The organism is Marinomonas sp. 63XJN7_9_ISO-PGPR-S23-217, from assembly GCF_056173515.1.
Genome location: NZ_CM149678.1, coordinates 2,293,744 through 2,351,414, shown reverse-complemented (window position 1 = coordinate 2,351,414; position 57,671 = coordinate 2,293,744). Strand labels below are relative to the sequence as shown.

The following is a 57,671-nucleotide window of genomic DNA, read 5'->3' as shown; positions in this document are numbered from 1 at the left end:
GCTAAGGCTTGCTCTAAAGCTTGCTCTAGACGCAAACGAATCACCCCCGGTGTGGCAGAAAAATCATGGATATCCATGCGCATCGCAGGTAATGGATGTGCCACTTCAAGACGCTCAATGATGCTTAACCAACGTTGCTCTCCCTGCTCAGCGGATGAATGAATGTAAATGTCTGCTTGGGGCTGATCGCTATTGTCGATCATGACTTCTAGATCTCCTGATCCCACATAGCCAACTAGGGCTCGATCAATTGGCACGTTACGGGCCGGACGAGTAAAATGAAAAGTATTCATAGAAGCTCCTAAATTAGCGGTTCGCTTGATGTTTGAGCAGGCTGTCGATCAAACAGACCATCGATAAAAAGTGTGGCAGCCAGTAAATCGGCGGCACCACCAGGCGAGGCATTAAATGACAAGAGTGTGTGCTCTAATTCGCTTAGTAACTGACGACCCAACGAGGTGCCTACGCCGCCTGCATTCAGCACGGCTCTGGCGCCTTGCTGCATCGCCTCTAATCCTTCCAGCCCTGAACGAGATGCCACACAGGTGTCTGACAGTCGCGTCATAATGGCTAATAGCCCATTGAGTTGTGCATGGGATTCGCTATCGCCTCGGGCTCGACTCTGTAACAACATGGGTAAACCAAGTTCTTTCACATGGGGAAACCCTAATTGGGCCTCTTCTTTGGCGCCGGATACACCATATTGGTGACGTACCTGTAAACCATTACTTAAATAGACTGTATTAAGGCCTGAGTCTGGTAGCATCGCTAAGTGCGCGGCATGATCAAACAGCTCATCAAGGGTGTTGGCTTGCGTTGCCGCTGAGACCAATAACCCCAGCGCCCAAATAGCGCCTTTATGGGTATTAACGCCGTTTGTTTCTTGCAACATGGCCTTTTCAGCATCCCGCCCAATGGCACCAATATGCTGACGCAATTCAGGATCTATGGGGTATGCGAGCGCCTTATCCGCCATCTCACAAAAGTAAGGTTGAAGACAACGGGCCGATGTTAATAACAGGGCCATGTCCATATCCAAATGAGCACCAGAACCGCGACGATCCACCAACGCAGGTTTAGGCGTTAGCGTGGCTTCTTGCACTAATGCGTTGTAAGCAAGGTGAGCAAGATTCGCCGCATCAAGACGCCTTAACGAGATCCCAGTTACGGCGTCAATGCCTTGCTGTGTGTCTTTTTTTAAATAGCTTCCCATTACCAGCTCCGGAATTTTGCAGGTGGCTTATAAAGCCCGTTTGACCAAGTTTCCAAATCCGCGATACTGGAAGCCGCCAGTAAATCTCGACTGGCATCACTGCGCCTGATCCCTAAATCTTGCGGGTAAGCAACCAAACCATCGCGACGTAATTGCGCGGTTACTTCCGGGTCTTGGCTGAGTCCAAGTGGTGTTACCCCCGCCACAGCGGCAATCATGGCTCTTCGTTGTTCCAAGGATTGGGCTTTGTATACATAAGCAATCCCTTCCTCGGTCAGTACATGGGTCACATCACTGGCATAGATCATCACCGGCGCCAAGGGCATGCGGTAATCTCGGGCCATTGCCAAAGCATCCAGTTCTTCAACAAAAGTCGATTTACTACTGTCTTGGTAAGTTTCCACCATCTGCACCACCAGCTTGCGGCCTTTTGTTAGCAAGGAGTCGTCTGCTTTCATATCCAGCCATGCGGGGGAGGAATGACGACGACCGCCAGGGTCATGGCCCATATTCGGTGCCCCACCAAAGCCAGCTAAACGCCCGCGCGTTACGGTAGACGAATTGCCATCCCCATCGATTTGCAAGGTGGATCCTATAAACATATCCACCGCGTACTGCCCTGCTAGCTGACAAAAAGCGCGGTTGGAGCGCATAGAACCGTCTTTTCCGGTAAAGAAAATATCTGGCCGCTGGGCAATGTAATCTTCCATGCCAAGTTCCGTACCAAAGCAATGCACACTCTCGACCCAGCCAGTTTCAATGGCGGGTATCAAAGTCGGATGAGGGTTCAACGTCCAGTGGCGACAGATTTTGCCTTTTAGCCCTAAAGACTCGCCATAGGTTGGCAGTAACAATTCAATTGCCGCAGTATTAAAACCAATGCCATGATTAAGGGATTGCACTTGATGTTTTTCGTAAATGCCACGGATCGCCATCATGCCCATCAACACTTGCAATGGCGTAATTAAGCGTGGATCCCGTGTAAAAAGAGGTTCAATAAAGAAAGGTTGATCGGCCTGTACAATGTAGTCTACCCAAGAGGCCGGAATGTCCACTCGGGGTAAATCAGAGGCATCGTCAACGATCTCGTTGACTTGAAAAATCACGATACCATCACGAAAGGCCGTTGCTTCCACCAAGGCGGGCGTATCTTCTGTACTGGCCCCTGTGTAGATATTACCTAGTTTGTCCGCCTTAAAACCCGCCAACAGCGCCACATTGGGATTCAGGTCAACGTACAAACGCGCATACAGCTCAATATAGGTGTGTATTGCTCCCACCTCTAAAAGGTCATCTTCCATCAATTGACCGATGCGTAGGCTTTGTGGGCCAGAAAAAGAAAAGTCTAATTTACGCGCGATACCCGCCTCAAAAAGGTCCAAATGTTCGGGACGGCTGACGCTGGGCATAATCATATGCAGATTATGGATTTTTTCGGGAGAGACGCTCGCTAAAGAGCGAGAAAGAAAATCGGCCTGTTTTTGGTTATTCCCCTCCAGCACCACCTTATCGCTCGGTTTTATCAGTCGTTCCATGGCGGCGACTATGTTTGATGTAGGAATGATAGAACCGTCGACTAGACCACTCAGCTCTAACATACGACTTTCTTTGTTCTGACGGCGACTGAACCAATTGCGTTCAGAATCAGTGTTCATTTGCATCGCATTTCATCCTGTTTTTTCTTTTACAGTATGAAGGAAACACGATGCCATCAATCAAGTTGCTTGAAGCTTCATTACTCTCATGCTAATAATCGTTTAAAAAGCCCACTTAGAGCCGACTCTCCCCCCTAGGACACTCTTTACCGGATTTAGGATGCCTTATGTTTGATGAAATGATCACATTGAAAAAGCTGGAAATTTTTCTCACTTTTATGAAAGTAGGCACCTTGTCTGAGGCCGCCAACCAATTGCAGCTGAGTTCTGTCAGTGTACACAGAGCCATTCACTCCTTAGAAGAAGGCTTAAAATGCCCTTTGTTTCGCCAAGAAGGACGCCTGCTCACGCCGCTGCCCAGCGCTAGAGTGCTGGAAGAGAGAGTCACTCAAGTGCTCAATGATTTACAAGATGGCATTACCAGCACCCGGGAAGTAGCGGGCATCTATTCCAATCAATTTAAGTTAGGTGCCTTATACTCGCTGGCCATTAATACCTTGCCGCAACTGATTGCAGGGCTAAAACGACGCAAAAGTGATTTAAATATAGAACTATCACTCGGCTCAAATTCCTCTTTGATAAGTAAACTGAGGAGCTTCGAGCTCGATGTCATCATTATATCGTCGGAAAAAACACTGGAGGATGACGAATTTACCTCTCTGCCCTTGTTTGAAGATGAGCTGATGCTGGCGGTCAGTCGCGATTCGTCTCTTGCCAAGCAGCATAGCATCAAGTTAGAAACGTTTCAGAACGAAAATTTTGTCACCCTTTCAAGTGGCTTTGCTACGGCAGAGGACACCAAAAAAGTGTTCCAGCGTGCCAGTATACAACCCAATGTCGTGATGGAAGTAGGCGATATATTCTCGCTAATGAGCATGGTCAGTGGCAACGTTGGTTACGCCATTTTACCGCGCCGCGTAGAACATGTTTTTGATAATAAAATCAAACTTTTGTCGATAGAAAATATGCCAGACATGAAGCAACACGTGGTCATGGTGTGCCTTGCCAGTCGAGAACGAGATCCACGTATTCTCAATTGCATCGTCGAATGTCGTCATTATGCGAGAAACCATAAACGTTAAGACACACAAAGTCAGGAGGCAAGCAACGCCCCTCGCCAACGTACTGGCTTCCACTTGGCTTATAAGAGGAATGACCACGTTGAATAAAGCCGTCTGTTTTTGCCACGTCTTAGCGTCGCTCGTGACATCATGCAAAGGTCTCAGTTAGAACATTATTTACAAACTCTGCCTTTTTCTATTTGTTACAATGGTGGAAATATCACTAAGAAAGAGGGTTTTATGGCTAGTGTTGGATTTTTAGGTATGGGCATTATGGGTAAAGCGATGGCGTTAAATTTACTCAACGCCGGATTTGATGTGACGGTTTGGAATCGCAACCCAGAAAAATGTACTGAATTAGTCGTTAAAGGTGCCCATCAAGGTATCTCACCGAAAGACGTTGCAGCGAACTGTGACATTACCTTTGCCATGGTCTCAGATCCAGACGCCGCTTTGGCACTTTGCCAAGGGCCAGATGGAGTTGCTGCTGGCATTGGCTCAGGTCGTGGCTATGTTGATATGTCGACCGTAGATGACGGCACATCAAAAACAATCGCTCATTTAATTACTCAAGCAGGCGGCCGCTTTTTAGAAGCCCCGGTGTCTGGTACCAAAAAACCTGCCGAAGACGGTACGTTAATCATCTTAGCGGCGGGTGATCAATCCCTGTATGACGATGCCAAACCCGCTTTTGACGTGATGGGTAAAATGTCCCCCTATCTTGGCGAAGTCGGCCAAGGGGCCAATATGAAACTTGTAGTGAACATGATGATGGGTGGCATGTTGAGCATCTTCAGCGAAGGTCTGTCTTTAGGCCAAAAAGCAGGATTAGACGGACAGCAGATTTTAGACATCCTTGATGCTGGCGCCATGGCGAACCCCATGTTTAAAGGCAAAGGGGCCATGCTGTTGAATGAAGATTACACTACCAGCTTTCCGCTTAAACATATGCAAAAAGACATGCGACTTGCGGTTGCGTTAGGGGATCAGCTTGATCAGCCTCTGCCAACGGCCGCTATTGCCAACGAAGCCTTCAAACAAGCCATGAAAGCAGGTTTTGCGGATGAAGACATCGCAGCGGTTTATAAGGTGGTAAAATAGACACGGCTTGAAAACAACTTAAACGTAAGAGGAAAGCTTCAAACGCTCTCCTCTTACTCTCTTTATCTAGGCATTTGCCGTCACGTTCACCCTTGGCAAATCTGACCCATCATAATAATTAACGTAAAAGGTTAACCCCTCACCTGTGTAGGTAATTGACTCCCCTGCGGTGACTCTTTTATCAACAACCGATTTCTTGTTTTGAAAAATAGCAAAGTTAGCCGTCCCTTCTGCTGAAGGATCTAACGTTAATGTCAACGTTGTAGCATCAAAAAACGATGCGGTAAATAGTGAGTGTTGAGTACTCGTATCTAAGGCCAAACGTGCATATAACTGTCGGAAGGATGACATATGATATTCCTTTGTTGTGTATTTGAGTGAAACGTAAGCCAATTATCTGACCCAAGTGGAAAGATAAAAAAAACATCACCATCACTCAATTACACGGGATTACATGAGATCATCCTTTCCTAGCCAACGATGCTAAAATTCTCCACCAATCAGCCCGCTTTTCTAACCAAGGTTAAAATGTCATAGCTGGCAACCAGCTCATCGCGCTGGTTGGTGACTTGAACGTCCCACACCACGACACCTTGTGGCTCACCTTTAGGACTTAGTTTGCCTTGATCGATTTTGCGTTTACAGGTTAAACGCGCACGAATGGTGTCGCCCATTGGAACAGGTGTGATAAAGCGCAACGTATCCAAGCCATAATTCGCCAATACAGGGCCTTCGCCCGGAGAGACAAATAAACCCGCAGCAGCGGATAGCACAAAATAGCCATGAGCAATACGCTGTTCAAACTGAGAATCTCGTGCGGCAATATCGTCGAAGTGCATATAGAAATGATCGCCAGACAAGCAACCGAAGTTCACGATGTCGGCTTCTGTGACCGTACGTCGATGAGTCAGTAGAGACTCGCCAATGCGAAGGTCTTCAAAATAACGACGGAAAGGATGCACATCGGTCTCATAGGTCTCGCCACCACGAACGTACTCACCCGTTACGGCGGATAGCATGGTAGGTGAACCCTGAATAGCAGCACGTTGCATATAATGTTTTACACCACGAATTCCCCCCAGTTCTTCGCCGCCACCAGCACGTCCAGGGCCACCATGTTTTAACATGGGCAATGGCGAACCGTGTCCGGTGGATTCTTTTGAGGAGGCCTCATTCAAGATATGCACTCGACCATGATACGCAGCCAAAGCAGGCACCACTTTTCTGGCAACATCTGGGTCTTGTGTGACTAAGGTTGTGACCAAAGAGCCTTTACCACGGGCAGAAAGCGCGATAGCGTGATCAAGATCTTTATACGGCATTAACGTACTAATCGGGCCGAAGGCCTCTATGTCGTGCGCTCCGCCTTCGGCATCTGGGTCATTACTCAGTAGCAAGGTAGGTTGTACAAACGCCCCCTTTTCAGAGCCGTTGCCAAGACATTCAAAAGAGGCATTATGACCATAAACAACCTGACTGCTTTCTAACAACAAGTTGAGTTGAGATAACACATCCTCTTTTTGCTCAAAAGACGCCAATGCGCCCATGCGTACCGAGTCTAGATGGGGATCACCAATCGATACTTTGGCAAGACGGGCGGTTAGACGTTCAGATACCGCCTGAACTTGATTCTCAGGGATCAAGACACGACGAATCGCCGTACATTTTTGCCCCGCTTTAACGGTCATTTCCCGCGCCACTTCTTTAACAAAAAGATCAAACTCAGGACTGTCGACTGATACATCCGGCGCTAATATGGCGCAGTTCAGTGAATCCGCTTCAGCGTTAAAAGGAATGCCGTTATTAATTAAGTTCGGTGTGGCTTTCAACTTGGCGGCAGTGCTTGCAGATCCGGTGAAGGTCACCACATCTTGCCCCTCCAAACGATCCAACAAATCGCCTGTACGACCTATTACCAGCTGTAGACTGCCCTCCGGCAATACACCAGACTCTTGCATCAGGCGCACACACGCTTCGGTCAAATAGGAAGTGGATGTGGCAGGCTTAACAATACAGGGCATCCCCGCGAGTAAATTGGCAGCAAACTTCTCTAACATGCCCCAAACAGGGAAGTTAAAGGCGTTAATATGTACGGCCACACCGTGACGTGGCACCAAAATATGGGAGCCATAGAACTGTCCTTCGCGACCTAACGGAAAGGCATCGTCTTCATGAATCAAGTTGCCTGATGGCAATTCTCGTCGCCCTAAACTCGCGTAGGCAAATAACGTCCCCGCACCGCCTTCAATGTCTACCCAGCTATCATTGCGAGTGGCACCGGTTAATAAGGAAATCGCGTATAATGACTCTTTGTGTTCGAGTAAATATTTACCTAAGTCTCGTAAACAAGACGCCCGACTCTGAAAGTCCATCGCCATCAAAGCGGCGCGACCTTTGCTGCGAGCAAATTCCAGTGAACGGCCAAAATCAATGGTTTCAGCGTGTGTATGATAAATCGTTTCACCGTTAACAGGGCTAACTAATGCTTGTCCAGCTTGGTTACCTAACCACTCGCCTGCAATAAAACTTTGTAAGATAGGACTTTGGCTCATAGTGTTCTCTCTCCATCGGTGGCGTATTACCACCGTCATCTTTGTTATTATGATGTACTGATCGTATTGTTCGGTTGTTAACTGTCTTTATGCTTTCTATGCAATAAGACGAACGATCAAGCTGAATTAGATTTGGTCAAAATCCAACACAACCTTTTTGGACACAGGGTAAGACTGACAAGAAAGCACGTAACCGGCTTCCACTTCGTAGTCTTCAAGACCAATGCTGATGTCCATGTCCACTTCGCCTTCAACCACCTTGCATTTACAGGTAGAACATACGCCTGCTCGACATGAAAACGGCAGGTCTGCACCGTGCTCGTTGCCCGCATTCAGCAAGTTCTCGGTATTTTGTTTCAACTCAAAAGTCATCCCATGACCATCACGAATAACGGTGATTTCTGACATATCTGCATGGGCAGCAGCCTGGGCACGTTTTTCTCGTTTGCGCTCATTGCCAGCGGCGGCAAACAGTTCAAAGTGAATGTTTTCGTCTGGCATACCTAACGTTTTCAAGACATCTTGAACGGTTTCTGTCATAGATTGAGGGCCACAAATAAACGCCCCTGTTAGCGCTTTCACATCCAGCCAACGATCAAATAGAACACGACATTTATCCGCATCAATATGGCCGTTATACAGATCGATATCCTGCTGTTCGCGGCTCAATACGAAGATCAAATTCAAGCGATCCATATAAGCGTTTTTGAGATCGGCAAGTTGGTCTCGAAACATGGTAGAAGACGTGGAGCGGTTACCATATAACAGGGTGACTTTACTGTGCGGCTCAGTGGCCAAGGTGGTTTTCGCAATAGACAGAATCGGAGTAATACCGCTGCCTGCGGCAACCAATAAATAGTCACCATGACGAGCAGGATCAAGCTCTGAATAAAAATGCCCTAACGGAGGCATGACCTCAATAACATCACCTACTTTAATCGAGTCATTCGCAAACGTAGAAAACAGTCCATCAGGTACGCGTTTAATGGCCACCCGCATTTCATTATCGTGAACACCACTGCAAATGGAGTAAGAGCGACGCACTTCTTGACCATCAAGATGAGTGCGTAATGTTAAATACTGACCTTGTTTAAATTGGTAGGCCTTTGCTAAATCCGCAGGGATGTCAAAAGCTAGGGAAATAGAGTCCCGCGTTTCACGGCGTAAATCTGAAACAGTAAGTGGGTGAAATTGATTCATCTGTGTCTCCACGGCCAAATTATTGTTATCTATGGCTCAAATGCATTTAAAATAGTCAAACGGTTCTAAACAGGACTTACAGCGATATAACGCTTTACAGGCTGTCGAGCCGAATTCACTGATTTGCTCCGTGTCTTTGCTGCCACAATGTGGGCATTCAACTTGTGTTATTCCCGACAACAAAGAGCGCTTATTTGAGCTCCCAACTGGGGGAGCGATGCCGTATACTTTAAGGCGATTTCGACCTTGCTCGGTAATCCAATCCGTTGTCCAAGCAGGGTCTAAGCGCTGGGATACTTTCGGATGAGCAAAACCCGCTTCTTGCAGCGCATCCCGTATCGATGTTTCGATATATTCCGTCGCGGGACAGCCTGAATAAGTTGGTGTCACAACCACCTTAAGGTGCCCATCAACCCAACTGACGTCCCGCACGATACCAAGGTCCATGACACTCACCACCGGCACTTCTGGATCCATTACCTCTTCCAGCACCTTGTAGGCTTGCTGGATATCGGCCTCGCCTCCAGAACGACCCTGTTGGTCGGTGGTAATTAACTCACCAGCTCGCATCGGGATATGCTCGTTGTAAGAATTGCATTTCTGCTAATAAGATGCCCAAATGCTCAGTATGCATGCCAGTTCGCGCACTCAAATAGAAAGTGCTTGGTGCATCAGGAACCGTTAACGTCGCTTTAGCGAAGACCTCATTGACTGTCGCTAACCATTGCTCAGGCAGCTCGGCAAGGGATGGGATATCACCCGACTCAGCTAAAGCCACCTCGGCAGCGTTTTTCTCAACCAACTCAAAAGTAAAGCGCCAAACCGTATCGATCGCTTTTTCCATACGTTGATGGCTTTCGTCAGTACCGTCTCCTAAACGCTCAACCCATTGAGAAGAACGACGCAAATGGTAGATCACTTCTTTTAATGACTTTGTGGCAATCGCTGAAATGCGCTCGTCTTTTGCGTCTTTCAGTATTGTCAGTAGGTGAAATTGCCAAGCATCATAAAAAAACTGCTTTGTCATGGTGACGGCAAAATCACCATTAGGCTGTTCAACTAATAACAAGTTGCGGAACGCACGCTCATCACGACGAAACGCTAATACATCGGCATCGGTGCCATCGTTGATGCGCTCAGCCGCATATTCATACCAATTGCGCGCTTGGCCTACCAAATCGAGCCCAACGTTCATCATCCCCATTTCTTCTTCAAGAGCTGGGGCGCGGCCTGTCCATTCACACAAGCGCTGGGCTTGGATCAAGGCGCTGTCGCCGAGGCGCAGCAAAAACTCGGTTAATTCATCGTACTGTGTCATAACCACCTCACATATGTCCGACTTCATCGGGCAATTCATAAAAACTGGCATGACGGTAGACTTTGTCTTCTGCTGGATCAAACAAAGGCTCTTTCTCATCGCTCGCCGTTGCCGTAATGGCGGCGGATGGCACAACCCAAATACTCACACCTTCATTGCGACGTGTGTACAAATCTCGTGCATTTTCAATGGCCATTTCAGCATCAGTGGCATGCACACTGCCCACATGCTTGTGATTAAGACCGTGCTTACTGCGGATAAAGACTTCAAAAAGTGTCCATTCAGACATGGTAAATACCTCAAATTCGTTAGGCTGCAGCCTGTTGTTTTTGTTTTTTGTTGGCATGAGCGACCGCCGCTTCACGTACCCACGCTCCGTCTTGGATGGCATTTCGACGTGTTTCCAAGCGTTCGCGATTACAAGGCCCATTACCTTTCAGTACTTCGTAGAACTCTTCCCATTGGATTTCTCCAAAGTCGTAATGACCTCGCTCTTCATTCCACTTCAAGTCTGGATCTGGCGCTGTACAACCCAATATTTCTAACTGAGGAACCGTCTGATCGATAAAGCGTTGACGCAGTTCATCATTGGTGTGACGCTTGATTTTCCATGCCATGGATTGGGCTGAGTTTGGCGACTCCGCATCACTTGGACCAAACATCATTAGCGATGGCCACCACAAGCGATTGATTGCGTCCTGCACCATGTCTTTTTGCGCTTGCGTGCCGTGGCGCATCATATGCAAAAGAATTTCGTAACCTTGGCGCTGGTGGAAACTTTCTTCCTTACAAATACGAATCATGGCACGTGAATAAGGACCATAGGACGTACGCTGCAACACCACCTGATTGACGATAGCAGCACCATCGACTAGCCAACCCACAGCTCCCATATCCGCCCAATTTAAGGTGGGATAGTTAAAAATACTGGAGTATTTAGCACGACCGGAATGAAGCTTTTCGATCTCTTCATCACGATCTGCGCCCAAGGTTTCCATTGCGCTATACAGATACAAACCGTGCCCGGCTTCATCCTGAATTTTCGCCATCAGTTGCAATTTACGTTTCAAGGTTGGGGCACGTGTGACCCAGTTACCTTCTGGCAACATTCCCACAATTTCTGAGTGAGCATGTTGCGAAATTTGACGAATCAAGGTCTTACGATAGTTATCTGGCATCCAGTTTTTCGCCTCGATTTTAATCTCGGCATCAATTTTTTCCTGAAAGGCCCTTTCTTCTGGCCCCATTTCAGCCAAGGATTTTACCGCCTTTACTCCTGTTTCAACTTGTTGTGCATACATACAAACCTCCGCAAAGTCGTAGCAATGAACTCTATTGCTTTCTTATAAGAATACATTAACGACACAATAAAACAATATTTTTTTAAATTAATGTATCATAATAATCGATAATAAAGCCTCTTCCTTCCTCAAAAGAGGCAACACTCTATTATCACACAAGAAACAAGATCGTTAAGCGGACGCTCGCTCATCATAAACATGTTTGGCCTTACCCTCTGAACGAGCAATACTGCCTATTTCTCTGAGCTTAACATTGATACTGATGCCCACAGACGACTTCACATGGTGGCGCAACTGATTGATTGCTTCGTTGATTTTTTGCTCATCAAAATCCGCACATTCAGGACGCAGTTCAACATGCACCTCCATACCATCCATATTCCCTTTGCGATACAAATGTATTTCATAGCTCTCTGAAAAATGATTTACTTTAATCACTTCTTCTTCGATTTGCGTTGGAAAAACGTTCACCCCACGAATAATCATCATGTCATCGCTTCTGCCAGTAATTTTGTCAATGCGGCGCATGCGACGAGCGGTGCCCGGTAATAAGCGAGTTAAATCCCGTGTACGGTAACGAATCATTGGCAGAGCTTCTTTACTGAGGCTGGTAAACACCAATTCACCCATCTCACCATCTGGCAATACTTCACCCGTATTTGGATCGACAATTTCAGGATAGAAATGATCCTCCCATACCGTTGGTCCATCCTGACTTTCTGCGCATTCCATCGCCACCCCTGGTCCCATAATTTCCGACAAGCCATAAATATCCATGGCACGGATACCGGCTCGCTCTTCAACTGAACGGCGTAACTCATGCGTCCACGGCTCAGCACCAAAAATGCCTAGACGCAACTTAAGGTCGAGGGGATCAATACCTTGTTTTTCCATTTCATCCAGCAAATTCAACATATAAGATGGTGTCACCATAATAATGTCAGGCTGAAAATCTTGAATCAGACGCACTTGCTTTTCGGTTTGCCCACCAGACATAGGGATTACCGTGCAACCAAGACGCTCGGCACCATAATGTGCCCCTAAGCCTCCAGTAAACAGACCGTAACCATAAGCATTGTGCAAAATATCCCCTTTGCGTCCGCCCGCAGCACGAATCGAGCGAGCCACAATATTGGCCCAATTATCGATATCATTTTGGGTGTATCCAACGACCGTTGGTTTACCCGTTGTACCACTTGAGGCGTGAAGACGAACCAGTTGATTCACCGGTGTGGCAAACATCCCGAACGGATAGTTATCACGTAGATCTGATTTGGTAGTGAAAGGAAGTTTGGCTAGATCGTCCAAGGTTTTAATATCGTCTGGGTGCAACCCCAACTGATCAAAACGCTGTTTATACATAGGAACATTGTTATAGGCATGATTCACCGACCACTGCAAACGCTCTAATTGATGAGCTCGCAACTCATCAATACTAGCAACTTCCATTGGGTCAAGTTGATCTGGATTAAACCGGCTACGAATATCCATTGTTACACTCTCTCTATTTATTATTTTTAGAATTCAGTCTTCACGGTTGTTCACTCTTGGTAATACAACCTCATGATTTTGACGTCTAGATTCATTAATTTTTTACGACTACGGCGTGGCCCACAACGCCACGACGTCACGAACAGAGCCTTAATTTAAGCGCTCAATCACCATTGCTATCCCCTGTCCTACACCAATACACATAGTGCACAAGGCATAACGCTTCTGTTTAACTTCCAACTCATTCAACGCCGTTGTAATCAGTCGCGCACCGCTCATTCCCAGTGGATGACCTAATGCAATGGCACCGCCGTTTGGATTAACTCGAGCATCGTCATCGGCTAAACCCAGTTCACGCAATACCGCCAAGCTTTGCGATGCAAAGGCTTCGTTTAATTCAATAACATCCATATCTGCTAAGGTAAGACCGACTTGTTCGAGCACCTTTTTAGACGCCGGAGCGGGACCGATTCCCATAATGCGCGGTTCAACCCCCGCCGCCGCCATACCTAATACTCGTCCACGGGCTTTTAAGCCGTAGGCCTTAGCGGCCGCTTCACTTGCCAACAACAAAGCACAAGCCCCATCATTCACACCCGACGCATTTCCTGCGGTAACGGATCCGTTGCCATCTTTTCGAAAAGGCGTACCAAGCTTCGACAATACTTCTAAGCTGGTGTCTGCGCGAGGATGCTCATCCTGACTTACTACGATTGGGTCGCCTTTACGTTGTGGAATAACAACGGGGACAATCTCTTGCGATAAACGCCCATTCTCTTGAGCAATTGCGGTTTTTTGCTGACTACGCACCGCAAACAAATCTTGATCAGCCCGGGAAATACGAAAATCTTCCGCCACGTTTTCAGCGGTTTCAGGCATAGAGTGGACGCCATATTGCTCCTTCATCAGCTTGTTCACAAAGCGCCAGCCAATGGTCGTGTCATACATTTCTGCTTGACGAGAAAAAGCTTGATCCGCTTTTCCTACAACAAACGGAGCACGCGACATGGACTCCACCCCCCCGGCAATCATCAATCCCGCTTCGCCAGCACGAATGGCTCTGGCCGCCGCGCCAACCGCATCCATACCAGAACCACACAAACGGTTTATCGTCGAGCCTGGCACATTATGTGGCAGCCCCGCCAACAAGGAAGACATGCGCGCCACATTGCGATTGTCTTCACCAGCTTGATTCGCACAGCCATACAAGACATCATCAACTTTTGACCAATCCACTGTCGGGTTTCGTTCCATGAGTGTTCTAATAGGAATGGCTCCCAAATCGTCTGCCCTGACTTTAGAAAGCGCACCACCGTAACGTCCGATTGGCGTACGAATAGCATCAATAATAAGCGCATCAGTCATTTACGTTCTCCTGTGAAAGTATTTCACCTTTAAGGCGGTAAGATTTACCGTGAAATAGAGCGATCAATTGATCTTGTTGGTTATGAATCTCGACATCGTAATTTCCGGTACGGCCACCACGACTTTTCTCATGACATCTTGCTGTCAGCACATCCCCTTGAAAAGCGGGAGCGACGTAATCAATGGAACAACCAAGGGCGACGGTCGGTTGGTTATAGGTATTACAAGCAAACGCAAAGGCCGAATCCGCCAAGGTAAACATATAGCCACCATGACAGGTTTTATGCCCTTGCAGCATAAAGTCTTGCACGGTCATTTTGACCAAAGACTCACCAGGGGCAGAATCCAGCAACTCAATGTTCAGATGTTGTGTTGCCACATCACGGCGATAAAGTTCCTGAGCGCACTCTTTTGCTAGCCCAAGTGCATCGGTTTGAGTATCGTTATTTGTTTTCATAAAACCTTCTCCCTTGATCTGACAATCGTTTCAACAGTAGAGAGGTACGGTAACGATCTTCCCCGTAAGAAGATTGCAAGGCATTAAGCACCTGCTGGACACGGTCAATACCAATCCGATCAGCCCATACCAGCGGCCCTACCGGATAATTCACACCGTAACACATCGCGTTATCGACCCCATCCACACTGGACACACCATTTAATACAGCATCCGCTGCTTCATTCGCCAACATGACAACGGTGCGCATCACCACCAAAGCAGGAGAATCCGTTATCTCGGAAACCTTAATCCCTGCGGCAAAGAACGTATCCACCACCTGTTGAAAAACATCATCTGGCGTATTGTGAGCGCGAGATAAAGCAAGATGTGCTGTCTTTTGATAATCCAAAGCCAGATCCACCAGCACCAAATTCTCTAGTGACTCGCTATTAGCTCGCTCGCTTGCCATGCGTCCATCGGTCAATACCACTGTCGCATCGCCGATTTTTAAAGCATTAAGCGCTGATGAAGGGTCTTGTTCGATGGTAATGCCTGCACCACTGAGACGCATAACTAATGCAGACAGAGCATCAAGGTTCCCCATTGCCACGCATGAAGGCGCAGGATGATGGGAAGGAGGAACACAATGCGGCTCAGGTTTTACCGCACCTTCTTTATAAGAGTAAAAGCCTTCGCCACTTTTACGACCAAGATAACCGGCATCGACCAGATCTTTTTGAATCAAGGAAGGTTGAAAACGAAAGTCACCATAATAAGCATCAAAAACCGAACAGGTCACAGCATAGTTAACATCTTGACCAATTAAATCCGTCAGTTCAAAGGCCCCCATTCGAAAGCCTCCTGCCTCGCGCATTAAGGCATCTAACGTCGCACAATCGGCTACCTGTTCTTGCTTTAGTCGCAGACTTTCTGCATAAAATGGACGTGCCACTCGATTAACAATGAACCCCGGTGTCGATGCCGCATACACAGGGACTTTCCCCCAAGCAGCCGCTGTATCAAATACCGTTGTCGCGATCTCTTTCGAGGTAACCAAACCTGAGACCACTTCCACCAGCTTCATAATCGGGGCGGGGTTAAAGAAGTGCATACCCACCATACGCTCTGGATGTTTCATACCTGCTGCTAAACGGGTAATGGAAATAGACGAGGTGTTTGTCGCTAAAATACATTGTGCAGAACAAATAGACTCTAGTTCCGCAAAGACCGCTTGCTTCACGTCCCTATTTTCAACAATCGCCTCAATCACTAGGCCGGCATGTTCAAAATCCGCTAATTCATTTGCCACCTGTAGGTTGGCGACTGTTTGCTGAACTTGCTCTAGGGTGAATTTTTTACGCTCGACTAAGCGCTTCAGTTGCTTTTCAATGGAAGCGATGGCTTCTTTTGCAGCATCAGCACGATTATCATAAAGCTTCACAATATGGCCTGATTGAGCCGCTACTTGGGCAATCCCAGCGCCCATGGCACCAGCCCCAATCACACCAATCATCATTGATTTGTCTAAAGCTGCCATCATTACTCTCCTTTAAACTCAGGAGTACGTTTCGCCATAAAAGCAGCCACCCCTTCACGATAATCTTGGGTTTGTCCCGCTAAGCGCTGCAAATCACGCTCTAAAAGCAATTGCTCTTCTAGGCCATGGTCAAATGTCTGATTTAACGCCCGCTTAATATAAGCCAACCCTTTTGTAGGTTGCGTCGCCAAATGTTGAGCCAGGGTTAAGGCTTCTTGTCGAAGTAATTCATCATCCACAACGCGGTTGACTAATCCCATTTCCAACGCGGCGTCGGCGCTGACAGGTTCACCCAATAACGCCATTTCTTTTGCCTTTGCCATCCCCACTAAGCGAGGTAAAAACCAAGTGCCTCCCGAGTCTGGAATCAGCCCAATTTTGCAAAACGCTTGGATAAACTTGGCTGAACGCGCCGCAATAATCAGATCACAGGCTAGAGGAAGATTAGCACCGGCCCCCGCCGCGACACCGTTCACAGCGCAGATAACAGGCATAGGCAAGGCTTGAATGGCTTTAATCAGAGGGTTGTAAAATTTCTCGATTGAGAGACCTAAGTCGGGTGCATCAGCAGTGGGATCCACATTGCGATCAGACAAATCCTGTCCGGCACAAAACCCACGACCTTCCCCAGTCAAAACCAAGGCACGAACTTGTTTATCACTCTTAATTTGTTTAAACGCCTCACGCACCTCTAAGTGCATGGCCTCATTAAAACTATTAAGTGATTTAGGACGATTCAGGCTAAGCAATGCCACACCCGAGTCCACTGAATATAAGATATGTTGGAAGCTCATTAAGATAACGCTCCTATTATTATAGTTGGACACTTTGAACACGGCGTGGTGCAAAGGCCTCTTCTAAATTATTGACCCGTAAATTTGGCAGGACGTTTTTCTAAGAAAGCAGCAATGCCCTCTTCACGGTCTTTGGTACCAGCCAATACCGTAAAAGCATGCCTTTCGAAACGTAGACCCGTACTGAGGTCTGTCTCCATGCCTTTTAGTATGGACTCTTTCGCAAGACGTAATGCCAATGGACTTTTTTTAGCAATCTGGGAGGCGACTTCCATCGCTCGGGTAAGGGTTAATTCTGGTTGGGTAATTTCACTAATAAGACCCGCCTCTTTTGCTTGAAGCGCGTTAATCGGCTGGCCTGTCAGCACCATTTGCATGGCAAGGGATTTACCGACAGCACGTACAAGGCGCTGGGTACCACCAGCTCCGGGCATGATGCCTAGATTAATCTCTGGCTGACCAAATTTGGCATCGGTTCCGGCGATAAGAATATCGGCGTGCATTGCGAGTTCGCAGCCCCCCCCTAAACAGTAACCATTAATGGCTGCAATAAGGGGCTTAGGAAAACGACTGATACTTTGCCAGCTTTGTTGACGAGGGTCCTTTAGAATCCCCACCATATCTCGCTCGGCCATTTCTTTTACATCTGCCCCTGCCGCAAACACACGGGCAGAACCAGTTAGTACGACAACTTTCACTGACTCATTCGCTTCAGCTTCATCTAATGCCAGCGCCAACTCACCCAGCATGGCGGTTGTCAATGCATTTAGCGCTTCAGGACGATGTAACTGAATTTGCTGTACACCATTGGCCGGTGAATGAACATCTAGCATGCTATATAGACTATTGGACATTTGACCTAACTCACTATTTGTTTAACGCACGGTTTATTTTTTTATTTGTCAGCCTTAAAGACGCGATACATTGATCTAAGTCATGATCAGCCATTATAAGATGAACCAAAAAGAGACACGGTTCAATGTTTTTTTTAATTTTTTTTGTATCACTTAAAAGACATTCGAAAAAATTCCAATAAAGCATTAAAAAACAATAATTTAAAGATTAAAAAAAGATGAAATTGATTTTTATTAACTGATCCATCAGTAAAAAAACCAAAATTTAGATTAGATTAAGACACAATATTTGTATAAAATTCCAAATAGTTGAAGTATTAAACAGATAGCCAATACCAAATACAAAAAGAGAGAAAAACGATGGCCTGTTACAAAATTGATGGCGTTACGCCCGTGGTTCACCCAACCGCTTATGTTCATCCTACTGCTGTTTTAATTGGTGATGTTATTATTAAACAAGGCTGTTATGTTGGCCCAGGCGCCTGCCTAAGAGGAGACTTTGGCCGTATTACCATGGAGGAAGAATCTAACTTACAAGATAACTGTGTTGTTCATGGGTTTGCTGGCAGTCATACCATCATCGGCAAACATGGGCATATTGGCCATGGCGCTATATTGCATGGTTGTGTTATCGGTGAAGACAGCTTAATCGGTATGAACGCCGTAGTGATGGACGAAGCGAACATTGGACCAGAATCTATTGTCGCCGCAGCGGCCTTTGTTAAAAGTCGTTTTTCTTGTGACGCTCGCTCACTGCTAATGGGCAGTCCAGCAAGACTCGTCCGACAAGTCAGCGATGAAGAGTTAAAATGGAAACAAACCGGAACGCAAGAGTACATCGACCTGACCACTCGCTGTTTGGAATCTATGGTTGAGTGTCATCCCTTAACCGAACCTGAAGCCGATAGACCCAGCTTGAAAACGGGCCATCATAAGCCAAAAAAATAATTAGCTTTACTCTTAAGGCACCATTTCAGAGAATGGTGCCTTCAATCAAACGATACTCATAGCCTGTCTCAATGAATGAACTAAAAACACTTAACACTCTACTGAAGCGTTTTCAAAACCAAAAACCTATTAGAGCCTCCTCTTTAATTATTTCTCTGTATGGTGATACCATCGAGCCCCACGGCAGTACCGTTTGGTTAGGTAGCCTAATCAATGCCCTGGAACCGATAGGCATTAGCGAACGCTTAATGAGAACCTCAATTTTTCGACTGACGCAGGACGGTTGGCTAGAGAGTGAAAAAGTCGGCCGTAAAAGCTATTACCGCTTAACGACGCAAGGACACAGAAAATTCGAGCAAGCTTTTCAGCGCATTTATAGCCCGAACATACAAACTTGGAACGGTTCATGGCTACTCATTATTGGCAGCCATCTCAATCCTGATGAAAAAAAGCAACTAGTGGATGAGCTTCAATGGCAAGGCTTTGCCACGTTTTCCACTCAACTGATTGCCAGCCCATGTTGCGATAAACAAACCCTCAAAGCGATTTTGCTCTCCCTTAATCTAGAAGAGAAAGTCATTGTCTTTGAGGCCTCATCAAATACTCAGTTTAGCAATAAACCGATACAAGAATTGGTTAGAGACTGCTGGAATCTGGACGCTCTCAGCCAACATTACCAAGAGTTTATCGAATTATTTTTACCAGTTTGGCAAGAGCTTTCCGAGCTGGATACACTTGACCCGCAGTCTTGTTTTTTAACGCGAACCCTATTGATTCATGACTACCGTAAACTCTTGCTAAGAGACCCGCATTTACCAAGAGAACTTCTCCCAATAGACTGGGAAGGCAGAGCCGCACGTCAGCTGTGCCGAAACATTTATCGCAAACTCACGCCAGCAACGGAAAAATGGATTGAGCACAATCTAGAGTCCGTTCACGGGCCATTGCCAGAAGCCAACGCTTTATTCTATGAGCGTTTTGGTGGGCTTAATAGCTAACACGCCCTGATCATACAGGGCATCAGATAATAACGCCCTGTATGATATTCATTGCCTTGCTACTTTCCCCACTGTTCAATCGTTTCAACAAAATGACTCAGGAATGCGTTCGCCTGATAGGCATCTAATGCCCTATGATCAATGCTAAGGGAAACGTAACATTTGGGACGAATGACCATGGTGTCCTGCCCATCGATCTCTTCAACAACCACCCTTTTTTCCAGCTTACCAATGCCCAAAATCGCCACCTGGGGCTGGTTAATAATGATGGGGGTCGCCAACAGGCTACCACTGACCCCGTGATTGGATATGGTAAAGGTTCCTCCTTTCATGTCCGCTGGGGTCAACTTACCCTGTCTGGCTCGCTCCGTTTGCTGTTGCAGCAAGGTAGCCACTTCAAACAGTTTCTTCATCTGTACCTGCTTAATAACAGGCACAACAAGCCCATCGTCTCCCAACGCGGTCCCCACTCCGATGTTAATGTCTTCCAATACTTCTAAGCTTTCCTCATGAAATCGTGAGTTGATGACTGGGACTTTTTGGATGGCCTGGGCCGCTGCCACCACAAAATACGCGGTAAAGGTCAACTTCACACCCGCTTCATCAAAGCCCATTTTGCACAGTTTTCTGTGCTCGATCACGGCCCCCATATCCATTTCAAACACACTGGTGACATGGGGCGAAGTACGCAGCAGGCTGTCCACCATATGATTGGCAATGGCTTTACGCATGGGCGTATGGGGAATCATTTGGCTCTTTGCTTCGCTATTGTTACCTGACGAGATGGGTGAATCTGAATCATCGGACCCCATAGCAGGTTTTTCGTTGATAAAAGCCAGAATGTCATTTCGAGTCACCCGCCCCCCCATTCCTGTACCAGCAATTTGCTCTATATTGAGATTATGCTTTCTCAGTAACTTTCTAACCGCTGGACCAATAAGATGACGCCGATTTTCTTTTCCTCTTACACGCCATCCTAATTTAGGCGCTGCGGCATCCTGTGAGTGATCTCTGTTCGAACGCTCAGACTCAGCAGAATATTGCTCGCTGGTTTCCAACTCGCTACCTATGGATTCGCTGCTTTTCTGTTTTTGATCTTGCGTCAGACCACTTTCTAAATAGCCAAATATGGTTTTTTCACCCACCTCTTCACCAGGAGAGACAAGCATTTTGTCTATCACCCCATCCTGCTCAGCACACACCTCCATTGCCACTTTGTCGGTTTCAAGCTCAAGGATGGGCGCTCCTTTTGTCACATGTTCCCCTTCTTTCACTAACCATGTAGACAAGGTGGCGATCGTGCCTTCCAGCGTGTTATTCGGCAATGTAATCTCGATTGATTGATTCATAACATCCCCTCACACTTCAATTTGGCTTTTCATTGCGTGAGCAATGGTGTCTTCATTGGGAAGCGCTCGATCTAACAAGCCACTATTATGAGGGCTGGGGATATCGGGCATGGTCAAGCGTTTAATGGGTGCATCCAAAGAAAAAAACAGCTCATCCGCAATCGTGGCGGCGATTTCAGCCCCAAAACCAGCGGTTTTATTATCTTCATGAACAATTAGACAACGCCCCGTTTTTTCCACAGATTGAAACACTGCCTCCTTATCCCAAGGCTGAATGGTTCTAAGATCAATCACCTCAATTGCCATATCCAAACGCTTTGCCGCCTTTTCACAGCGCTCTACCATCGCCCCCCAACAGACAACCGTTAGAGCAGTTCCGACTAGAATTGTCCTCGCTTTGCCAAACGGAATCACATAGTCATCTCCAGGATATGGTCTACGGGACCAGCTATTATCCAGCAAAGATCGATGCTCAAAGAAAATGGTTGGATTGTTGTCTCTTAGGGCATAGCGCAACAAACCCACCGCGTCTTCGGCATTAGAAGGCATGGCAAGTTGCCAACCCACTTTATGCGCCCATTCCACTTCGTCACTCATGGAGTGCCATGGGTCACCTCGACGTGCAAACCCTCCAGGGATTCGAACAACCATGGGCGCAGCAAACTGGTTATGGGTACGCCAGCGCATAATTCCCGTATCGGACAGTTGCTCTGCGGCCGGTTCCGCGTATTTACGGAACTGTATTTCCGGCACTGGCATCAACCCATTCAGCGCCATCCCCACAGAACGCCCAATAATCCCTTCTTCAGATAAGCTAGTGTCAAACACTCTGGCGTCGCCAAACTTTTCATTCAGTCCTAGGGTTGCACCGTGCACCCCTCCTTTTGGCCCAACATCCTCACCAAAGACAATCACTTTAGGGTTAGTAGATAGCTCATAATCCAGTGTTTTTCGAATGGCTGTGATCATATTAAGACGGGAACCCTCTGGTTTTGGTTCTTCACTATGATCAGGAAAGCGATGACCATCCGCTGCCAACCCACCTCTCAGTTGCACCTGATCTTTTTCCGCGTAAACAAAGCGTGTCAACTGCTCTGGATCCGGCTGCATACGCTGTTTCGCCCGCTCAACAGACTCGCGAATCTCTCGATTAGACTGTGCTTCCAGCTCTTCCCATTCCTCCAAACTCATCAGGTCGTTTTTTAGTAGATAGCGTTTGAGTTTAGGGAGCGGATCTCGTGCTTGCTCTTCAGCAATAAAATCGGCGGTTTTATAGGTTTGTGTGTCCTGGAAAGTATGCCCGCATAGACGAGGCACTTTCAGCCTTAATAAACAGGTACCTTTACCGGAACGGACATAATCCACGGCTTCTTTTATCAGCAATGGCGTCCGTTGCGGGTCTGTGCCATCACCATCGATAATTTTCAGGTTTTTATAGGAACGTAGATTAGCAACTTGATCGCCACCTGGGGTTTGCACCCCTTGAGGGACAGAGATACCGTAACCATTGTCTTCAATATAAAACAAATGCGGCAAATGATTGGTGGTTGCAATATTCAATGCCGACCAAAAACCGCTGGTTGACATGGAGGCATCCCCCCCCATGGAAACGCCAATAGCCCCCGTATAACTAAAATCTTTTAATTGATTTTTACGATAAAGAATGGACTGTGCCCAACCAGAGATCGGCGTGTATTGCGCCCCGACGCCACCACACATAGGAAACAGCATGGCGCCATTTCTATTGGCATTGGGAAAATTACATACCACGCCAATGTCTCTTCCATCACTGTAACCTCCGGCTTTGGCCATTGGGGAAGCAACAACATCATCTAAATGAATGCCAAGGCTCATTACAAAAGGTCTAGACCGATAATAGCCGGTTGCCCCATCGTGCGGATGGGTTAGCAGAGAGCCTAACAAAATCTGGGCAAAATCGTGACCACGGGCAGAAAACTGATTAAACACCAGCTTTTCAGGCACCAATTCTTTCTCTTCAATCTCATCAAGGGCCCGCGATTGCAACATCAATCGGCTGATATGCCTCCAATCGACAGCAGGCTCACTTTTAGGGGGACGCTTTGTGCGGGTAGCTTCTCTCAATACTTGATTCATAGTCGTACACCATTTTGTTGGCAGCTTTTCAGCTTTATTGTTATTGGTATGATGTAGTTAATGTTATCGATACTTTAGCGAAATTATCTTTCTTAATTGCTGAGTTTTTGCCAAACTAAGCAATATCGTTTCTCCAAATAACAATAAATGGAAACATTCTTATGCTTGATAAGTTTGATATCAGTATATTAGCCGCTTTACAAAAAGACGGACGCTTAAGTAACAAGGAGCTAGCCGAGAAGATTGGTCTCTCGACCGCGCCATGCTGGCGACGCTTAAAACGTTTGGAAGATGAAGGCTATATAACCAACTATACCGCTGAGTTAAACGCCAAAAAAGTGAACTTGCATGTGATCGCTTTTGCTCAGGTGTCAATGGACAACCATCACCCAGAAACCTTGGCCCCCTTTTTGACAATTGTGCGGGAATGCCCAGAAATACAAGAATGCCATTCCGTCAGTGGTGATTGCGATTTCCTGTTAAAAATCATCACCAAAAACTTAGACAGTTATGACGAGCTGTTAAGTAAAAAGCTGCTCCAAGCCAAAGGGGTGCGCTCCGTCAACACCATGTTTTCAATGAAACAGCCCAAAATCACCAGAGAGTTTCCTTTAAGCTTATTTCCCATCAGTGAACCGACTTGACGACCCACCACTGCCATTTTGATTGCTAAAAGCGCTTGGCGATAGCACCTTGGATGTTGTACTGTTGACAGCAATGGAGCCCTATATTGTTGGATTTCTCATCATTGAGCTTTCGTCGAGCCATGAGCAGGTTCAATAATGACCCGGTAAGGTCTATCAAATAACAATAATGAAGAAGACCTTTGTGTGAAATCGCGGACAAAGCCGCCGTGCAAAGGTCTCATAAAGAAATTCCAATGAGGTCTAGATGAAACCACTTCTTCAATCTCATCATAATCACTTGCCCGTTGAGGTGTTTGCTTCTGAGCTCCATCAAGTCTGCGGATTATTTAACATAGAGCCTCAATCCAGCTCGAGTGTTATTAATGGTGGCATAACAACAAGGCACTTTGGCGCATTTGAAGCCGCGATTGTTGATGTTGACTCTGTGCATATAGAACGGGATAAAGCATCCATACGCCAAGACCCTGGGGAATACTTTTTCCTATTAATACAAGATTCAGGATACAGCCAAGTTCAGCAAGGGAATAATTCTGTGGGGTTACGTCCTGGCGATATGTTTCTTGTCGATTCCGTCAAACCGTCTCTTTTTCGATACGATTATGGCCAATCCCGTCAAATATCGTTTCATATCCCCCGTGAAGAAGCCATACATCGCTTTGGTAATGTCGATTGTGGCGTAAACATCTCGCGGGATGATCCTCTTTGGCTTGCCATATACTCTGTTCTCAAGAAAATGGTTGACTATGAATGTATGGATCAACAGCATTTGGGCGAAGCGTTTATTAGCTTAATCAGCGCCTACCTTCATACTAATCATCGGGTTGATCATGCAGAGCCAAGTGAACAGTTACTGTCAAAAGCCTTAGCGCTCATTAACCGCCATTACTTAAATTCAAACTTTTCTCCACGGGAAATCGCGTCTCATCTGAATATTTCCGAACGAACATTACAACGACATTTTCAAGTGTTAGGTGAAACCCCCAAACATAGAATTATCAGTTCACGACTGGAATATGCCTACAAGCAGCTTTGTTTACGAAAAGACGGTTTACTGAATGAAAGCATTACGGATATAGCATTACGTTCTGGATTCAATGATTTATCCTACTTTTATCGCGAGTTTCGCAAAAAATACAACATGCCACCTAGCTTGATGGAACAATGACGTAATCGTCCAATACGGTTGGCGGATAAATCCAAGCCCCCTATCAAGAAGAGTTTTTATGATCTTAGTTAGTCGCAATTTTTAATGCACCGAGTCACTAGAGAGAATAAAAACAATGAATAGTTCCGCTTATAATGTAACCAAAAATACGCCTTTTGAAGTGTTTAATCCTTCTACAGGTGAGCTTATCGGTCATGCACCGAACATGGCCAATGATGAACTAAACGCCGCCGTAGAATCAGCCAAGTCCGCTTTTCTTTCATGGTCGTCATTATCAGATGAGGAGCTTCAAAAAAACTGTCTTGCTGTCACGCAAGCGATACAAGATCACTCCGAAGAGCTGGCTAAACTGGTCACACTGGAGCAAGGAAAACCTTTGAATGGTCTAGGCTCTCGTTGGGAGATAGGAGGTGCCGTCGCTTGGGCAGACTATACATCGAACCTTTCTCTTCCTGCTAAAACCTTACAAGACAACCAAGACGGCAAAGTTGAGCTATACAGAAAACCTCTGGGTGTTGTTGGCTCGATTACCCCTTGGAATTTTCCGGTGATGATCGCCATTTGGCACATAATGCCCGCCTTAAGAACCGGTAACACGGTGGTTATTAAGCCTTCCCCAAGTACACCACTATCCACCATTCGTCTCATAGAAATCATGCAAGAAGCCTTACCTACAGGTGTTGTGAATGTTGTCACAGGTGACGACAAAACATTTAACCTAGGTGCTGCCATGTCTGCCCATCCAGATATTAGAAAAATTGTTTTTACTGGTTCTTGTGCAACAGGTCAGAAAGTCATGCAGTCTGCAGCAACCACCATGAAGAGACTGACCCTAGAATTAGGGGGCAATGACGCCGGCATCGTCTTACCAGATGTTGACCCTAGCGCCATTGCAGAAGGGTTATTTTGGGGTGCTTTTATTAATAATGGTCAAACTTGTGCGGCAATGAAACGATTGTATGTTCATGAGTCTGTTTATGATGCGGTATGCGAGTCACTTGTTGCATTTGCTAAAAATATACCCGTCGGTGACGGCATGGATGAAGCCAGCATATTAGGGCCAATCCAAAACAAAGCGCAATTTGATAAAGTGTCTCAATTAGTTTCTGAAGCCAAAGAACGTGGGAAAGTGTTATTAGGGGGCGATCCAGGTGAAGGCCTTTTCTTTCCACCCACTATCATTGCCGACTTACAAAATGGCGACTCTCTAGTGGATGAAGAACAGTTTGGGCCTGCCTTACCCATTATAAAATACTCAAATATTGATGATGCCATTCGTTCTGCTAATGATAGCCCTAATGGCCTTGGCGGTTCCGTCTGGTCATCTGATATTGATATGGCAAAGAAAGTCGCTGCTCGAATGGAGTGTGGCTCTGTTTGGATTAATAAACACGGCGCTATTCAACCCAATGCACCTTTTGGTGGCGTGAAATCCTCTGGCTTCGGCGTCGAGTTCTCAGAAGAAGGCTTAATGGAATACACCGATATCCAAGTTATCTTTAGCTGATTTCGGTTGCCTTGCCATCCATAGGGTATGACTGAACGATCAGCCCTATGGATCATACTTTTTAAAGTTATGTGCTAAGACCTTTGCATACACACCAGACTGCAGTACTCTATAAAAGGTCTTTTTTAAAATAATAATAATCGAGAGTTAAACATGAAAGATAATTAATAATAAAATATCTCATTCAGCTTGAGTATTATTAAGAATTGGTATCCGCTTTTTAAATCGGAAAACCACAATAAAAGAATAATAACAAATTGGTTATCCAATATGATTGAAAATTATAGCATTGCTAAAATCAAGTCTAAACAGCCTTGGTTTGTCCTTTGTGCAGCCGAAGAGTATTCGGTCAAAGTATCTAACATCCCCTTTGTATCGCATTTTTATAGCTTTGAGTCCGCATCATCAGAAGTCACTAATGCCATTCCAGATGGTTGTATTGATATTTTATTTGATTGTGACAGTTCTAAGCCAAAAGCAACCGTTTGTGGAACAACACTCGGTGCAGAAGCGGTGGAGTTTACCTATAAACATCGTTATTTTGGTGTTCGATTTTCTGCAACCTCGACACCTAATTTCCTGAACCTTTCGGCGTCTGAATTAATCAACCAAAGGCCAGAATTTAAAGATATTGCCCTTAAAATAAATGACTTATTTGAACAAGTTGCAAGCCAAGAGTCTTTTACTAATCAAGTTCTATTATTTTCTAAATTTTTAATAAAACATGGCATTAGAAATCATTCAAGCCTTTCAAAACAAGTCGTTCAATACATTTTCGTTAACAAAGGGAATGTTCAAATAAAAGAATTAGAAGACATAACAGGGTATACTTGCCGAACAATACAAAGACAATTTTTATTAGACACAGGCATGACGCCTAAAACATTCTGTCGCATTGTTCGAGTTCAATCCGCTTTATATGAAATAAATTTAAATACCCATACAAAACCTTCTGAGCTAGCCTATCGATTAGGGTTTTCGGACCAAGCACATTTTACGCGTGAATTTAAAGCACTGACGAATACAACACCAAACCATTACGTTAACCGAATAGAAGAAAGCATGTATTTAGATAAAGTTAAATTTTATTAATGATTACATTTCTTATAACTACCTTGTTCAAATTGAAAAATTACAGCACTTATTATGGGTGCTGTAATTCCCAGAGAACTTATTCCACTATTTCTATGAAACAGCCCAAGATCACCATTATTTTTCATGGGTAAACAGACGTAAAAACTCTATTTTATTTTCCAACGCCCTAAAAACAATCAAATTAAGTTGTTTTAAATAGTCTTTGAATAGCCAAGTTAGAATAAAAGCAATGCATGATACCACTATGGAACCAACAATATCGAAGGGATAATGAACACCACAAAACACCCGAGCTAAACCACCTATTACGCCGAGCACCAAAAGAATTTGACCAATATGTCGAGTCTCAGTGTAGCTAAAAAGTCCTAATGCGACTGAAACCATCAAGGTTGTATGATCTGATGGCATTGACGTATCAGGTAAATGAGGAATTAGCTCTGTACCAAGATGATTCATAAACGGTCTTGGATGAAAATAAAACAAAGCAATTAAAAAATTAATAGAAAGCCCTATCAACATAGTATAGCCAGACAGAAAGGCAGCATGACGCCTCTTCTTTTGAAGAGAAGGCGAAACTTTATTAAAAAAACCTAACCACAGTAATACTAAGGCGAAGAGAATAGGAAGATACTTTGCCAAGATTTCCATTAATTGATCCAAAATAGCGTTCGAACCTGCAAAATGGTTAATCATTAAAAATAGAGATTGGTTTAAATGTTCCACTTTATCGCCTCAGAATAGAATACAGTAAAAGCATGTTGACTATGATCGGTGTGAGAAGTTATCAAGGCTTTCCTTAAGGGGAACTTAAGTCTTAAAAAATATGAAAATAAAGATTTTTCATCCTACGTAAATTTCTCAGATGGATTTTTATTAATTTTTCGCTATTTCACCATGATAATGATAGGACAGCCTATTTTGAAAAGTTTTGGGGGATCTCATTTTGCGTTTACTCATAGTAGAAGATGATGAATTTATTGGTGATGGTCTGCTCAGAGGGTTACGTCAAGAAAACTTAGCGGCGGATTGGGTACAAAGCTCTAAATTTGCGATATCCGCTTTAAAAACAACAAACTACAGCATATTGTTACTCGATCTTGGGTTACCCGATAAAGACGGTTTATCATTGCTAAAAGAGTTACGACGGGCGAACAACTCAATTCCCGTTATCATTATTACGGCTAGAGACGATGTTTCCTCCCGCGTAGGCGGACTCAATGAAGGCGCTGATGACTACTTAGTAAAGCCCTTTGCGCTAGAAGAACTCATCGCACGCGTTCATGCTGTCATGCGCCGTAAAGTCGGACGCAGCCAACCCATTTTAGCCGTTGGCGAATTAAAGCTTGACTCTGCTCACCATCTTGTCTGGTTTCGAGATGAGCCCTTATCCTTATCCGCTAAAGAATTTGCGCTCTTGCATGAGCTTATGCAAGAGCCAGGTAAAGTCATTTCAAAAGAAACCCTCGAAGAAAGTCTTTATGGCTGGGATCAAGAAATAGGTAGCAATGCGATTGAAGTGCATATTCACCATCTCCGTAAAAAAATTGATACTAAAATTGTTAAAACAATACGAGGGGTTGGCTATCGAATTGGAGATGTTCATTGAGATCACTTCGCACCAATCTGCTCATTTGGTTATTACCTACAACTTTCCTCGTCGGTGTTTTGGCAAGTATTGGCACGTACTGGGGGGATTATCTGACCCTAGAAAATACACTAGATGATCAACTTAAGTACATCGCCCATCATATAAATCTAAGCAATTCAACTCACTCCATCAATCTAAAGCAGACATTATCTTCAAAAGCTCACGATCATGAGGATCAAGACGACGAGGTCATTTTAGAAGTTTGGGAAAATAACAAACGGCAATTTGCTTCACATCCATCAATCGACTTTGCTCCCCCTACCCGAACAGGCATTATGAACGAAACTGTCAATGGTAAAGTCTGGCATACTTTTGTCATGAAAAGTGACGACAAATGGATTCTTATTGCCCAAGCTCAAAATCTTCGTTTTGAAACCTTAGCCAGTTTGTCGATTAATCTTTTTTGGCCTGTACTCGCCATGCTTCCGTTACTGGCGATTTTTTTGTGGTTCGGTATTGGTTACGGGTTAAAACCTTTGCGACATATTAGTGAAGAATTAAAAAGCCGCAACGCTAAAAGCCTTGATCCAATCATTCCTGCACGACCCGTGAAAGAAATACAACCGTTCATACAAGCCTTGAACGATTTATTAGAGCGCTTACAGCAAACGTTCATCCAACAAGAGAGATTCATTGCCGATGCGGCTCATGAGTTACGCACTCCCATTATGGGGCTCAGTGTAGAAATGCAAGTCATGGCACGTGAAACCGACCCCATCAAACAACAAAAATCGCTTATTCAATTACAGAAAAGTATCTCTCGACTTTCTCACCTTTCTGAGCAGCTACTTACACTAGCCAAGATTGATCCAGAAAAGTCAGATCAATCCCCCGAAGAGGTTGAACTGACAAACTTATGTAAGCTGATTATTACTGACTCAGTCAATGCAGCAGAGCGCAAAAACATTGACTTGGGCATGGGGAAACAAACAGCAGCCGTCATTATGGGGTTCCCTGACGATTTACGCATTTTGATTAGCAACCTCATCGACAATGCTATTCGCTATATACCGGAGAATGGCACCATCGATGTGTCAGTTTACAAAGAAAAAGGGGAGGTCATTTTAGAGGTATCTGATAATGGTCCTGGCATTCCAGAAGCGGAACGCCTCAAAGTAACCGAGCGTTTTTACCGAGGGAAACACCCTAAAATTCATGGCAGTGGATTGGGAATGAACATAGTAAAAAACATTTCTGACAATCATCATGCGGTACTGACGCTGACTGACTCAGAACAAGAAACGGGATTGTGTGTCAGAGTGACTTTTAAAGGTCTATAGATCGTTAAGGTTTATTTAAGCCTTATTGTCCTATTGTATAAATATAACTCTTTAAAATCCTCCAAGGAGTGAACATTCCGATTTATATAGTTCTAAGAGACCTTTGCACGATGTCATTAGCGACGCCAAGACACGGCAAAAACAGACGAGACAGCAGAGTTTATCGCTATAAATGAGCATTTTGAGTCTGTTTTTAACAAAGTATTGGCAAGCGCAGTAGTCGTACAAAAGTCTCTCTAAATATTAGCAAAAATTAGGGGATATCTAATGAATGTTATTCAAAGAATTCACCAGCTTGATGTTTTCGTTTTTTCTTGGTTTATGGCTAGAAAAAATGGCAAGAGACTGGCAAGAATTGGGCGATTTATTTCATTTAGCGCAGATGGTCCGCTCTACGTTGTGACGGATATCGTATTGTGGCATTTCCATTACAGATTATTAGCAAGCATCATTGCATTTGGATTTGCGCTTGAGCGGTGCTTATATTTTGCAATCAAACTAGGTTTTAAACGAAATCGACCTGCCGACACACTGAAAAACTTCCACAGCTACATCACGCCATCGGATAAGTTTTCATTTCCTTCTGGACACACTTCCGGAGCGTTCTTTGTAGCCTACTGCTTGGCACAAGCTTTTCCATCGTATTATCTGCTCTTTTATATATGGGCTACTCATGTGGGATTGTCTCGGCTGCTACTTGGGGTTCACTTCCCTACCGATACATTAATGGGAGCCTTGCTTGGTGTCGGTTGTGCTGCGTTGATGGTAGCGTTACTTCATGGCATCCTGCCATATTGACTACGGTGATAAATCCCCATATCACTATTTTAGCCGCGAAAAACGTTAAACTTTCATGATCACATTAGCGCCTCCTTATTAAAGGTGACCTAATTAAATCAGGTCGAAGACCCATTGTGAGCTCAGATTTACGCTATTACGGCTAAGGAAAGTACAAACAAATCCTCTTGTCTAAGCATGTGGATAAAAGCTTGCTATTCGCGGCAGGCAAGAATGTGAATGGTGGGCCTATTGACGAAGAAGCTTAACAAAGAATATGAGTTTTTAGACCATGACCTATGAGACTTAGACGACTTATTCTCACCTTCCCTTGCTAATTCGGATGCCGCAAAGCAATCTAGGTAGATTAGTCCAAAATGAAAACAAGCTTTCTATACTGTTTACGCGTGGTAATCTGTATAAAAATGGCAGTGACCTGTAAATAAAAAAACACCTCACTGCCATAGAGAACATTAAATCAAATAGGTTGGCTAAGGGCCTTAAGCGATTGCCCCATAATTCTTGAATGTTCCTCCTTATCTCCGCCATTAATTTCGATGTGACAGAGTCGAGCAGAGTTCTCGACCACCATGCGACAGCGTTCCCAACGACGTTGATGAAATTTTTCAAGTGCTTTTTCTAGAGAATCATTAACGGCAAGTTCATCGGCTAACACAATGCCACTTTCTATGCCGATACCAGCGCCAGAAGCTAAATGTGGTGTAGTGGCGGCAACCGTATCACCAATCATGATAAGACGGCCTTTATTCCAAGGCTGTTTCACCAGAAGGTTCGCTAATGGGCGGTAATCGATATTGGCTTCTTCCTTGAATATATGCGGAATTAAGGCCTCAACCGTTGGATTTGGGAATTGCTTCATCAAGGAAGCAAGCACCTCGGGCCAAGTCTCTCTGTCAATATGCTCCTTAGTTGGGCGATCTTCCGTAATGAACATATACATATGCGTCTCTGATACTGGATTAACGCCCAATTTCAGATGATGTCCCATCCACATGGTGACTTGGTTGATATTCTCTGGGCGGGGCATAATGGCACGCCACACTCCTTGACCAATGTATTCAGGCTCTGGTACTTCTGGGAAATACTCTTTACGAACACTTGAATGCACGCCATCCGCCGCAACAACAAGATCGTATGCGCGAGTGCTACCATCGGTAAAAGCCACTTCGATGCAGCTATCCGTTTGCTTGATATCCGAATAGGTGCAACCTAAACGCACATCAACACCCGATTCCAAAACGGCTTTCGACATAATGCGAGCCAGTGTTGGACGGAAAATACCGCCACTGCCACCGACCTGAGAGCCTACTGGACTTGGTGTTGGTAATTCCATCAACAAAGGACCGTGAGCCAAATGAATCGCCACACCATCGGTGACGCAACCTTGTTTCACCACTTCATCATAAAGGCCCAGATCATCCAGCGCTCTCATGGAAGCGCCATTAATACTGATACCTGCTCCTAACTCACACCACTCTGGATCAATTTCCACCAGATCCACCGCAATCCCATGACGCCGTAATTTTATTGCCACAGACATGCCTGAGAACCCACCACCAATTACGAGAACTTTATCTACCACTGCCATCATTGACTCCTTACTTATTGTTTTTATTGAATTTTATTTATTTTTATTAGAGTGTATTAGCCAAACATTGCCCATTTGGTCTATTTCAGTTATGACTTTTTCAAGCCGTTTGCCTTTGCATGGTCCTTGTATACAGAGGCCACTTACTGGTTCAAATAAAGCCCCGTGCGCATGACACGCAATGTACTGTTTAGAAGCATCCATATAGGCGTCTTTACGCCATGCCATGGGAGCGCCATCTATATGCGGACAGGCATTTTTCCAGCCATAAACTTGCCCAGCATGCTTAACGATAAAGATCTGATCATTACCATCGTCATTTAGGAAAAAGCCTTTTGATTGCCCTTCTTCAATATCGCTCAGCTGGCAAAGCCATTTTGCTTGGTTATCCATTTATACTGTCTACCTCTTTTGCACTTGATTACTGTTAGAGAATTTGGGCTTCAGCAAAAAATGCGCGAGGGCCGGTAGCAGAATTAATGCCCCTATCATGTTCCAAATAAACATAAAGGCCAGTAGCAACCCCATGTCCGCTTGGAATTTGATCGGGCTAGCAATCCAAGTCGCGACACCAACAGAAAGCGTAATCCCCGTCAGCATGACGACCTTCCCAGTGAAGTTGAGCGCACGCAAATAGGACTCAGATAGGCTCACACCTTAACGCAGACCGAAAAGGGTGATGGAAAGAATATAAAGGGCGTAATCGATGCCAATCCCAACGCCCAAAGCAATAACCGGCAGGGTTGCCACTTTGACACCTATGCCAAGCGTCACCATCAAGGCCTCTACCATAATGGAGGTCAACATCAGAGGCAAAATCGCCACAATCACGGCTTTCACCGAACGGAAAGTAATGAAAGACAACAAGGCCACGGCCGCGTAAACCAACATTTGCATTTGATACCAAGCAGCTTTTACGGAGATATTCGTTGCGGCTTGAATCCCAGCACTGCCTGCCGCAAGAAGGAATTTTACCTGGTCTGTATCATTGGCTTTGGCAAACGCTTGCACATGATCCACCACACGGCTCAAGGTATCTGCTTTGTGATCTTTGAGATAAACATACAGAGTCAACAAATTACAGCTGCTATTATATAGACCCCGAGGTGCACCTGCGGTGATATAGTTCAGCATGCTTTGGTTGGGTAAAAACTCGTACCATTTCGGGTTGCCTTCATTCAGTCCTGACAGCACACGACGAGATAGCAAGGCCAAAGAGTTAGTCGATTCCACGCCTTTTAACTGACGTAATTGCCACCCCAACACATCGACTTTTTTTAGCGTGTCATATTGCGAACACTGGCCATCGGGTGTTTTCACCATCACAGCTAACACATCACTCGATGCGCCGTAGTGTTGGTTCATAAAGGCAATATCTTGGTTATAGCGACTGTCTTTGCGAAGTTCTGGGGCGCCAGGATCGAGATCACCAATCTTAAGATGTTGGCCAACACTAAAAGACCCTACCGCTAGAACAATGCCAGCCATAATGGCGACCGTCGCCCATTTTCGTTGTGTAAACTTATCCAGAAAACGCCATAGCAAAGGCGTCTTATCCAATGCTTTAGTATCAATATCATTGACCACACTGCGTTTCGCTGCTTTATCGCTCACACCAACGTAAGACAGCATAATAGGAAGCAGAATCAGGTTAGTAAAAATCAGTACTGCAACACCAATAGATGCGGCAATCGCTAGTTCTTGAATGACCTTGATATCAATCACCAGTAGAACCGCAAAGCCAACGGCATCGGCCAACAGCGCGGTTAAGCCTGCCAAAAATAGACGGCGGAAAGTAAAACGGGCCGCGACTAATTTATCAAAGCCACGTCCCACATCCTGCATAATGCCATTCATCTTCTGTGCGCCATGGCTCATGCCGATCGCAAATACTAAAAATGGCACCAAAATAGAGTACGGATCTAGCACATAGCCAAGCGTTGGCAAAATCCCCAACTGCCAAACCACCGCGAGTAAAGAGGCACACACCACCAAAACAGTCGATCTCACGCAACGTGTGTACCAATAGACCATGATAGTGGCAATCAATACCGCCAAAGCAAAGAACCAAAGCACCGCGTGTACACCCGCGATTAGGTCGCCCATGGCTTTAGCAAAACCCGTAATATGAATGTCTAGGCCTTTCTTCTCATATTTGGTACGAAGAGCTTCAAGTTGCTGAGAGTATTTCGCATAGTTCAGTGGTTTACCCGTCGCATCTTGGTTTAACAAAGGCATGTAAATGATCGTTGAACGACCATCTGACGCAATCAAACGACCAATTTCACCAGAACGATCCACATTGGCTTTTAGCTTGGCAAGGCTGGCTTTCGAACCATCGTAATCTTCTGGAATAACAGGGCCGCCATCGAGCCCTTCTTCCGTAACACCAATCCAACGTGTCGAAGGTGTCCAGAGAGATTTCATTTGCACGCGATCCACACCCGGTAGCAGGAAGACTTCATCACTGAATTGACGTAGCAAATCCAAATAATGCGCATCGTAGATAGAGCCTTTTGGATTCACCACGGCAATGCGCAAGGCATTCCCTAAACCTGTTAACTCATTTTTGTATTTCAAATAGTTCTGAATGTAAGCCTGATGCGTCGGCAGCGTTTTTTCAAAACTGGCATTGATGGTCAATTTCGTTGCTTGCCAGCCAAGGAAAATGGTTAAGATCGCGCAAATCGCAATCACCACAAGACGATGATTAAACAGCGCTCTTTCTATAAAGGAGCCGGATCTAGGGTCGAATTGCTCTGCTGGTGACGCAGAGACCGAAGACTTGTATTTCATTCCACACTCCCTAAAGGAATACTGACGGGACCGTGAATGCTTAATGCAAGCACTCCACCTTGAGTTTTCTCTAAAATATCAGTGAGCGGTGGGAAGGATTGGCTGGTTGCAGGTACTAACTTATTGTTTGCAAGCGACAGCACCATACCAGCTTGATTGGCCATAAGCACTTCGCCTTTGGGCGTTTCTAGGGACGCAGTAATGGAGGCTTGAATGGGATTATCGATTTTGTCCCAATGTTTACCGTTGTCATTGGAAACAAAAGCATTACCACGCAACCCAGCTAGAATGATGCGGCTATCTCCTTGTAACTGGGCAGTAAAGAAACTGCCTTCATAGGGAGAATTCACTGCTTCAAAGGTTTTGCCGTTATCGTTCGATAGCGCGATAAAGCCCTGTTCACCGGCAATTAAAATGCGATTAGCATGTTTACGAATGCTGTAAAGGTGCAAGCCCATCGGGTTATCAATACGTCTCATCCAAGATTGCCAACTGGCGCCGCCATCACTGCTTTCAAAAGTAAAACCATAAGCGCCAACCACAATCAGATGCTCAGGGCTCAATACCAACAGGTCTAAAAAAGGTTTATCTGGGCCATCCGAAACCAGTAGTTTGGCTTGATGAAGCGCATTGTCATCCCCCCTTTTTTCCGCTTGCGTATAAAGTTGATTGGCAAGTTGACGACCATTAAGTAATTCTTTCCAATGCTCGCCTGCATCGTCAGTTCGCATAACAATGCCACCATGACCAATGGCATAACCCACCTGAGCGTTGGCAAACTGCACCCCCGTCAAGGTCACACTGACAGGCGATGGTGCCTGACGCCACGTGTGACCTTGATCGTCAGACAATAGAATCAATCCTCTTTCGCCCACCGCAACGATTCTGTTACCAGCATAATTGGCAGACAATAACATCGACTGAGCACCTAAGTGAGATTGAATTGCGGGGCGGTTAATGGCATCTGGCACATCTGCAAAAGCACTCGTTACAGGGTAAAAAAACCATAAGATCAATAACCATTTCACAACCTGATTTTGTCCCATGAAATGCATTTGCTTCCAAAAAGGTATCATCAAATAAACCATGGAAAACCTCATAACACAGTCTCAGATATAAGTATTGCACAGGGCCGATTATGGAGTGGTACGAAGGTACCGTGGGCCATACCCAAGGCTTTACTTACACAGATCCTCGCCAACAAATGCAATAGGACAACAAGATGATGCTTCATCACACACCTCCTAAGTGGGTGTATGCGCTTTGCTTACCGACGACGAACCAAAGCCGTGTGCTTACCAATATTTTCAACATGACTGCAATCCACATTCGTTATTTTTATTTCGTGGTAGCAACATTTACGTCGCTTAAGTAATGAATGGGAACAACGTAGCGTTCGACTACGTTTCCATCACCACACTATTCTCTCTTTTGTTTCAGGGGGTTATGTTCGCCCCCTTAATTCACTACTCACTCTTCATAATCCCCTTTTGGCGTGCTGTCTTGCCCCGGAGCCCACTTATTACGGTAACGCAATAAGAAGGCCTGAGAGTTGTCCGCACTAATTGGCGCAGTCCGTGCCTGCCAAGTTTTATCATGCAAGTCCATGTCTGCATCCATCTCAATATGACAAGCAAATGGACTGTTGAAGTACCAAAACCAGTTTGAACCAAAGATATGACGGCCTGGCCCCCAAAAGGCTTGATACCCTTTCTCAATAAAGCGAGAGCCGTTTTGCATGACTTCTGTTGGCCCCGCAAAATGGAAAGTGAAATGCTCTACGCCTTTCATAAATTCTGGGGCGCCAATAAAGAAATGTGTGTGGTGATCCAACGTCCCAGCAGGTTGTAAGAAAGGCCCCATGCCTTCAAAGCGATCTGTACATCGAAAGCCTAAACGTTCCACATAAAATGCTTCCGCTTTCGCTGGGTCTGATACAAAGTATACGATATGGGACAAAGTGCGCGGGTGAATCTGTTCTGCGTTCACATTAACGGCATTCTGGTTTACGGGACGTTGCAAAGGCGACCCAGGTGCATTGGATATTTCTCCCGTCAAACTCATGGCTTTTCGTTTGGTTACTTGAAAGCCAATAACAAAACCCATGTCGTCTATGGACTCGATGGAACCATCAGCCAAGCTTGTTACGTCTCGGTCTTTACTCAATTCTGTACGAATCACCTCTAAATCCTGCTCATCGGCCACTCCCATGACGGTTTTGCGCATCATACAGCCGTTACCTACACTTGGCGGTAAACTCTGATCGGATGCCTCCGCGAGTACAACACAGGTACCATCTAACGCCTCAAAACGGCCGCCTTTAGCAGTCACATCAACAGGGATAAGTCCGTAATCTGTTAAAAAGGTTGCGCACGAAGCAATATCTTCCACTGCAAAAACAATGCTCTCTAAACCTACTATATTCATCTCTTTCTCCAAACAAGGTGTTAGGCGGTATGCCCATATAAAAATTCTGCGATCCTATCGCCAATGTATGCGCCAGCATTGACTGAATGATCAAAACTAGCGTGTTTAACGTCGCCTTCACGAGTCTTCAACTTTCGGTCAGGTGATCTGTGACCTTGCAAACACTCCCTCACTTAGCGAATACCTTGTCTAGCAAGACCCTGCCCTGTGAAGGTACTGGTCGGCATGCGCTGAACTGGTTTGTTCTGGAATTTCTTATCGTTCATCATGTTGGCCACATAGGCTTCTCCAGAAAGCAGATTGTAAAAGCCAAATGTCTGTGGGATGGTTCCCGGGAACTCTGGCATGATGTAATTGAACTGCCATAAAGTTTTCCACAGCTGGCCTTTAGAATCCCAACGGTCGCCCAATAACGCTTCCCAAGTGTCTTCATCTAGATAATATTTGCTGCGCGCCGCTTGGTGACGTTTGCCCGGTGCAAGCGTTGCCTCGACAATCCAAACACGATGAAGCTCCCAACGCACTGCATCTGGATTAAGGTGATGCTTGCCAATGGCTTCTTTATCGCTGTATTGCAGAAAGCGGTTTTCGTTATAAGGAATCAACATTTCCTTCTTGCCGAGTAGCTTCCAGTTGAAAACATCGGTACGACCAGAGAATACGCTTAGTTCATCGAATGACATCAAGCCAGCTGTGGCGGGTGTTGGCGTGTCACAGCATGCATTAGGTAAACGACGAACACGACGCTGCCCTGCAAGATAGACATAAGATTTGGTCTTATCCGCATCTAGGTTTGTACGCCCTGCAACTCTTTCACCGGCACGAATTGGTGGCCCGTAGTTTTCGAGATTCACCTCCCAGAAATAACCATCAAAATCCTTGCTGTTACCTTCCTGGAAGTAGTACGGCATCTGGTTTTTCAGTAAACCGTCTGTGGTTAACACTCGTTCGCCACTGGAGGTAATCTGATATTGATTAATGTCTGCTTCCCAGCTCACACCACGCCAAGAGAGCCGATGGTTGTTGATGGCTTGCAAACCATTTTTAGGAATTGGGAAAGGAATACCGCCATAAGCGCCAACGATATTTTGCCCAACCATCTTGGCTTTAAGAGCATTTTGCTTCGTAAAGTTGTATACCCATTCAGGTGCTGTCGCCGTTCTGTGCGTTGGATACACATCAAGACGATAGGTTTTTGGATACTTTTTCAGCATGGCTTTCACACCATCTGTTAAATACTTAGAGTACTTATCCATATTTTGATAAGTCACGGAGTACAAAGGCTTTTCGTTAGCATACGGATCAAGACGCTTGCCCCCAAGCACTTCGCCAGGGATTGGCTTATTGAAACCGCCTGTCCAAGCAGGAATAGTTCCCGCCGCATTGCCAGCTTTTTCTGCGCCAAAAGGCGTTAAGTCTTTGCCAAGACGGGCAGCCTGTTCTGGGCTCACTTCGGCATAACTTGGCAAGGCAAAGCTAGTTAATAAGGTACTGGCGAGAAACAGATGAAGAGTGCTTAATTTATTTTTATACATTGTCATTCCCCAAGAGATTAAAAAGTGGTCTGAATAGAGGCGGAGATGAAATCACGATCTTTCAACGCCTGTTTAAATGTCTCGTTGGAGTGACTGTCCAGATATGTGCCCTCTTGACCCAAATAGTGCGTATAGTTCACTGAGGCATTCCAACGATCAAGATAGATTGCTTTTAGACCTAGATTGATGTCACCACCGCCATCCACGCCAAACGCAGTACCAACTGCTGATGATTTACCCCATGTATGGCCATAACCAATAGATGGCGACATATCAACGCCATCAAACACTTGGCGATAGGTTGGCGAGTACACGACACGCGCACCGATGGCAGAGCGGTCTGCATTTGGATTCAGCATGTTCTTGTTTTGGGTGGTTTTAACACGAGTGTTCCAAGCAACTTCACCGATAAAACTGGCTTCGTCGGAGATAAAACTTGGCCCTACGCTGGCAAGCCAAGAAAATTGTGCATGCGCCGTATCGCCGATGGCATAACCCGGTGTACTGCTGTTATTGTATTGAGGTGAGGTACTAGAGATTGTTTGTCCTTGGCTAGATAGCGGTGCATTCTTACGGTAAGAAATTTCACCAGCAAGACTCCAGATACCTATACTTTTCGCCATACTGGCACCATAGGCTTGAATGCCTTCGGCGTAAGCCCATTTATAATGGCTAGGCTGATAATTGGCGTTTAAAATAGTGTAAATATTACTGGGGGTAGTGGCATTATAACGGATTGCATACAAGCCAAAGTCCGCATCAATATCGTAATTACTCCAGCTTAGTTTCAGACCGTATTGGCCAGTCCCTGGGGCTTCGTCATCTCTTGTTTTGGTAAAGCTTGCTGTTTTCCCAGCAATGAGTTTCTCACCACCTAATGTATCACTAGTTGATAAGTAAGAGCCCGCAGGAAGAAAACGTGATTTTTCCCATTCATAGCCCACATAAGCACCAATAGAAGCGGTTTCAGAAATCGGCACATCAATCGACACTTTGCCTGTTGGACGTACGGTCTCTTTAAATTGAGAGTTAGGAACCGAAGATAGTTTCACAATATCAATAGGCGCCTGACCGCCTGCGATACCGTTTACACCGTAAAACAGGCTCTCCCCCCACAATTGCGTGAAACGACCCGCACGGATCGTTCCTTGCATTCCATCTTTAACAGGGAAGCGGCTGTAGACAAAAGCATCTAAAATTTCAGCATCCCCCCCATGACTCTTTTCGTTTTATCCGAAAATTCACTGGCTGGCGTGTGATTAGCACTGAAGTCCGTATTGGCATTATCTGTATGGTGATGATAGACATCGTCGTACCAAGCAGCAGCACTGATTCGCGCGCCATAATCTTTATAGGACAAGTCAAGTTCAGACAATAAATCCAAGCGATTAGAAACTAATCCTCTATGAAAGTTATTGTCACCGTCATTAAGATTGATTGCGGTTTGACCTTGGGTTAAGCCAGGTGAGGAACTTTTTAAGCGGTAAGCAGTACTGTATTTCACCGTATTATCCAAACTAAGCCTTAAATCTGGATTACTAGTCGTAATCTCAAATCCATAGGCAGTAGATGTCGTAGAGATAATGGCAAGAGCGATTGCCTTCGCTCTAAATGGAGTCGTATTTAGTGTGTTCACTTGTTCTTCCTTTTTGCTAGGGTTTTATTTTTATTTTCAAGAACAAGCCAAAATGTAAGCGACTCCAACCTTTTAGAAAAATCCTTTAAATCATATCGACCATTCGATAGTATCGAATGGTCGATAAAAACCCTATCAACTACCTTCTCTTGCGTTTTTAAAACTAAGAGTGGAATTACTTATCGTCTTTTATGTATTTTTAGCGACTAAAACGTTACTAATATTGAAGAACTCCTGAATTTAAGCCCATCCGCATTCCTTTCTAAGGGCTCTCCTAAGCGATGTTTTGTATGAAGAGAATGTTTTGCGAGGTTTAGCAGGACAACCTTGGGGACACTCCAACTACTACAATCTTTCAGAAAAAACCTTTAATCTAAGTTAATCATTCGATACTATCGAATGATTAAAATAAGAATAACCAGTGACAAAAGGTCTTAAGATGCGCTTTAAAAAACTCGATCTAAACCTCTTGGTGGCGTTAGATACACTATTAACCGAACAGAGTATTACCAAAGGAGCAGAAAAGCTCAGCATGAGCCCTTCGGCTCTGAGCAATTCCTTATCTCGGCTAAGAGACTATTTTGAAGATGATTTGCTAACGCAAATAGGTCGCAGAATGATCATTACTCCCTTAGGAGAAAGCCTAAAAATCAGCGTTCGTAACGCCTTAAATAACATCGAAAGCACGATCCTTGTACAACCCAGTTTTGATCCTCAAACAACAGATAGAATTTTCAGTATCTTTTGTTCAGACTATACCCAAACAGTACTTATTCCACATACCTTAGAAATAGTAGGCAAACAAAAAAGTACCGCTCGTTTTCAACTCCTAGCTCAAGAAGCAAATAACCCGCATGAGCAACTAGAACAAGGCAAAGCCGATTTACTGATCATTCCATCCGATTTTATGTCTACTGAACAGCCCAGTGATGTACTTTATGAAGAAGAGTTTGTTTGTGTTGTCTGGAAACACAGTAAGATTGCTCAGGGAGAATTAACCACAGAAAGATACGCAGCAGCAGGCCACGTACTAATGCGACCAGAGGCAACGAAAAAAGACTTTTTTGGCACCTCATTTGCGCAAAAATACGGAATTAAACGACACGTCATTGCAACCACATTTAGCTTTGCTTCACTTCCCGCATTAGTAATAGGCTCAGAAAATATCGCCACAATTCACGCGAGATTAGCCACCAAAATGGCCAAAGTCTGGCCCCTTAAAATATTGCCTTTGCCTTTTGATATTCCAGTAATGAAGCAATGTGTTCAATGGCATCAATATAGAAATAATGATGAAGGTCTTATTTGGTTACGAAACATATTAAAGGAAGCTGCTATTAATATGGATTCAGAACAAATAAAATAATATGATTAGAACAATTCCTTAATCAATATTTTAGAAACTAGAGAACAAAACAGATAAATTGTTCTCTAGCATTAAAAACTCAGCCAAACAAGAGCATTCCGTCTATGATGTTTTCTTTATAACCTTTTGATTGATGATTCCGAACAAGTGAGGAATGTCTGCTGATATTGCCTCCATCCTTACCTGGTCACCAAATGACATATAAGCCGTTTTGGCGGCTCCTGTATCCAGTGTTTCCATGCCACGTCGCTCAGCAATACAGCTTGACCCAACTTCTCGATAGTTTTTATTGGATACCGTTCCAGACCCGATAATGGTACCTGCACAAAGATCCCTAGTCGCAGCGGCATGGGCAATTAAATCATGGAAACCGACGCCCATTTCACCACCAGATGCCCCACCAAAGCGTTTACCATTCCAATCAACCACTAAATCAAGGTGTACTCGTCCATCATGCCAAGCCACTCCTAACTCATCCGGCGTTAGCGCCACTGGGGCGACAGAACAAGCCGGTTTTGCCTGCACCCATCCGAAACCCGTTTTCATTTCGGGAATGGCAATCGTGCGCAGGGACCAATCATTAAGCAAGATAAGTAATTTAATATGCTTAAGCGCCTGCATTGCGCTAACGCCCATAGGAACATCATCTACAATAACCGCAAACTCGCCTTCGAAATCAATACCATCCTCCTCTCTCATAAATGGAACATCCGCTGTTGCGCTTAAAAATTGATGCGACATTCCCTGATACATAAGCGGTTTGCTTAGTTGTTTAGGTTCAAAACCAAATGCTTGATCCATTAAATCACCATGGCTTTTGAAGGCCGAACCGTCTAACCATTGCCACGCTCTAGGTAAAGGCGCTAAGTAGCTTAATGAGGCTGTACTCATGCCTTTCCCATCTTTAAGTTCTTGATAAACAGCCTGTAATACAGGCTCATTCACAGACCAATTATCCAGTGCCATTTGCAATGCTGATATTTTTTCTGGTGCAGGCAGGTAAGATTGGCCATCGCAAGAAACAATCACCAATGCACCATCACGTGTACCGTTATCTATCGTTGCTAGCTTCATACGTTTATTCCTAAAAATACTGTCACTTCGAGCAGCCCAATCAGTTATCAATAATAGCAACAGCGCGAGTCCAACCCGCTGAGCCACCGCGCACTTTATGAGGAAAACAAACAACGGTATAACCAAAGACTGGAAGGGCTTCGAGATTATGAAGCTTTTCCAAATGACAGTAGCCTATGTCCCTACCGGCTTTGTGCCCTTCCCAAATCAGCGAATTATCACCCGTTTCAGCGACGCGTTTGGCGGTATGGCTAAATGGTGCATCCCAAGACCAAGCATCAGTGCCCGTCACGCGCACACTACGTTCAAGTAAATACATCGTTGCTTCATAGCCCATACCACAACCAATATTGACAAAATCAGGATCGCCAACCGCACTACCCGCAGCGGTATTCACCAAAACAATGTCCATGGGTTGCAGCTCATAGCCAATACGTTTCAGTTCCGCCTCGACGTCCGCTGCGGTCACGACATAGCCGTTTTCGAAGTGACGAAAATCCAACTTCACCCCAGGACGAAAGCACCAGTCTAATGGCACCTCGTCAATGGTAATTGCTCTTTCACCATTGTTCATAGTGGGATGAAAGTGCCAAGGAGCATCCAAATGTGTACCATTATGCGTGGTGAGCTTCACGGTCTCAGCCGCCGCAAATCCATGACCACCGGGAAACTCATTCGCCGCAACACCAGGGAAAAAGTGGTTCGCCTCTGGAACCGTTTCCTCGTGCGTCTGATATGTAATCTCTGGACGCATAAACGGCGGATCAGTGATCACATCGTTCTCAAGATAAATCGATAAATCAATAAATTGACGAGCCATCTCTTTCTTACCCCCGTTTGCCACCCAACGTTTTAGTGAACCAATCAGCAATATAATCGCAACCAAAACTCATATTATCTGCACCAACATGCTCGACCCCGCCTTCACGTTCCGTAAAGATTTTAAATTCACGATTTGGTGAGTTGATTAGCTGGTCATAGCTTTGGTAAGCGTAATCCAAATTAATTTGACGATCTTTTTCTCCATGAGTAACAAGGAACGGCACCTTAATTTTGTCCATCACACCATTAAGATTCATCCCTTCTGTTTTAACAAAGAAATCATCCATATCTTTTGCGCCAAACACCCACATGACATGCGCCCAATAATGTGGAACAGGGTTTTCACCCTCACGCTTTAAGCGTTTCTGCTGCACTTCTGCCCAGTTATGATTTGCTCCCCATACAGCACCAGCTGCGAACCTTGGTTCATAGGCGACAGCTCTAGGCGCATAATGACCACCTAAAGAAATCCCCGTCATACCAATACGAGATGCGTCTACATCGTCTTGTTGCTCTAACCAATCAACCGCTTTGGACGCCCAAACTTCACTGTTATAAACCGCAGGCAAACCGTAAGTGCGCAATGTTTCACCGGTACCAGGTTGATCAACGCAAAGCGTCGATATTCCTCGTTTGGCCAGAGACTGTGGTAGATTTGACCAATAGAGCATCTCTTTACAACTGTCCAAACCGTTACAATAAACGACTGTTGGGTGAGGGCCCTCTCCTTCCGCTCGAACATACAACGCAGGCATAATACCGCCGTTATCAAGTGGCACTTCTACATACTCACAATTATCTTTGCTGAGCCTAATGCTTTTACGGAATGTCTCTTGCGCTTTATCCCAAGTCTCTTTTCGATTCGGATGTCCTTGACCTTGCATTCGCTCAGCCACCATTAAATACAGCGCCGCTCTCTTTAGCTTGGTACCAGCCGAAAAATAATTCCCTGCATCTTCATCTTCATCAGCAAGTCCAATCAGTTTATCCGCCATATTGACCCACTGAATCAGAAATTCTGCTGTCCCCGCATCTTCGCCATTTTCTGCGGCTTCGCGTAAAGGCTTACACATATCAATAACTTCACCAATTTTGGCTCCGCTTCCTAATGCAATAGAAACGGATAAATTCCAAACATAGTTTGGGAAATATTCAAATAACGCCATAAGCTATTCCTCTCATTTTAATAGTTTTTTTAAATAATATCCCATTCAGGAAAAACCAACATGATGACTTATTCTTTAGGCTGCAAGTTTGGTTAATCAAAAAAATCCAGAAACATTAAAAAATAAAAATCAAAATCAAAATCAAATTTTTTATACGATGATGAAAGCTTTTATTAAAGCTAGAATATCAACTAATTTTTTATTTAATCATCATATCCCTATCAAATACGTGGGCTAAACTTACACCTGAAGATATTTAATAAGTAGTGACCATCAACATAAATAACTAAGGTTAATAAACTACGCTTATGAATAATGAATTTTTTATTCTCCTATTAAAGTCACCCTAATATAAACCACTGTGATATCTCACAAAAATCCTTTAAACAGAATCGTTCATTCGATCTCATAGAAAGATGGACATAATAACGATTCGAATGATGACAACCATACTGTCTGTAAGAGATGAAAGGCTCATGTTGTAGAAGAGTTTTTCAGGAACTTGTTGATGACCGAAAAAAAACGCTGTTTTTAGCCCCCTTGCGTTACGGGCATTCAGCGCCTGAGGCTTTATTATGAGGGTTACAAATCAAAGAGGCACGGCTTATCCAGCTGTTTATACGAAAGGATTTTTCTCTAAAAACAACCGGATTTGTTTCATTGTAGATCACATCGTTGGCAACTTTCGGGGACAGAAGTAAAGCGTTTTAGGCTCACTAGAGCCTAATGGCTTAAATTAAAAATCCCTTGTTGGAATCAACAAGGGATTTTCATTAAAAGCTAATTAGTCGACCAGAAGCAGTACTAATTAAAGTTAAGCTACTGTTGCTCGTGCACGAGCATGTTTGTCTTCTAATTCTGGCTTATCAGTTTTACAAATTTCAATATTGAACTCAACGTCCAAATATTCGCTATCAAAGCCATGGGCTTTGTCATTCAATGGTGTTGCCTCAACAACCAATTCATCTCGGGTCGCAAAAGCGAAGTCATCGTATGTATATGCATCACCAGCCAAGTTAATCTGTGTGGTTAGATGCTTGAAGCCTGGTTTAGATACAAAGTAATGAATATGAGCGGGGCGGTTACCATGACGACCAAGGCTCTGAAGTACTTTAATGGTATTACCTTCTGGTGGAACGCCGTAGCCGTTTGGCACAATACTACGAGCGCTGTAGCAACCTTGAGCATCCGTTATCACTTTACGACGTAGATTGAATTTGCTTTGTGTAGGGTCAAAATGAGAGTAACCACCTTTAGAGTCAGCGTGCCAAAGGTCGACAACAGCTCCCGCTACAGGGTTACCCTCTTCATCCAACACTTTACCGTGAAGCCACATGCCTTGGCCCGGTGTTTTGCCATCATCCATACGTGCCTCACCTTCTGAGACTGGTGCATCCTGAACATATAGAGGGCCTTCAATAGTACGTGGTGTGCCACCCGCTAGGCCTGCAGCTTCATCTTTAGCATCTTCACGGATATCTAAGAAATGATCAAACCCTAAACCTGGCGCAAGCAAAACGGCTTCTTTAGTCGTACCAAGGTCATTTACATAATTCACGCACATCCAAAACTCATCTGGCGTAATATCTAGGTCTTCAATCATTTTGTAAAGATCAGAAACTAGGCGATAAATGATTTCTTTCATGCGAGGATTGCCTTGGTCTTTATCCAAGCCAGCCACTTTTTTCAATAACGTTTGTACTGCTTCTGTTTGAATTGTTTTAACAGTCATTTCAATCTCTCCGCTTCTATGTGCCATCACAGCACTTTTATTAAATGTTATTTTTGTTCTAAATAATTAGCGCTATTTTATGGAAGATGGATGTTGACATAAGGCTGTCACTTCCATCGTCATAAAAGGATACAAAGGTAAGCCAGTGAGGACTTCATGCAAATGAGCATTGTCTTTGACATCAAATATACTCACATTTGAATACTGTCCAACGACACGCCATAAATGCAGCCAAATACCCGCTTTTTGTAATTCTTGTGAGTAATTCTTCTCCTTCAATTTGATCGCATCTGCCTCTGCAACCGGAAGGTCTTTAGGAATATTTACTGTCATTTCAACTTTAAAAAGCATGTTTATTTCCTCATGATTGTTTGCGTTGGTGCTGTATTATTTACGTCGATAAAGCGCCAGCTTTTCTTCGTCAATTTCAATACCCAAACCAGGTGAATCCAGGACATCCACACCATTGTTATGGTAACGAAGCGGCTGTTTAATGATGTCATCTTGCAAAAGAAGAGGACCAAACATTTCGCTGCCCCAATGCAATTTCGGTAAAGTAGACCAAGCATGAATTGAAACCGCTGTACCAATAGAACCTTCTAGTAAAGTACCACCATATAATCCCATACCTGATGCAGATGAAACGGTAGCCGCATAAAGTGCTTCAATAGGTCCACCTGCTTTGGCAATTTTCAAAGCGATACCACCATTAAAACCACGTTGAGCAAGCTGGAAAACATCTGAAGCATCAGCAACACCTTCATCGGCTAGAATAGGAATCGTGAATTTTTGCGATAATCGAACCAAGGCATCCCATTCTTTTGCTGGAGTTGGCTGTTCAACTAAATCCACACCGGCTTCTTGAAGCGCCGCCATACCTTTTGTTGCCGTTGATTCATCCCACGCTTGATTCACGTCGACTCGCACACTTGCGCTATTACCCAAGGCCGCTTTAATAGCAGCCACATGAGCCACGTCATCATTCACATGTCGAGAGCCGATTTTAAGCTTGAAGTCGCAATGTCGACCGCTAGCGATAAGCGCTTTCGCTTCAGCGATGTCTTTATCCGTATCACCCGATGCCAACACCCATAGACAGGGAATATTTTGGTGAATAGCGCCACCTAATAAAGTGGAAACAGGAACGTCTAAATGTTTGCCTTGCAAATCCAACAGCGCGGTTTGCAAAGCCGATTTGGCAATCATATTACCCCGTACAGACAGGCTTAAACGTTGGATAAGTAGCTTTATGCTATGAAGTGGCTGATCGATAAGTAGAGGCGCAAGGTAGGTATCGATGTTCATTTTAATGCTTTCTGGGCTTTCAGGACCATAGGCCAAACCGCCAATAGTCGTACCCTCGCCTAAGCCTTCACGACCTTGATCATCTTTGATACGAACAATCACCATGGTTTGCACGGCCATAGACGTCATAGATAATTTATGAGGGCGAATCGTGGGAATATCCACAAGCATTGTTTCAATATGAGTAATTTTCGATGTCATGCTAAGGTGCATCCGTTTATTGTTTTTACCTACACTAGACTCACCCGAAACAGAGAACAAATATCAATTTAGTTCCTAGCGATACCTATAAGGTATGGATTACCCATCGCTCAACTAAGCCTTTACTTCTAGAAGAACGACGGGTAACTGGTTGGCGTTAACGGCTCTCTTGCTCAGCCTCTACCATTTTTTTTAATAAGCGTCGCACTTTGACAGGCGCGGCATCGCTGGTCAGCAACACTGGGTTGAGACTAAATAGATCTGACGTACCCATCTCTTTATGGACAGCATCCAATACGGGGCCATCTTCCGCGACAAATGCTTCGTGCATGGCTTTGATCTTCATCTCGTTGTATTCAGCGTCTTCCTCAAGATGATTACGACGCGTTGCAAAGAAGTAATGGGTATAATTTTGAGAGCCTGGCGTACTGGTGTGGAGATCGTACTGACCGACAGTATGTTCTAGGTCTAAAGCCCCTTTATTTTGGTTTGCCCCCACAGTTAATTGGATATTGGCAGGTGGCGTCCATGTGATATCGAAGAAATGATCGGCTTCATCATCAGGCTTTGATAGGTGCTGATTAAAAATCAGCATAGCGGGCTTTTGCACCCATTCCCATCGCGCTGAAAGACTCCGCTCACCTTCTCGAATCAGAGGCACCTTTGGCGATAATTGACCTCGAGTGGTAATGATTTCGCCGTGTAAATGATCAATGTGACTCAGATCCATAACGTTGTCGGTAATCAGCTCGTAGTGACATTCACGTGGCATGTAAGTGTAACCAACCGAGTTAGGATGCCCTTCGACCAATGTACTAAAATCAGGAAGCAAAGCTGGATCGGCAGCGTCTTCGCCCATCCAAATCCAGATGAAGCCATACTTTTCAATAATTGGATAAGAGCGCACTTGAGCAGCCGTCGGTATACGATTATTCCCATGGGGGTTATGGTTACATTTACCCTCACAATTAAATTTCAGGCCGTGGTAGGCGCAGACGATGTCATCCCCTTCTCGTCGCCCCATACTCAGCGGTACAAAACGATGAGGGCAGCGGTCTTGCATCGCAACGGCGGTACCATCTTCGGTTCGGTAAATGAGAACCGATGTATCCAGCAATGTACGACTGAACAGTTCTTCTTTGCCTACTTCTGTAGACAAAGCGGCGACGTACCATACATTCATTAGATAAGGATTTTTATTATCTGAAGTCATAATTTCTCTCTCTTTTATTATTGTTTTACAAACGTACTTCATTTGAAAAATGGCTGACTGACGAGCCACCATAAACGACTAAGATGCCTTAGCCATTGGACCATTAAGTCCAAATTTGTATCGTCGTAGCGCTAGTTATTCACTAAATATCTAACACCAAGATTTGGCTGTGTGAGCGTGAGCAGCAGGGAGTAAACTGATTATTCCTTTTCTTCTCTGCCTCAGACTGAAACATGTCTCGATGATCAGGAATCCCCTCAACAACAGGGATCATGCAGGAGCCACAAATGCCCTGTTCGCAGGACATGGCGACATCAATACCGTGGTTAAGTAATGTCTGAGCGACTGTTTGATCAGCTCCAATCTCGATCACTTTGCCACTTTTTTGAAGACGAATTTCAAACACGCTGTCTTGGCCGCTAGTATTGCTTTGCTCCATATTAAAGCGCTCAAAGTGAATACGCTCACTCGACCATTGGTTGTTGATCGCGACATCATTAATCCAATTGATAAAACCCGACGGGCCACAGCAATACAGGTGCGTGGTCGGCGCAGCATTCGCAATGAGCTCTTCTGCATCGATTTTTTGATCATCTTCGTTAAAATAGAAAGTCACCCTATCCACCCAAGGCTTCTGCGATAGAACCTGTAAAAATGCCATTTTCGCTCTTGAGCGACAGGAATAGTGAAGCTCGAAACTTCTTCTAGATTGATACAGTAATTCGGCCATCGCAAAAATGGGCGTAATACCAATCCCCCCAGCAAATAACATGGCGTGCTCGGAATTAACTAACGGGAAATAGTTGTAAGGAGTTGAGACAGATATCTCATCACCTTGTTTCAGCGATTTATGAACATAGGCAGAGCCGCCACGGCTATTGGGATCAAGTAAAATACCTAATTTATACAACCCCACTTCGTCAGGGGAATTGGTAAGCGAATATTTCCGAGTGATACCATTGGGAAGTTTAACATCGATGTGAGCCCCAGCTTCGGCCGGAGGTAATGTCTCATCGTGAATAGCTTTCAACTCAAGACCAATAACATCTTCTGCTAGAAGATACTTATTGTGTACAGCAACCTGTAACCAAGAATCAGCCATACGTATACTCCTCTCTTATTTTTATAGTTTTGGGCGTCATGCAATGCATTAAGACACTGGCATTTATGTAGAGAACTAGAGCGAAAGATATGCCAGTTTCTTAAACCCTATCTAACTATATGTTTTATATGGAATTTATTTTTATCAGCTGATACAGTAAAAATTATGAGAAATATTTTTCTACGCAAATGATGAAATTTTTATCTGTCTATAACGTGTTTTTTCTGCTATTGCTGAAAAAATAAGTGTGGAGATAACAATGAATAAAAATAATAAAACCTTGCACAACATAAATGAGATGATCGATGACGACGTACTGGCACAGTACTTAAGATTCACGCCTGATAGCGGCCATATCCACCTATTCGATCAGCGGATGCTCCTCATGCACTGCTTTTCAATGACGTCATTAAGACAAGAATTAATTGAACGGCTAGGCCTAGATAAGACCCGAGAGATATTCACCCGCATCGGTTATCAGCAAGGTGTCGTGGATGGTCGTTGCTTGCGACAACATGAAGGGGGAAACCTCAAGCACAGTATGGCGCTTGGACCTAGGTTGCGTGAGATAGAAGGCTTCATGCACAATCAAGCTGTCAACCGAATGGCCTACAACACAGACACGGGGGAATTTCATGGGGATTACTATTGGCAATCCTCATGGGAAGGGGAGGCGCACCATAACCACTTTGGGGTCGGAGGGAAACCAGCTTGCTGGATGATGACAGGGTACGCCAATGGCTTTACGACAACCATGATGGGGCGCCCAATCATCTGGCGTGAAGTTGAGTGTGTCGCCATGGGGCACTCACGCTGTCGAGTCATTGGTCAGCCACTGGAAGAGTGCGAGGATATCGAGCACGATCTTTCCTTTATGAAACTGGAAAGTTTTGTGTCGGCTCCGGGCAGCCCTCCCCATACTAACAACTCCTTGCAAACAGGACGAACAGAGACAGCTGAACCCTTACCCGAACTCATCGGTGTGTCGGCTCCATTCAATGCCGCCATTCATTTGCTCAAGCGCGTCGGCTCAACCGATGCAACAGTGTTACTAAACGGTGAGAGTGGCGTTGGTAAAGAGCGCTTTGCTAAGACATTGCATGTCATTGGCCAACGATCTAACAAACCCTTTATCTCCATAAACTGTGCCGCAATTCCCCACGACCTTGTTGAAGCAGAGCTGTTTGGCGTGGAAAAAGGGGCGTACACTGGCGCAACCACTTCTCGGCGCGGACGTTTTGAGAGAGCCGATGGCGGCACTTTATTCTTAGACGAAATTGCCAGTTTACCTCTGCCTGCGCAAGGCAAGCTATTGCGGGTATTGCAAGAAGGCGAAGTGGAACGTTTAGGGGGAAGCGAGATCATTACCATAGATGTTCGCATTGTCGCTGCCGCAAACAGAGACCTTCGCAACGAAGTACGTGAAGGGAGGTTCCGCGAAGATTTATTTTTTCGGCTCAACGTCTTCCCCATCAATATCCCCTCCTTGCGAGAACGACGCGAAGACATTCCTTTGCTAATGAATGTGTTTGTGGAGCGTTATGCAAGACGCTTTAAGAAAAAAATTAATGGTATCACTCAAGCGGCCCATGCTGCGCTCTGGGCTTACGGTTGGCCTGGAAATGTTCGAGAATTAGAAAACATCGTTGAACGTGGTGTGATCATGGCCGACGACGGTGATAATTTAGACGTTTACCACTTGTTTTCTGGCGGTGAGCAAATAGATGACGTTCTGTTTAGGCTTGGCGAAGACGGCCACCTGCATAAAAACTCCCCGGTCCCAGATTCTGATAGCTTCGCTACGGAGCAACTGATTGAGAATCTAGTTGAAACAACGGGTTCACTTGAAGCTGTTGAAAAAATGGTGCTGACCTATGCTTTAGAGCGCTGTCAGGGCAACATTTCGGCCGCAGCACGCAAATTAAAAATGCGACGCGGGCAATTTGAATATCGCCTAAAAAACATACAAAAAGAGCAGTCTCAAAAACATTTCAGTACACCAAACTCTAACCACTGACAAAAGGTAAAAATACAATGGAGCTAAGACATCTGCGTTATTTCTGTGCGGTGGCAGAAGAGAAAAACCTTACTCGCGCGGCAGAAAAACTCTTTATTGCTCAACCGCCATTAACAAGGCAGATAAAGCAATTGGAAGACGATGTAGGGGCACAACTTTTTACTCGTCACTCCAGAGGGTTAACACTGACCCCCGCAGGAGAGTACTTCTGGGAACAAGCAAAGCAGCTGCTAGCAAAGGCTGATATGGTCATTGAAAATACTTGTCGAATAGCAGAAGAACAAAAGGCCGTTTTCAGCATTGGCTTTGTTCCATCGGTGTTTTATGGTCAATTACCCTCCCTCGTTAGGGACTTGCGTCAACAGACCAACGCGAATATTTTGATGCATGATTTAAAAACTGGTGAACAAATCGAGGCCTTAAAGACAGGTAAAATTGATATTGGTTTTGGTCGTTTAACCATTCCAGACGAGCAAGTAGAGCAAACTATCTTATTCCAAGAACCCTTATTGGTGGCATTGCATGTTGGTCACCCTCTGCTAAAAAAAGGTGAACCGACGCTGGAAGAGCTGGCGAAGATGCCGATGATTTTGTATCCAGCAAACAGAGCCACTACGCCTACCTTCGCGGATATTTGTACTTCATTGTTTACCAGCCGCGGGCTAACCACAAAAGTGACTCAACAAGTCAATGACCTCCAAACGGCACTAGGTTTAGTGGCTTCCGAAATGGGCTTTACTCTGGTGTCTGAACAAGTAAGACATTTTGGACGAGATGATGTGGTGTTCATTCCTTTGCAAGATAAGTCCATCACCTGTCCAGTTATATTTAGCCGTCGAAAAGAACCCATGGATTCCATTACAACATTGGCCGTTAAAATTCTCAAAAACTTGGTTGAGAATCGTCAGAGCGGCTTATAACCATTGATTATGGCAAGGTTATTTTGTATGCAGGCGAATCTGTTCTGCTGCCTCCTGCAACACAGGTAAGTATTCTTCTATCAAGGTTTGATGGCTTACCCGCGATGCATTGGTACTCAGATTGATCGCCCCCAGCAACGCGCCATCGAAAGTGAACGCAGGCATTGCCAAGGAGCGTAAGCCAAGATCCAATTCTTGATCCACTACACAATAGTTTTGCTCGCCGACCTGAACAAGCATTTGCTCAAAAGCAGACTTATCGACAATGCTATGTGGGGTATAAGCGTGAAGAGATACATTGTTGAGCCAGTCTTTTTGCTCTTCAAGTGGTAACGTTGCAACCAACATACGCCCCATAGAGGTATAAGCCGCAGGCAACCGTGTCCCAGCACTTAATGTTATCGACATCAAACGGTGGGCTGCTGGCGAACGCACGACATACATGATGTCTTGTTGATCTAACACAGCTAAAGACGAAGATTCACCCAGCCGCGCGGTAATGTCATGTAGATAATGCTCAACCACATTGAGATGATCGTTACTGACGTTATAAGCATAACTGAGTGCTAACACTTTGGGCGTTAACGTGAACTTCCGTCCTTCTCGCTTAATGTACCCAAGAGCATGCAGAGTCAGTAAAAAACGTCGGGCTTTGGCTCTATCCATGCCAGTTTGCTCAGCCACTTCGGACAGCGTCATCTCTTTATGCTGCGGATCAAACGCCATAATGACATCCAGCCCTGATGCCAATGCCCCGACATAGTCACGGTGATCCGGTGACAGTTTTTCCTCACTCATACCCTGTTTACTCATAGCCATTAATAATCCCGCCATTATTTATGATTCGTTACGGGCTCGCTAGAGGGAAGAGACTTTTCATCGCATCTTTTATCTAAATCAAGAGAAAAAAGACAAATACAAAATTTTAACTTGACCACTAATCTTGGATTGATTTATCTTGTTCGCATTGCAAACTTAAATTCGTATAACGAACAGGATACATTATGACTAAGTTTATGACACTGAAAGACGCTGTCGCGACCTATGTAAAAGATGGTGACACCATCTCGCTTGAAGGGTTTACTCACCTCATCCCTTTCGCGGCAGGGCATGAAATCATCCGTCAGAAAAGACGCAACCTGTCTCTAATTCGTATGACTCCCGATCTAATTTATGACCAATTAGTGGGTGCAGGTTGCGTTCGGAAATTGACCTTCTCTTGGGGTGGAAACCCTGGTGTTGGCTCCCTTCACCGCGTTCGTGATGCGATAGAACATGATTATCCTTGCAAGCTAGAAACGGTTGAGCATAGCCATGCTGCTATGGCAAATGCCTATGAAGCCGGTGCTGCTGGCCTACCGCTGGCGGTTTTTCGTGGTTATGTAGGCAGTGAGTTACCCCTCGTCAATAAAGAGATAGCCACCATAACCTGCCCTTTTACAGGCGAGCAGTTGGCTGCCATTCCTGCCATTAGACCCGATGTGGGCATTATTCATGCTCAAAGAGCAGACCGCGCTGGCAATGTGCTTATAGAAGGGATTATTGGTGTGCAGAAAGAAGTTGTGCTGTCTGCCAAACGAAGCATTGTCACAGTAGAAGAAATTGTCGATGACTTAGATGTCACACCAAATGCCTGCGTTTTACCAGCCTGGACAATTGACGCGATTGCCGTCGCACCGGAAGGCGCAAAACCCTCTTATACGCTCGGCTATTACGACAGAGACAACAATTATTACAAACAATGGGATCACATCAGTCGCGATAGAGACAGCTTCAACCAATGGTTGGAATCCCATGTGTTTGGCCAAGGAGACGTTTAATATGACAACGCATCAAGATACCACTCAATACACTTCTTCTGAAATGATGACCATCACAGCGGCACGTGCCCTAACCAATAACACCACCTGCTTTGTGGGGATTGGTTTACCTAGCGAAGCCGCTAACGTAGCGCGTTTGACTCATGCGCCTGATGTGACCTTGATCTACGAATCAGGCACCTTACAAACCAAACCGGATGTGTTGCCTTTGTCCATTGGCGATGGAGAACTGTGCGAATCCGCTCTCACCACCGTCTCTGTACCAGAAATGTTCCGTTATTGGCTACAAGGTGGACACATCGATGTTGGCTTTTTAGGTACCGCGCAAATCGACCGTTTTGCTAATTTGAATACCACGGTCATTGCAGACAATCATCCTGAAAGCGGTAAAAACGGCGCACACAGTTATGCCAATCCAAAAGTTCGTTTGCCGGGTGGTGGTGGCGCCCCTGAAATATCCACCAACGCCAAAGAAGTCTTTATTACCGTTAAACACTCAAAACGTACCTTTGTAAAAGACGTAGACTTCATCACCACGATAGGTTTTGGTCGTGATGGTAAAGGCCGCGATAACTTACCGACTATTGGTCGTGGACCAAGTGTGGTGATTACGGATTTATGTATTTTAAAACCCGACCCAACAACCAAGGAGCTGATTGTCACCAGCTTACACCCTGGTACAACAAAACAAGACGTTATTGAAGCGACAGGATGGGAAATTAAATTTGCCGACGCCCTTGAGACCACACCAGCACCAAACGAAAAAGAGCTGCAAGTATTACGCGAATTAAAAGCCCGAACAGAAAAAGCACACAGTGCACAGGAGGCAAAATGAGTTCTGTTTACATCTGTCATCCTAAACGCTCAGCTATTGGCCGTTACGCCGGATCTCTTGCGGCTGTTCGTCCAGACGACATGCTAGCGCAAGTCATTCAAGCAGTACTCAAAGATGCCCCAGACCTTGATCCAGCTGCCATCGATGACGCTATTTTTGGCTGCGCCAATCAATCAGGTGAAGACAATCGTAACGTGGCACGCATGGCAACCCTCTTATCTGGTATGCCCTACAGCGTATCTGCGACGACGATAAACCGCTTATGTGGATCAGGGATGGACGCTGTTGGCGCCGCATTCCGAGCCATACAAGCGGGTGAAGCAGAATTGATGTTAGCTGGTGGTGTTGAATCCATGTCTCGTGCGCCGTTTGTTATGGGTAAACCCAGTGCCGCCTTCGATAGACAACAAAAATTAGAAGACACCACCATGGGATGGCGTTTTATTAATCCCGTCTTAAAGTCCATGTATGGCACGGAATCCATGCCAGAAACGGCAGAGAATATTGCTGAACGCTACAAGATAGCTCGCGAACAGCAAGATGCATTCGCTTTGCGCTCTCAACAAAAAGCCAAAGCAGCACAGGAAGAAGGCCGCTTTGCTGAAGAGATCACCCCTATTACGATCCAGCCAAAACGTGGCAATCCAATAGTCGTCGATCAAGACGAACATTTACGTCCTAATAC

At 45.0% G+C, this 57,671-nt stretch carries 52 protein-coding genes and 1 pseudogene (2 of these 53 only partly in view); 17 read left to right on the top strand and 36 right to left on the bottom strand.

The features are described from left to right. The 3 genes in view from mdcC to mdcA are tightly spaced (at most 8 nt apart) and all read right to left on the bottom strand, a layout consistent with a single transcriptional unit that may run on beyond the window. On the bottom strand, positions 1-293 hold the 5' portion of the coding sequence (mdcC, locus tag AC0VYI_RS10970) for a malonate decarboxylase acyl carrier protein (protein ID WP_199476760.1). 22 nt of this gene lie to the left of the window's left edge; only the first 293 of its 315 coding nucleotides appear in the window; it begins with the start codon at positions 291-293; its stop codon lies off the left edge, out of view. An 8-nt stretch (positions 294-301) separates the two neighbouring features. Next, complete coding sequence (locus AC0VYI_RS10965) at positions 302-1,213, bottom strand: triphosphoribosyl-dephospho-CoA synthase (RefSeq protein ID WP_475449286.1); 912 nt, start codon at positions 1,211-1,213, stop codon at positions 302-304. Next, positions 1,213-2,874 carry a malonate decarboxylase subunit alpha gene (mdcA, locus tag AC0VYI_RS10960; protein WP_475449284.1) on the bottom strand — a complete coding sequence of 554 codons (1,662 nt, stop codon included), beginning with the start codon at positions 2,872-2,874 and terminating at the stop codon, positions 1,213-1,215. The genes AC0VYI_RS10965 and mdcA overlap by 1 nt, the downstream gene beginning before the upstream one ends. A 161-nt stretch (positions 2,875-3,035) precedes the next feature. Between mdcA and AC0VYI_RS10955 the strand changes: the two genes are divergently transcribed. Then, positions 3,036-3,950 (top strand): LysR family transcriptional regulator, encoded by a 915-nt coding sequence (locus AC0VYI_RS10955; protein WP_475449282.1) that lies wholly within the window; start codon positions 3,036-3,038, stop codon positions 3,948-3,950. A 219-nt stretch (positions 3,951-4,169) separates the two neighbouring features. Continuing rightward, positions 4,170-5,030: an NAD(P)-dependent oxidoreductase gene (locus AC0VYI_RS10950; protein WP_475449280.1), complete on the top strand. Its 861-nt coding sequence runs from the start codon at positions 4,170-4,172 to the stop codon at positions 5,028-5,030. 66 nt (positions 5,031-5,096) lie between these two features. Here AC0VYI_RS10950 and AC0VYI_RS10945 read toward each other — a convergent pair whose 3' ends face one another. The 13 genes from AC0VYI_RS10945 to paaF all read right to left on the bottom strand — a co-directional run bounded on the left by AC0VYI_RS10945 (position 5,097) and on the right by paaF (position 17,881). Continuing rightward, positions 5,097-5,381 carry a hypothetical protein gene (locus AC0VYI_RS10945; protein ID WP_475432154.1) on the bottom strand — a complete coding sequence of 95 codons (285 nt, stop codon included), beginning with the start codon at positions 5,379-5,381 and terminating at the stop codon, positions 5,097-5,099. A gap of 149 nt (positions 5,382-5,530) precedes the next feature. Then, on the bottom strand, positions 5,531-7,582 hold the full coding sequence (gene paaZ, locus AC0VYI_RS10940; RefSeq protein WP_475449278.1) for a phenylacetic acid degradation bifunctional protein PaaZ: 2,052 nt from the start codon (positions 7,580-7,582) through the stop codon (positions 5,531-5,533). A gap of 126 nt (positions 7,583-7,708) precedes the next feature. Next, entirely contained in the window at positions 7,709-8,782 is a 1,074-nt protein-coding gene (gene paaE / locus AC0VYI_RS10935) for a 1,2-phenylacetyl-CoA epoxidase subunit PaaE (RefSeq protein ID WP_067017226.1), read from the bottom strand. Between the two features lie 36 nt (positions 8,783-8,818). Further along, the gene (gene paaD, locus AC0VYI_RS10930; protein ID WP_475449276.1) at positions 8,819-9,352 is read right to left on the bottom strand and encodes a 1,2-phenylacetyl-CoA epoxidase subunit PaaD; all 534 of its coding nucleotides are present in this window, start codon (positions 9,350-9,352) and stop codon (positions 8,819-8,821) included. Then, positions 9,339-10,100 (bottom strand): 1,2-phenylacetyl-CoA epoxidase subunit PaaC, encoded by a 762-nt coding sequence (paaC, locus tag AC0VYI_RS10925; protein ID WP_475449274.1) that lies wholly within the window; start codon positions 10,098-10,100, stop codon positions 9,339-9,341. Before paaC ends, paaD begins: the two co-directional genes overlap by 14 nt. Before the next feature lie 7 nt (positions 10,101-10,107). Then, a complete protein-coding gene (paaB, locus tag AC0VYI_RS10920) occupies positions 10,108-10,389 on the bottom strand; it encodes a 1,2-phenylacetyl-CoA epoxidase subunit PaaB (protein WP_067017223.1) in 282 nt (93 codons plus the stop codon). Between the two features lie 19 nt (positions 10,390-10,408). Next, on the bottom strand, positions 10,409-11,401 hold the full coding sequence (paaA, locus tag AC0VYI_RS10915) for a 1,2-phenylacetyl-CoA epoxidase subunit PaaA (RefSeq protein ID WP_067017220.1): 993 nt from the start codon (positions 11,399-11,401) through the stop codon (positions 10,409-10,411). A gap of 171 nt (positions 11,402-11,572) precedes the next feature. Beyond that, the gene (gene paaK / locus AC0VYI_RS10910) at positions 11,573-12,892 is read right to left on the bottom strand and encodes a phenylacetate--CoA ligase PaaK (RefSeq protein WP_475449272.1); all 1,320 of its coding nucleotides are present in this window, start codon (positions 12,890-12,892) and stop codon (positions 11,573-11,575) included. Between the two features lie 150 nt (positions 12,893-13,042). Then, positions 13,043-14,257, bottom strand: a complete 1,215-nt coding sequence (gene pcaF, locus AC0VYI_RS10905) for a 3-oxoadipyl-CoA thiolase (RefSeq protein WP_475449270.1) — start codon at positions 14,255-14,257, stop codon at positions 13,043-13,045. Further along, positions 14,250-14,714: a hydroxyphenylacetyl-CoA thioesterase PaaI gene (gene paaI, locus AC0VYI_RS10900; RefSeq protein WP_475432147.1), complete on the bottom strand. Its 465-nt coding sequence runs from the start codon at positions 14,712-14,714 to the stop codon at positions 14,250-14,252. Before paaI ends, pcaF (AC0VYI_RS10905) begins: the two co-directional genes overlap by 8 nt. Further along, on the bottom strand, positions 14,701-16,236 hold the full coding sequence (gene paaH / locus AC0VYI_RS10895; RefSeq protein ID WP_475449268.1) for a 3-hydroxyacyl-CoA dehydrogenase PaaH: 1,536 nt from the start codon (positions 16,234-16,236) through the stop codon (positions 14,701-14,703). The genes paaI and paaH overlap by 14 nt, the downstream gene beginning before the upstream one ends. Further along, positions 16,236-17,027 (bottom strand): 2-(1,2-epoxy-1,2-dihydrophenyl)acetyl-CoA isomerase PaaG, encoded by a 792-nt coding sequence (gene paaG / locus AC0VYI_RS10890; RefSeq protein WP_475432145.1) that lies wholly within the window; start codon positions 17,025-17,027, stop codon positions 16,236-16,238. The genes paaH and paaG overlap by 1 nt, the downstream gene beginning before the upstream one ends. Before the next feature lie 68 nt (positions 17,028-17,095). After that, the gene (gene paaF, locus AC0VYI_RS10885) at positions 17,096-17,881 is read right to left on the bottom strand and encodes a 2,3-dehydroadipyl-CoA hydratase PaaF (RefSeq protein ID WP_233407788.1); all 786 of its coding nucleotides are present in this window, start codon (positions 17,879-17,881) and stop codon (positions 17,096-17,098) included. A 360-nt stretch (positions 17,882-18,241) separates the two neighbouring features. Between paaF and AC0VYI_RS10880 the strand changes: the two genes are divergently transcribed. Then, positions 18,242-18,829, top strand: coding sequence for a phenylacetic acid degradation protein PaaY (locus AC0VYI_RS10880; RefSeq protein WP_475449266.1), 588 nt, complete (start codon positions 18,242-18,244; stop codon positions 18,827-18,829). Positions 18,830-18,900: 71 nt separating this feature from the next. Beyond that, positions 18,901-19,827: a phenylacetic acid degradation operon negative regulatory protein PaaX gene (gene paaX, locus AC0VYI_RS10875; RefSeq protein WP_475449264.1), complete on the top strand. Its 927-nt coding sequence runs from the start codon at positions 18,901-18,903 to the stop codon at positions 19,825-19,827. Between the two features lie 59 nt (positions 19,828-19,886). Here the strand turns inward: paaX and AC0VYI_RS10870 are convergent, their stop codons facing one another. Further along, entirely contained in the window at positions 19,887-21,176 is a 1,290-nt protein-coding gene (locus tag AC0VYI_RS10870) for a dihydrolipoamide acetyltransferase family protein (RefSeq protein WP_475449262.1), read from the bottom strand. Positions 21,177-21,185: 9 nt separating this feature from the next. Then, positions 21,186-23,291 carry an alpha-ketoacid dehydrogenase subunit alpha/beta gene (locus AC0VYI_RS10865; RefSeq protein WP_475449260.1) on the bottom strand — a complete coding sequence of 702 codons (2,106 nt, stop codon included), beginning with the start codon at positions 23,289-23,291 and terminating at the stop codon, positions 21,186-21,188. 161 nt (positions 23,292-23,452) lie between these two features. Between AC0VYI_RS10865 and AC0VYI_RS10860 the strand changes: the two genes are divergently transcribed. The 4 genes from AC0VYI_RS10860 to AC0VYI_RS10845 all read left to right on the top strand — a co-directional run bounded on the left by AC0VYI_RS10860 (position 23,453) and on the right by AC0VYI_RS10845 (position 27,702). Next, positions 23,453-23,935 (top strand): Lrp/AsnC family transcriptional regulator, encoded by a 483-nt coding sequence (locus AC0VYI_RS10860; protein WP_067017185.1) that lies wholly within the window; start codon positions 23,453-23,455, stop codon positions 23,933-23,935. Between the two features lie 247 nt (positions 23,936-24,182). Then, positions 24,183-25,103, top strand: coding sequence for a helix-turn-helix domain-containing protein (locus AC0VYI_RS10855; protein ID WP_475432139.1), 921 nt, complete (start codon positions 24,183-24,185; stop codon positions 25,101-25,103). Between the two features lie 115 nt (positions 25,104-25,218). Next, complete coding sequence (locus AC0VYI_RS10850) at positions 25,219-26,610, top strand: aldehyde dehydrogenase family protein (protein ID WP_475449258.1); 1,392 nt, start codon at positions 25,219-25,221, stop codon at positions 26,608-26,610. A gap of 270 nt (positions 26,611-26,880) precedes the next feature. After that, the gene (locus AC0VYI_RS10845; protein WP_199477658.1) at positions 26,881-27,702 is read left to right on the top strand and encodes a helix-turn-helix domain-containing protein; all 822 of its coding nucleotides are present in this window, start codon (positions 26,881-26,883) and stop codon (positions 27,700-27,702) included. Between the two features lie 117 nt (positions 27,703-27,819). Here AC0VYI_RS10845 and AC0VYI_RS10840 read toward each other — a convergent pair whose 3' ends face one another. After that, on the bottom strand, positions 27,820-28,428 hold the full coding sequence (locus AC0VYI_RS10840) for an undecaprenyl-diphosphatase (protein ID WP_475449256.1): 609 nt from the start codon (positions 28,426-28,428) through the stop codon (positions 27,820-27,822). 220 nt (positions 28,429-28,648) lie between these two features. On the opposite strand from AC0VYI_RS10840, the gene AC0VYI_RS10835 reads away from it, so the two are divergent. The 3 genes from AC0VYI_RS10835 (at position 28,649) to AC0VYI_RS10825 (ending at position 31,431) form a co-directional block, all read left to right on the top strand. After that, positions 28,649-29,311, top strand: a complete 663-nt coding sequence (locus AC0VYI_RS10835) for a response regulator (RefSeq protein ID WP_199477656.1) — start codon at positions 28,649-28,651, stop codon at positions 29,309-29,311. Continuing rightward, complete coding sequence (locus AC0VYI_RS10830) at positions 29,308-30,633, top strand: ATP-binding protein (RefSeq protein WP_475449255.1); 1,326 nt, start codon at positions 29,308-29,310, stop codon at positions 30,631-30,633. Before AC0VYI_RS10835 ends, AC0VYI_RS10830 begins: the two co-directional genes overlap by 4 nt. Positions 30,634-30,900: 267 nt before the next feature. Then, a complete protein-coding gene (locus AC0VYI_RS10825) occupies positions 30,901-31,431 on the top strand; it encodes a phosphatase PAP2 family protein (protein ID WP_067343051.1) in 531 nt (176 codons plus the stop codon). Between the two features lie 457 nt (positions 31,432-31,888). On the opposite strand, the gene AC0VYI_RS10820 is transcribed toward AC0VYI_RS10825, so the two are convergent. The 8 genes and pseudogenes from AC0VYI_RS10820 to AC0VYI_RS10785 form a co-directional block, all read right to left on the bottom strand. Continuing rightward, the gene (locus AC0VYI_RS10820) at positions 31,889-33,022 is read right to left on the bottom strand and encodes an FAD-dependent oxidoreductase (protein ID WP_475449253.1); all 1,134 of its coding nucleotides are present in this window, start codon (positions 33,020-33,022) and stop codon (positions 31,889-31,891) included. 30 nt (positions 33,023-33,052) lie between these two features. Beyond that, positions 33,053-33,412: a Rieske (2Fe-2S) protein gene (locus AC0VYI_RS10815; RefSeq protein ID WP_475449251.1), complete on the bottom strand. Its 360-nt coding sequence runs from the start codon at positions 33,410-33,412 to the stop codon at positions 33,053-33,055. A gap of 9 nt (positions 33,413-33,421) precedes the next feature. Continuing rightward, positions 33,422-33,673, bottom strand: a complete 252-nt coding sequence (locus AC0VYI_RS10810; protein WP_475449249.1) for an MMPL family transporter — start codon at positions 33,671-33,673, stop codon at positions 33,422-33,424. Positions 33,674-33,676: 3 nt separating this feature from the next. Next, the gene (locus tag AC0VYI_RS10805; RefSeq protein ID WP_475449247.1) at positions 33,677-35,815 is read right to left on the bottom strand and encodes an efflux RND transporter permease subunit; all 2,139 of its coding nucleotides are present in this window, start codon (positions 35,813-35,815) and stop codon (positions 33,677-33,679) included. Beyond that, on the bottom strand, positions 35,812-36,861 hold the full coding sequence (locus AC0VYI_RS10800) for a WD40/YVTN/BNR-like repeat-containing protein (RefSeq protein WP_475449246.1): 1,050 nt from the start codon (positions 36,859-36,861) through the stop codon (positions 35,812-35,814). The genes AC0VYI_RS10805 and AC0VYI_RS10800 overlap by 4 nt, the downstream gene beginning before the upstream one ends. 424 nt (positions 36,862-37,285) lie before the next feature. After that, on the bottom strand, positions 37,286-38,242 hold the full coding sequence (locus AC0VYI_RS10795) for a VOC family protein (protein WP_475449244.1): 957 nt from the start codon (positions 38,240-38,242) through the stop codon (positions 37,286-37,288). 173 nt (positions 38,243-38,415) lie between these two features. Beyond that, a complete protein-coding gene (locus AC0VYI_RS10790; protein WP_475449242.1) occupies positions 38,416-39,777 on the bottom strand; it encodes a DUF1329 domain-containing protein in 1,362 nt (453 codons plus the stop codon). 17 nt (positions 39,778-39,794) lie between these two features. Continuing rightward, positions 39,795-41,413, bottom strand: a pseudogene (locus AC0VYI_RS10785) (DUF1302 domain-containing protein). A gap of 421 nt (positions 41,414-41,834) precedes the next feature. Here AC0VYI_RS10785 and AC0VYI_RS10780 point away from each other — a divergent pair. Beyond that, entirely contained in the window at positions 41,835-42,779 is a 945-nt protein-coding gene (locus tag AC0VYI_RS10780; protein ID WP_475449240.1) for a LysR substrate-binding domain-containing protein, read from the top strand. A gap of 102 nt (positions 42,780-42,881) precedes the next feature. Here AC0VYI_RS10780 and AC0VYI_RS10775 read toward each other — a convergent pair whose 3' ends face one another. The 8 genes from AC0VYI_RS10775 to AC0VYI_RS10740 form a co-directional block, all read right to left on the bottom strand. Next, a complete protein-coding gene (locus tag AC0VYI_RS10775) occupies positions 42,882-43,853 on the bottom strand; it encodes a fumarylacetoacetate hydrolase family protein (RefSeq protein WP_475449238.1) in 972 nt (323 codons plus the stop codon). Positions 43,854-43,893: 40 nt separating this feature from the next. Further along, entirely contained in the window at positions 43,894-44,673 is a 780-nt protein-coding gene (locus tag AC0VYI_RS10770) for a cyclase family protein (RefSeq protein ID WP_475449236.1), read from the bottom strand. A gap of 7 nt (positions 44,674-44,680) precedes the next feature. Beyond that, on the bottom strand, positions 44,681-45,841 hold the full coding sequence (locus AC0VYI_RS10765) for an alpha/beta hydrolase family protein (RefSeq protein ID WP_475449234.1): 1,161 nt from the start codon (positions 45,839-45,841) through the stop codon (positions 44,681-44,683). An 814-nt stretch (positions 45,842-46,655) separates the two neighbouring features. Then, a complete protein-coding gene (gene catA / locus AC0VYI_RS10760; protein ID WP_475449233.1) occupies positions 46,656-47,573 on the bottom strand; it encodes a catechol 1,2-dioxygenase in 918 nt (305 codons plus the stop codon). 72 nt (positions 47,574-47,645) lie between these two features. After that, positions 47,646-47,924, bottom strand: coding sequence for a muconolactone Delta-isomerase (gene catC / locus AC0VYI_RS10755; RefSeq protein ID WP_199477639.1), 279 nt, complete (start codon positions 47,922-47,924; stop codon positions 47,646-47,648). Between the two features lie 36 nt (positions 47,925-47,960). Further along, positions 47,961-49,079: a muconate/chloromuconate family cycloisomerase gene (locus tag AC0VYI_RS10750; protein ID WP_475449231.1), complete on the bottom strand. Its 1,119-nt coding sequence runs from the start codon at positions 49,077-49,079 to the stop codon at positions 47,961-47,963. 157 nt (positions 49,080-49,236) lie between these two features. Beyond that, positions 49,237-50,292 carry a Rieske 2Fe-2S domain-containing protein gene (locus tag AC0VYI_RS10745; RefSeq protein WP_475432118.1) on the bottom strand — a complete coding sequence of 352 codons (1,056 nt, stop codon included), beginning with the start codon at positions 50,290-50,292 and terminating at the stop codon, positions 49,237-49,239. 142 nt (positions 50,293-50,434) lie between these two features. Beyond that, positions 50,435-51,394, bottom strand: coding sequence for a PDR/VanB family oxidoreductase (locus AC0VYI_RS10740; RefSeq protein WP_475449229.1), 960 nt, complete (start codon positions 51,392-51,394; stop codon positions 50,435-50,437). A 259-nt stretch (positions 51,395-51,653) separates the two neighbouring features. Between AC0VYI_RS10740 and AC0VYI_RS10735 the strand changes: the two genes are divergently transcribed. Then, on the top strand, positions 51,654-53,411 hold the full coding sequence (locus AC0VYI_RS10735) for a sigma 54-interacting transcriptional regulator (protein ID WP_475449227.1): 1,758 nt from the start codon (positions 51,654-51,656) through the stop codon (positions 53,409-53,411). Between the two features lie 17 nt (positions 53,412-53,428). Next, positions 53,429-54,331 (top strand): LysR family transcriptional regulator, encoded by a 903-nt coding sequence (locus AC0VYI_RS10730; RefSeq protein WP_475449225.1) that lies wholly within the window; start codon positions 53,429-53,431, stop codon positions 54,329-54,331. Between the two features lie 18 nt (positions 54,332-54,349). Here AC0VYI_RS10730 and AC0VYI_RS10725 read toward each other — a convergent pair whose 3' ends face one another. Further along, positions 54,350-55,150: an IclR family transcriptional regulator domain-containing protein gene (locus AC0VYI_RS10725; protein WP_475449223.1), complete on the bottom strand. Its 801-nt coding sequence runs from the start codon at positions 55,148-55,150 to the stop codon at positions 54,350-54,352. 185 nt (positions 55,151-55,335) lie between these two features. On the opposite strand from AC0VYI_RS10725, the gene AC0VYI_RS10720 reads away from it, so the two are divergent. The 3 genes in view from AC0VYI_RS10720 to pcaF (AC0VYI_RS10710) are tightly spaced (at most 1 nt apart) and all read left to right on the top strand, a layout consistent with a single transcriptional unit that may run on beyond the window. After that, positions 55,336-56,151 carry a CoA transferase subunit A gene (locus AC0VYI_RS10720; protein ID WP_199477636.1) on the top strand — a complete coding sequence of 272 codons (816 nt, stop codon included), beginning with the start codon at positions 55,336-55,338 and terminating at the stop codon, positions 56,149-56,151. Between the two features lies 1 nt (position 56,152). Next, positions 56,153-56,986 (top strand): CoA-transferase subunit beta, encoded by an 834-nt coding sequence (locus AC0VYI_RS10715; RefSeq protein WP_475449221.1) that lies wholly within the window; start codon positions 56,153-56,155, stop codon positions 56,984-56,986. Beyond that, positions 56,983-57,671, top strand: partial view of a 3-oxoadipyl-CoA thiolase gene (gene pcaF / locus AC0VYI_RS10710; protein ID WP_475449219.1) — the 5' portion only. The gene runs 523 nt beyond the window's last position; 689 of the gene's 1,212 nt are visible here — the first part of the coding sequence; the start codon lies at positions 56,983-56,985; its stop codon lies beyond the right edge, outside the window. Before AC0VYI_RS10715 ends, pcaF (AC0VYI_RS10710) begins: the two co-directional genes overlap by 4 nt.

Bases quoted from the DNA above. Each gene is read 5' to 3' on its own strand.
- AC0VYI_RS10965 (WP_475449286.1), bottom strand. From the start codon at position 1,213: ATGGGAAGCTATTTAAAAAAAGACACACAGCAAGGCATTGACGCCGTA.
- mdcA (WP_475449284.1), bottom strand. From the start codon at position 2,874: ATGCAAATGAACACTGATTCTGAACGCAATTGGTTCAGTCGCCGTCAG.
- AC0VYI_RS10955 (WP_475449282.1), top strand. From the start codon at position 3,036: ATGTTTGATGAAATGATCACATTGAAAAAGCTGGAAATTTTTCTCACT.
- AC0VYI_RS10950 (WP_475449280.1), top strand. From the start codon at position 4,170: ATGGCTAGTGTTGGATTTTTAGGTATGGGCATTATGGGTAAAGCGATG.
- AC0VYI_RS10945 (WP_475432154.1), bottom strand. From the start codon at position 5,381: ATGTCATCCTTCCGACAGTTATATGCACGTTTGGCCTTAGATACGAGT.
- paaZ (WP_475449278.1), bottom strand. From the start codon at position 7,582: ATGAGCCAAAGTCCTATCTTACAAAGTTTTATTGCAGGCGAGTGGTTA.
- paaE (WP_067017226.1), bottom strand. From the start codon at position 8,782: ATGAATCAATTTCACCCACTTACTGTTTCAGATTTACGCCGTGAAACG.
- paaD (WP_475449276.1), bottom strand. From the start codon at position 9,352: ATGCGAGCTGGTGAGTTAATTACCACCGACCAACAGGGTCGTTCTGGA.
- paaC (WP_475449274.1), bottom strand. From the start codon at position 10,100: ATGACACAGTACGATGAATTAACCGAGTTTTTGCTGCGCCTCGGCGAC.
- paaB (WP_067017223.1), bottom strand. From the start codon at position 10,389: ATGTCTGAATGGACACTTTTTGAAGTCTTTATCCGCAGTAAGCACGGT.
- paaA (WP_067017220.1), bottom strand. From the start codon at position 11,401: ATGTATGCACAACAAGTTGAAACAGGAGTAAAGGCGGTAAAATCCTTG.
- paaK (WP_475449272.1), bottom strand. From the start codon at position 12,892: ATGGATATTCGTAGCCGGTTTAATCCAGATCAACTTGACCCAATGGAA.
- pcaF (WP_475449270.1), bottom strand. From the start codon at position 14,257: ATGACTGATGCGCTTATTATTGATGCTATTCGTACGCCAATCGGACGT.
- paaI (WP_475432147.1), bottom strand. From the start codon at position 14,714: ATGAAAACAAATAACGATACTCAAACCGATGCACTTGGGCTAGCAAAA.
- paaH (WP_475449268.1), bottom strand. From the start codon at position 16,236: ATGATGGCAGCTTTAGACAAATCAATGATGATTGGTGTGATTGGGGCT.
- paaG (WP_475432145.1), bottom strand. From the start codon at position 17,027: ATGAGCTTCCAACATATCTTATATTCAGTGGACTCGGGTGTGGCATTG.
- paaF (WP_233407788.1), bottom strand. From the start codon at position 17,881: ATGTCCAATAGTCTATATAGCATGCTAGATGTTCATTCACCGGCCAAT.
- AC0VYI_RS10880 (WP_475449266.1), top strand. From the start codon at position 18,242: ATGGCCTGTTACAAAATTGATGGCGTTACGCCCGTGGTTCACCCAACC.
- paaX (WP_475449264.1), top strand. From the start codon at position 18,901: ATGAATGAACTAAAAACACTTAACACTCTACTGAAGCGTTTTCAAAAC.
- AC0VYI_RS10870 (WP_475449262.1), bottom strand. From the start codon at position 21,176: ATGAATCAATCAATCGAGATTACATTGCCGAATAACACGCTGGAAGGC.
- AC0VYI_RS10865 (WP_475449260.1), bottom strand. From the start codon at position 23,291: ATGAATCAAGTATTGAGAGAAGCTACCCGCACAAAGCGTCCCCCTAAA.
- AC0VYI_RS10860 (WP_067017185.1), top strand. From the start codon at position 23,453: ATGCTTGATAAGTTTGATATCAGTATATTAGCCGCTTTACAAAAAGAC.
- AC0VYI_RS10855 (WP_475432139.1), top strand. From the start codon at position 24,183: ATGAAACCACTTCTTCAATCTCATCATAATCACTTGCCCGTTGAGGTG.
- AC0VYI_RS10850 (WP_475449258.1), top strand. From the start codon at position 25,219: ATGAATAGTTCCGCTTATAATGTAACCAAAAATACGCCTTTTGAAGTG.
- AC0VYI_RS10845 (WP_199477658.1), top strand. From the start codon at position 26,881: ATGATTGAAAATTATAGCATTGCTAAAATCAAGTCTAAACAGCCTTGG.
- AC0VYI_RS10825 (WP_067343051.1), top strand. From the start codon at position 30,901: ATGAATGTTATTCAAAGAATTCACCAGCTTGATGTTTTCGTTTTTTCT.
- AC0VYI_RS10820 (WP_475449253.1), bottom strand. From the start codon at position 33,022: ATGATGGCAGTGGTAGATAAAGTTCTCGTAATTGGTGGTGGGTTCTCA.
- AC0VYI_RS10815 (WP_475449251.1), bottom strand. From the start codon at position 33,412: ATGGATAACCAAGCAAAATGGCTTTGCCAGCTGAGCGATATTGAAGAA.
- AC0VYI_RS10805 (WP_475449247.1), bottom strand. From the start codon at position 35,815: ATGAAATACAAGTCTTCGGTCTCTGCGTCACCAGCAGAGCAATTCGAC.
- AC0VYI_RS10800 (WP_475449246.1), bottom strand. From the start codon at position 36,861: ATGGGACAAAATCAGGTTGTGAAATGGTTATTGATCTTATGGTTTTTT.
- AC0VYI_RS10795 (WP_475449244.1), bottom strand. From the start codon at position 38,242: ATGAATATAGTAGGTTTAGAGAGCATTGTTTTTGCAGTGGAAGATATT.
- AC0VYI_RS10790 (WP_475449242.1), bottom strand. From the start codon at position 39,777: ATGTATAAAAATAAATTAAGCACTCTTCATCTGTTTCTCGCCAGTACC.
- AC0VYI_RS10775 (WP_475449238.1), bottom strand. From the start codon at position 43,853: ATGAAGCTAGCAACGATAGATAACGGTACACGTGATGGTGCATTGGTG.
- AC0VYI_RS10770 (WP_475449236.1), bottom strand. From the start codon at position 44,673: ATGGCTCGTCAATTTATTGATTTATCGATTTATCTTGAGAACGATGTG.
- AC0VYI_RS10765 (WP_475449234.1), bottom strand. From the start codon at position 45,841: ATGGCGTTATTTGAATATTTCCCAAACTATGTTTGGAATTTATCCGTT.
- catA (WP_475449233.1), bottom strand. From the start codon at position 47,573: ATGACTGTTAAAACAATTCAAACAGAAGCAGTACAAACGTTATTGAAA.
- catC (WP_199477639.1), bottom strand. From the start codon at position 47,924: ATGCTTTTTAAAGTTGAAATGACAGTAAATATTCCTAAAGACCTTCCG.
- AC0VYI_RS10750 (WP_475449231.1), bottom strand. From the start codon at position 49,079: ATGACATCGAAAATTACTCATATTGAAACAATGCTTGTGGATATTCCC.
- AC0VYI_RS10745 (WP_475432118.1), bottom strand. From the start codon at position 50,292: ATGACTTCAGATAATAAAAATCCTTATCTAATGAATGTATGGTACGTC.
- AC0VYI_RS10740 (WP_475449229.1), bottom strand. From the start codon at position 51,394: ATGGCTGATTCTTGGTTACAGGTTGCTGTACACAATAAGTATCTTCTA.
- AC0VYI_RS10735 (WP_475449227.1), top strand. From the start codon at position 51,654: ATGAATAAAAATAATAAAACCTTGCACAACATAAATGAGATGATCGAT.
- AC0VYI_RS10730 (WP_475449225.1), top strand. From the start codon at position 53,429: ATGGAGCTAAGACATCTGCGTTATTTCTGTGCGGTGGCAGAAGAGAAA.
- AC0VYI_RS10725 (WP_475449223.1), bottom strand. From the start codon at position 55,150: ATGGCTATGAGTAAACAGGGTATGAGTGAGGAAAAACTGTCACCGGAT.
- AC0VYI_RS10720 (WP_199477636.1), top strand. From the start codon at position 55,336: ATGACTAAGTTTATGACACTGAAAGACGCTGTCGCGACCTATGTAAAA.
- AC0VYI_RS10715 (WP_475449221.1), top strand. From the start codon at position 56,153: ATGACAACGCATCAAGATACCACTCAATACACTTCTTCTGAAATGATG.